Origin of the sequence: Clostridium intestinale, from assembly GCF_035905475.1 — a bacterium.
GTDB classification, from domain to species: domain Bacteria; phylum Bacillota; class Clostridia; order Clostridiales; family Clostridiaceae; genus Clostridium_T; species Clostridium_T intestinale.
The window spans coordinates 1,150,486-1,208,156 of record NZ_CP121166.1; the positions used below are offsets into that span (position 1 = coordinate 1,150,486).

Annotated in this window: 68 protein-coding genes and 1 pseudogene (2 of these 69 only partly in view); 59 read left to right on the forward strand and 10 right to left on the reverse strand. The window is 30.4% G+C overall.

Annotated features, from left to right (window positions below; all coding sequences use genetic code 11):
• On the forward strand, positions 1-391 hold the 3' portion of the coding sequence (locus P8F83_RS05955) for a pirin family protein (RefSeq protein WP_326513857.1). The gene continues 629 nt to the left of window position 1, outside the view; the window shows 391 of its 1,020 coding nt (coding positions 630-1,020); the start codon falls outside the window, past its left edge; it ends in the stop codon at positions 389-391.
• Positions 392-439: 48 nt separating this feature from the next.
• Here the strand turns inward: P8F83_RS05955 and P8F83_RS05960 are convergent, their stop codons facing one another.
• Genes P8F83_RS05960 through P8F83_RS05975 form a run of 4 tightly spaced genes read right to left on the reverse strand, consistent with a single transcriptional unit; the run spans position 440 to position 3,037 of the window.
• The gene (locus P8F83_RS05960; protein ID WP_326513858.1) at positions 440-1,255 is read right to left on the reverse strand and encodes an ABC transporter permease subunit; all 816 of its coding nucleotides are present in this window, start codon (positions 1,253-1,255) and stop codon (positions 440-442) included.
• Positions 1,256-2,140 carry an ABC transporter ATP-binding protein gene (locus P8F83_RS05965; protein ID WP_326513859.1) on the reverse strand — a complete coding sequence of 295 codons (885 nt, stop codon included), beginning with the start codon at positions 2,138-2,140 and terminating at the stop codon, positions 1,256-1,258.
• Complete coding sequence (locus tag P8F83_RS05970) at positions 2,140-2,586, reverse strand: DUF3021 family protein (RefSeq protein WP_326513860.1); 447 nt, start codon at positions 2,584-2,586, stop codon at positions 2,140-2,142. The genes P8F83_RS05965 and P8F83_RS05970 overlap by 1 nt, the downstream gene beginning before the upstream one ends.
• Before the next feature lie 13 nt (positions 2,587-2,599).
• A complete protein-coding gene (locus P8F83_RS05975; protein ID WP_326513861.1) occupies positions 2,600-3,037 on the reverse strand; it encodes a LytTR family DNA-binding domain-containing protein in 438 nt (145 codons plus the stop codon).
• A 200-nt stretch (positions 3,038-3,237) separates the two neighbouring features.
• Here P8F83_RS05975 and P8F83_RS05980 point away from each other — a divergent pair, with 200 nt between their 5' ends.
• Entirely contained in the window at positions 3,238-3,996 is a 759-nt protein-coding gene (locus P8F83_RS05980; protein ID WP_326513862.1) for a SagB/ThcOx family dehydrogenase, read from the forward strand.
• On the opposite strand, the gene P8F83_RS05985 is transcribed toward P8F83_RS05980, so the two are convergent.
• Positions 3,993-4,385: a winged helix-turn-helix transcriptional regulator gene (locus P8F83_RS05985; protein WP_073016576.1), complete on the reverse strand. Its 393-nt coding sequence runs from the start codon at positions 4,383-4,385 to the stop codon at positions 3,993-3,995. The two genes, P8F83_RS05980 and P8F83_RS05985, sit on opposite strands and share 4 nt — an antisense overlap.
• 129 nt (positions 4,386-4,514) lie before the next feature.
• On the opposite strand from P8F83_RS05985, the gene P8F83_RS05990 reads away from it, so the two are divergent.
• The 4 genes from P8F83_RS05990 to P8F83_RS06005 all read left to right on the forward strand — a co-directional run bounded on the left by P8F83_RS05990 (position 4,515) and on the right by P8F83_RS06005 (position 7,332).
• Positions 4,515-4,916: a pyridoxamine 5'-phosphate oxidase family protein gene (locus P8F83_RS05990; protein WP_315115673.1), complete on the forward strand. Its 402-nt coding sequence runs from the start codon at positions 4,515-4,517 to the stop codon at positions 4,914-4,916.
• Between the two features lie 129 nt (positions 4,917-5,045).
• Positions 5,046-5,900, forward strand: a complete 855-nt coding sequence (locus P8F83_RS05995; RefSeq protein ID WP_326513863.1) for an AraC family transcriptional regulator — start codon at positions 5,046-5,048, stop codon at positions 5,898-5,900.
• 1 nt (position 5,901) lies between these two features.
• Entirely contained in the window at positions 5,902-6,354 is a 453-nt protein-coding gene (locus P8F83_RS06000) for a hypothetical protein (protein WP_326513864.1), read from the forward strand.
• 63 nt (positions 6,355-6,417) lie between these two features.
• Positions 6,418-7,332: an AEC family transporter gene (locus tag P8F83_RS06005; protein WP_315115664.1), complete on the forward strand. Its 915-nt coding sequence runs from the start codon at positions 6,418-6,420 to the stop codon at positions 7,330-7,332.
• 74 nt (positions 7,333-7,406) lie between these two features.
• On the opposite strand, the gene P8F83_RS06010 is transcribed toward P8F83_RS06005, so the two are convergent.
• Positions 7,407-7,823 carry a PTS sugar transporter subunit IIB gene (locus P8F83_RS06010; RefSeq protein ID WP_021801825.1) on the reverse strand — a complete coding sequence of 139 codons (417 nt, stop codon included), beginning with the start codon at positions 7,821-7,823 and terminating at the stop codon, positions 7,407-7,409.
• 168 nt (positions 7,824-7,991) lie between these two features.
• Here P8F83_RS06010 and P8F83_RS06015 point away from each other — a divergent pair, with 168 nt between their 5' ends.
• Positions 7,992-8,882 carry a GNAT family N-acetyltransferase gene (locus P8F83_RS06015; protein ID WP_326513865.1) on the forward strand — a complete coding sequence of 297 codons (891 nt, stop codon included), beginning with the start codon at positions 7,992-7,994 and terminating at the stop codon, positions 8,880-8,882.
• A gap of 149 nt (positions 8,883-9,031) precedes the next feature.
• On the opposite strand, the gene P8F83_RS06020 is transcribed toward P8F83_RS06015, so the two are convergent.
• Entirely contained in the window at positions 9,032-9,709 is a 678-nt protein-coding gene (locus P8F83_RS06020; protein WP_326513866.1) for a lactate utilization protein, read from the reverse strand.
• 112 nt (positions 9,710-9,821) lie between these two features.
• On the opposite strand from P8F83_RS06020, the gene P8F83_RS06025 reads away from it, so the two are divergent.
• Entirely contained in the window at positions 9,822-10,505 is a 684-nt protein-coding gene (locus P8F83_RS06025; RefSeq protein ID WP_326513867.1) for a Crp/Fnr family transcriptional regulator, read from the forward strand.
• A gap of 240 nt (positions 10,506-10,745) precedes the next feature.
• Here the strand turns inward: P8F83_RS06025 and P8F83_RS06030 are convergent, their stop codons facing one another.
• Positions 10,746-11,174 carry a hypothetical protein gene (locus tag P8F83_RS06030; protein ID WP_326513868.1) on the reverse strand — a complete coding sequence of 143 codons (429 nt, stop codon included), beginning with the start codon at positions 11,172-11,174 and terminating at the stop codon, positions 10,746-10,748.
• Between the two features lie 505 nt (positions 11,175-11,679).
• Between P8F83_RS06030 and P8F83_RS06035 the strand changes: the two genes are divergently transcribed.
• The 37 genes and pseudogenes from P8F83_RS06035 (at position 11,680) to P8F83_RS06215 (ending at position 44,106) form a co-directional block, all read left to right on the forward strand.
• Positions 11,680-11,934 (forward strand): hypothetical protein, encoded by a 255-nt coding sequence (locus tag P8F83_RS06035; RefSeq protein WP_326513869.1) that lies wholly within the window; start codon positions 11,680-11,682, stop codon positions 11,932-11,934.
• Between the two features lie 155 nt (positions 11,935-12,089).
• Entirely contained in the window at positions 12,090-12,986 is an 897-nt protein-coding gene (gene phaZ, locus P8F83_RS06040) for an intracellular short-chain-length polyhydroxyalkanoate depolymerase (RefSeq protein ID WP_326513870.1), read from the forward strand.
• Positions 12,987-13,230: 244 nt separating this feature from the next.
• Entirely contained in the window at positions 13,231-14,250 is a 1,020-nt protein-coding gene (locus P8F83_RS06045; protein WP_326513871.1) for a 3-oxoacyl-ACP synthase, read from the forward strand.
• A 3-nt stretch (positions 14,251-14,253) separates the two neighbouring features.
• Complete coding sequence (locus P8F83_RS06050) at positions 14,254-15,129, forward strand: branched-chain amino acid ABC transporter permease (RefSeq protein ID WP_326513872.1); 876 nt, start codon at positions 14,254-14,256, stop codon at positions 15,127-15,129.
• Positions 15,130-15,142: 13 nt separating this feature from the next.
• On the forward strand, positions 15,143-16,153 hold the full coding sequence (locus P8F83_RS06055; RefSeq protein WP_326513873.1) for a branched-chain amino acid ABC transporter permease: 1,011 nt from the start codon (positions 15,143-15,145) through the stop codon (positions 16,151-16,153).
• Positions 16,131-16,919 carry an ABC transporter ATP-binding protein gene (locus P8F83_RS06060; protein WP_326513874.1) on the forward strand — a complete coding sequence of 263 codons (789 nt, stop codon included), beginning with the start codon at positions 16,131-16,133 and terminating at the stop codon, positions 16,917-16,919. Before P8F83_RS06055 ends, P8F83_RS06060 begins: the two co-directional genes overlap by 23 nt.
• Before the next feature lies 1 nt (position 16,920).
• Entirely contained in the window at positions 16,921-17,640 is a 720-nt protein-coding gene (locus P8F83_RS06065; protein WP_326513875.1) for an ABC transporter ATP-binding protein, read from the forward strand.
• A 65-nt stretch (positions 17,641-17,705) separates the two neighbouring features.
• Entirely contained in the window at positions 17,706-18,920 is a 1,215-nt protein-coding gene (locus P8F83_RS06070; RefSeq protein WP_326513876.1) for an ABC transporter substrate-binding protein, read from the forward strand.
• Between the two features lie 72 nt (positions 18,921-18,992).
• Positions 18,993-20,324: an acetyl-CoA hydrolase/transferase family protein gene (locus tag P8F83_RS06075; protein ID WP_326513877.1), complete on the forward strand. Its 1,332-nt coding sequence runs from the start codon at positions 18,993-18,995 to the stop codon at positions 20,322-20,324.
• 24 nt (positions 20,325-20,348) lie between these two features.
• Entirely contained in the window at positions 20,349-21,164 is an 816-nt protein-coding gene (locus P8F83_RS06080) for an alpha/beta fold hydrolase (protein WP_326513878.1), read from the forward strand.
• A 64-nt stretch (positions 21,165-21,228) separates the two neighbouring features.
• Positions 21,229-21,804 carry a TetR/AcrR family transcriptional regulator gene (locus P8F83_RS06085; protein ID WP_326513879.1) on the forward strand — a complete coding sequence of 192 codons (576 nt, stop codon included), beginning with the start codon at positions 21,229-21,231 and terminating at the stop codon, positions 21,802-21,804.
• A gap of 89 nt (positions 21,805-21,893) precedes the next feature.
• The gene (locus P8F83_RS06090) at positions 21,894-22,187 is read left to right on the forward strand and encodes an SDR family NAD(P)-dependent oxidoreductase (protein WP_326513880.1); all 294 of its coding nucleotides are present in this window, start codon (positions 21,894-21,896) and stop codon (positions 22,185-22,187) included.
• Positions 22,188-22,251: 64 nt separating this feature from the next.
• Entirely contained in the window at positions 22,252-22,617 is a 366-nt protein-coding gene (locus tag P8F83_RS06095; protein ID WP_326513881.1) for an SDR family oxidoreductase, read from the forward strand.
• Between the two features lie 10 nt (positions 22,618-22,627).
• Positions 22,628-23,809, forward strand: coding sequence for an acetyl-CoA C-acetyltransferase (locus P8F83_RS06100; RefSeq protein WP_326513882.1), 1,182 nt, complete (start codon positions 22,628-22,630; stop codon positions 23,807-23,809).
• A gap of 17 nt (positions 23,810-23,826) precedes the next feature.
• Positions 23,827-24,243 carry a MaoC family dehydratase gene (locus P8F83_RS06105; protein ID WP_326513883.1) on the forward strand — a complete coding sequence of 139 codons (417 nt, stop codon included), beginning with the start codon at positions 23,827-23,829 and terminating at the stop codon, positions 24,241-24,243.
• Between the two features lie 24 nt (positions 24,244-24,267).
• A pseudogene (gene pta, locus P8F83_RS06110) lies at positions 24,268-25,274 on the forward strand (phosphate acetyltransferase).
• Positions 25,275-25,470: 196 nt separating this feature from the next.
• Positions 25,471-26,103 carry a hypothetical protein gene (locus P8F83_RS06115; protein ID WP_326513884.1) on the forward strand — a complete coding sequence of 211 codons (633 nt, stop codon included), beginning with the start codon at positions 25,471-25,473 and terminating at the stop codon, positions 26,101-26,103.
• Between the two features lie 56 nt (positions 26,104-26,159).
• Positions 26,160-26,546, forward strand: coding sequence for a hypothetical protein (locus P8F83_RS06120; RefSeq protein ID WP_326513885.1), 387 nt, complete (start codon positions 26,160-26,162; stop codon positions 26,544-26,546).
• 68 nt (positions 26,547-26,614) lie between these two features.
• On the forward strand, positions 26,615-27,163 hold the full coding sequence (locus P8F83_RS06125; protein ID WP_326513886.1) for a GNAT family N-acetyltransferase: 549 nt from the start codon (positions 26,615-26,617) through the stop codon (positions 27,161-27,163).
• 30 nt (positions 27,164-27,193) lie between these two features.
• Positions 27,194-27,676, forward strand: coding sequence for a hypothetical protein (locus tag P8F83_RS06130; RefSeq protein ID WP_326513887.1), 483 nt, complete (start codon positions 27,194-27,196; stop codon positions 27,674-27,676).
• Between the two features lie 357 nt (positions 27,677-28,033).
• Complete coding sequence (locus P8F83_RS06135; RefSeq protein ID WP_326513888.1) at positions 28,034-28,579, forward strand: GNAT family N-acetyltransferase; 546 nt, start codon at positions 28,034-28,036, stop codon at positions 28,577-28,579.
• 360 nt (positions 28,580-28,939) lie between these two features.
• Positions 28,940-29,380: a hypothetical protein gene (locus P8F83_RS06140; RefSeq protein WP_326513889.1), complete on the forward strand. Its 441-nt coding sequence runs from the start codon at positions 28,940-28,942 to the stop codon at positions 29,378-29,380.
• 89 nt (positions 29,381-29,469) lie between these two features.
• Positions 29,470-29,886, forward strand: coding sequence for a YhfM domain-containing protein (locus P8F83_RS06145; RefSeq protein WP_326513890.1), 417 nt, complete (start codon positions 29,470-29,472; stop codon positions 29,884-29,886).
• An 18-nt stretch (positions 29,887-29,904) separates the two neighbouring features.
• Positions 29,905-30,477 (forward strand): TetR/AcrR family transcriptional regulator, encoded by a 573-nt coding sequence (locus P8F83_RS06150; protein WP_326513891.1) that lies wholly within the window; start codon positions 29,905-29,907, stop codon positions 30,475-30,477.
• A gap of 131 nt (positions 30,478-30,608) precedes the next feature.
• Positions 30,609-31,622, forward strand: a complete 1,014-nt coding sequence (locus P8F83_RS06155; RefSeq protein ID WP_326513892.1) for a DUF5692 family protein — start codon at positions 30,609-30,611, stop codon at positions 31,620-31,622.
• Between the two features lie 24 nt (positions 31,623-31,646).
• Complete coding sequence (gene hypB, locus P8F83_RS06160) at positions 31,647-32,318, forward strand: hydrogenase nickel incorporation protein HypB (protein ID WP_326513893.1); 672 nt, start codon at positions 31,647-31,649, stop codon at positions 32,316-32,318.
• 24 nt (positions 32,319-32,342) lie between these two features.
• The gene (locus tag P8F83_RS06165; protein WP_326513894.1) at positions 32,343-35,024 is read left to right on the forward strand and encodes an FAD-dependent oxidoreductase; all 2,682 of its coding nucleotides are present in this window, start codon (positions 32,343-32,345) and stop codon (positions 35,022-35,024) included.
• A 16-nt stretch (positions 35,025-35,040) separates the two neighbouring features.
• Entirely contained in the window at positions 35,041-35,382 is a 342-nt protein-coding gene (hypA, locus tag P8F83_RS06170; protein WP_326513895.1) for a hydrogenase maturation nickel metallochaperone HypA, read from the forward strand.
• A 151-nt stretch (positions 35,383-35,533) separates the two neighbouring features.
• Positions 35,534-35,659: a hypothetical protein gene (locus P8F83_RS06175; protein WP_326513896.1), complete on the forward strand. Its 126-nt coding sequence runs from the start codon at positions 35,534-35,536 to the stop codon at positions 35,657-35,659.
• A gap of 159 nt (positions 35,660-35,818) precedes the next feature.
• A complete protein-coding gene (locus P8F83_RS06180; protein WP_326513897.1) occupies positions 35,819-36,619 on the forward strand; it encodes an HAD family hydrolase in 801 nt (266 codons plus the stop codon).
• A 161-nt stretch (positions 36,620-36,780) separates the two neighbouring features.
• Positions 36,781-37,341 carry a hypothetical protein gene (locus tag P8F83_RS06185; RefSeq protein WP_326513898.1) on the forward strand — a complete coding sequence of 187 codons (561 nt, stop codon included), beginning with the start codon at positions 36,781-36,783 and terminating at the stop codon, positions 37,339-37,341.
• A gap of 124 nt (positions 37,342-37,465) precedes the next feature.
• Entirely contained in the window at positions 37,466-38,170 is a 705-nt protein-coding gene (locus P8F83_RS06190; protein WP_326513899.1) for a response regulator transcription factor, read from the forward strand.
• Positions 38,171-39,583 (forward strand): HAMP domain-containing sensor histidine kinase, encoded by a 1,413-nt coding sequence (locus P8F83_RS06195; RefSeq protein ID WP_326513900.1) that lies wholly within the window; start codon positions 38,171-38,173, stop codon positions 39,581-39,583.
• Positions 39,584-39,680: 97 nt separating this feature from the next.
• Positions 39,681-40,070: an FMN-binding protein gene (locus P8F83_RS06200; RefSeq protein WP_326513901.1), complete on the forward strand. Its 390-nt coding sequence runs from the start codon at positions 39,681-39,683 to the stop codon at positions 40,068-40,070.
• 29 nt (positions 40,071-40,099) lie between these two features.
• A complete protein-coding gene (locus P8F83_RS06205; RefSeq protein ID WP_326513902.1) occupies positions 40,100-42,580 on the forward strand; it encodes an ABC transporter permease in 2,481 nt (826 codons plus the stop codon).
• Between the two features lie 15 nt (positions 42,581-42,595).
• A complete protein-coding gene (locus tag P8F83_RS06210) occupies positions 42,596-43,282 on the forward strand; it encodes an ABC transporter ATP-binding protein (protein ID WP_326513903.1) in 687 nt (228 codons plus the stop codon).
• Between the two features lie 344 nt (positions 43,283-43,626).
• A complete protein-coding gene (locus P8F83_RS06215; protein ID WP_326513904.1) occupies positions 43,627-44,106 on the forward strand; it encodes a DUF2798 domain-containing protein in 480 nt (159 codons plus the stop codon).
• 42 nt (positions 44,107-44,148) lie between these two features.
• On the opposite strand, the gene P8F83_RS06220 is transcribed toward P8F83_RS06215, so the two are convergent.
• Positions 44,149-45,033 carry an alpha/beta fold hydrolase gene (locus P8F83_RS06220; protein ID WP_326513905.1) on the reverse strand — a complete coding sequence of 295 codons (885 nt, stop codon included), beginning with the start codon at positions 45,031-45,033 and terminating at the stop codon, positions 44,149-44,151.
• A gap of 144 nt (positions 45,034-45,177) precedes the next feature.
• Here P8F83_RS06220 and P8F83_RS23545 point away from each other — a divergent pair, with 144 nt between their 5' ends.
• The 7 genes from P8F83_RS23545 to P8F83_RS06250 all read left to right on the forward strand — a co-directional run bounded on the left by P8F83_RS23545 (position 45,178) and on the right by P8F83_RS06250 (position 50,438).
• On the forward strand, positions 45,178-45,378 hold the full coding sequence (locus tag P8F83_RS23545) for a TetR/AcrR family transcriptional regulator (protein WP_420022605.1): 201 nt from the start codon (positions 45,178-45,180) through the stop codon (positions 45,376-45,378).
• Positions 45,336-45,578, forward strand: coding sequence for a TetR-like C-terminal domain-containing protein (locus P8F83_RS06225; RefSeq protein ID WP_326513906.1), 243 nt, complete (start codon positions 45,336-45,338; stop codon positions 45,576-45,578). The genes P8F83_RS23545 and P8F83_RS06225 overlap by 43 nt, the downstream gene beginning before the upstream one ends.
• A 52-nt stretch (positions 45,579-45,630) precedes the next feature.
• Positions 45,631-46,407, forward strand: a complete 777-nt coding sequence (locus P8F83_RS06230) for a class I SAM-dependent methyltransferase (protein ID WP_326513907.1) — start codon at positions 45,631-45,633, stop codon at positions 46,405-46,407.
• 12 nt (positions 46,408-46,419) lie between these two features.
• On the forward strand, positions 46,420-47,328 hold the full coding sequence (locus tag P8F83_RS06235; RefSeq protein ID WP_326513908.1) for a LysR family transcriptional regulator: 909 nt from the start codon (positions 46,420-46,422) through the stop codon (positions 47,326-47,328).
• 141 nt (positions 47,329-47,469) lie between these two features.
• Entirely contained in the window at positions 47,470-48,582 is a 1,113-nt protein-coding gene (locus tag P8F83_RS06240; protein ID WP_326513909.1) for a 5-methyltetrahydropteroyltriglutamate--homocysteine S-methyltransferase, read from the forward strand.
• Between the two features lie 187 nt (positions 48,583-48,769).
• Positions 48,770-49,441, forward strand: a complete 672-nt coding sequence (locus tag P8F83_RS06245; protein ID WP_326513910.1) for a response regulator transcription factor — start codon at positions 48,770-48,772, stop codon at positions 49,439-49,441.
• Position 49,442: 1 nt separating this feature from the next.
• Positions 49,443-50,438 carry a sensor histidine kinase gene (locus P8F83_RS06250; protein WP_326513911.1) on the forward strand — a complete coding sequence of 332 codons (996 nt, stop codon included), beginning with the start codon at positions 49,443-49,445 and terminating at the stop codon, positions 50,436-50,438.
• 77 nt (positions 50,439-50,515) lie between these two features.
• Here the strand turns inward: P8F83_RS06250 and P8F83_RS06255 are convergent, their stop codons facing one another.
• Positions 50,516-51,067, reverse strand: a complete 552-nt coding sequence (locus P8F83_RS06255; protein WP_326513912.1) for a TetR/AcrR family transcriptional regulator — start codon at positions 51,065-51,067, stop codon at positions 50,516-50,518.
• Positions 51,068-51,213: 146 nt separating this feature from the next.
• On the opposite strand from P8F83_RS06255, the gene P8F83_RS06260 reads away from it, so the two are divergent.
• From P8F83_RS06260 to P8F83_RS06290, 7 genes are all read left to right on the forward strand, one after another.
• Positions 51,214-52,122, forward strand: coding sequence for a ketopantoate reductase family protein (locus P8F83_RS06260; protein ID WP_326513913.1), 909 nt, complete (start codon positions 51,214-51,216; stop codon positions 52,120-52,122).
• A 154-nt stretch (positions 52,123-52,276) separates the two neighbouring features.
• A complete protein-coding gene (locus P8F83_RS06265; RefSeq protein ID WP_326513914.1) occupies positions 52,277-53,164 on the forward strand; it encodes a GNAT family N-acetyltransferase in 888 nt (295 codons plus the stop codon).
• A gap of 48 nt (positions 53,165-53,212) precedes the next feature.
• On the forward strand, positions 53,213-53,623 hold the full coding sequence (locus P8F83_RS06270) for a peptide deformylase (protein WP_326513915.1): 411 nt from the start codon (positions 53,213-53,215) through the stop codon (positions 53,621-53,623).
• A 383-nt stretch (positions 53,624-54,006) separates the two neighbouring features.
• On the forward strand, positions 54,007-54,465 hold the full coding sequence (locus P8F83_RS06275; RefSeq protein ID WP_326513916.1) for a 50S ribosomal protein L7ae: 459 nt from the start codon (positions 54,007-54,009) through the stop codon (positions 54,463-54,465).
• A 28-nt stretch (positions 54,466-54,493) separates the two neighbouring features.
• A complete protein-coding gene (locus tag P8F83_RS06280; protein ID WP_326513917.1) occupies positions 54,494-55,192 on the forward strand; it encodes a metallophosphoesterase family protein in 699 nt (232 codons plus the stop codon).
• 12 nt (positions 55,193-55,204) lie between these two features.
• A complete protein-coding gene (locus tag P8F83_RS06285) occupies positions 55,205-55,702 on the forward strand; it encodes a 2'-5' RNA ligase family protein (protein WP_326513918.1) in 498 nt (165 codons plus the stop codon).
• Positions 55,703-56,279: 577 nt separating this feature from the next.
• A protein-coding gene (locus P8F83_RS06290; protein WP_326513919.1) for a TROVE domain-containing protein crosses the window boundary here: on the forward strand, positions 56,280-57,671 show its 5' portion. Its footprint extends 78 nt past the window's final position; the window shows 1,392 of its 1,470 coding nt (coding positions 1-1,392); its start codon is at positions 56,280-56,282; the stop codon falls past the right edge of the window.

A 57,671-nucleotide genomic window follows, 5' to 3' on the forward strand; every position in this document is an offset into this window, starting at 1 on the left:
GGAACCAGAAGCTATCTTTGTTTTAGAAGAAGTTTCATCTACATTAAATAGAGCAGTTTATTTCTATTCTGGAGACAATATAACAATTGATGGAACAACTATAAAAGTAAAAAGCGGAGTAGAGCTTGCTGGAGATGAGGTAATAGAAATAAAAAATGGAAACGAAGAAAGCTATATACTTCTTCTAGAGGGTGAACCTATAGGAGAACCTGTAGTAAGTTATGGACCATTTGTTATGAATTCTCAAGAAGATATAGTTAAAGCTTTTTCAGATTATAGAACTACTGGTTTTGGAGGCTGGCCATGGGGAAGAGATGACTTTGTACATCCAAGAGAGCAGGGAAGATTTGCAAAATATCCAGATGGTGCAGTTGAGTATAAGGATAAATAAGATAAAGCTCATAATAGAATTTTAGTTTTTCTATTATGAGCTTATATTTTAAATTTTTAAGTCTTTTTTCCTATAAATTATATAGGTAAGGGTAATACATATAATGCTTATTATTAATGCTAGTAGTATATTAGTAGTATCAAAGCCATTTTTTAGAATTTCAGATGGTACAGCGTAATTAGAAGGTGAAAAATATTTTAAGAACTCTAAGGAATCAATCATTTGAGAGAAAATTCCCAAAAGATAAGTTATAAAAAATGTACCAATAGATATTGGTGTAGCTAGCCTTAAATGAGGTATTAAGACTGAAATACTAAATCCTATGGACATAAATACCATTCCTACTAAAAACAGTCCTAAATATAGCTTTTTCATATCCATTACCACATTAATAAACTCTAAATCAGCAGGTTTAACTACTAAAGCGACTATTATTGACCCAATTGCCATAAGAATAATGAATATATAAAATAAAACTATAGATGATAGAATTTTTGAGGTTACTATCTTGGTTCTACTAATAGGTTTTGCATATAAAAATTCTATAGTACCTTCACTTTCTTCCTCAATCAGTGATTTAGCTCCTAAGATACCCCCATATATAGCACCTGCCATTACAATATATTGAAAAACGTAAGCAAAATATTCATTTAACTTAGAGAAATCAGGAGCATCTTTTAGATTAAAGGCATCTAAAATAGCTTCAGGAAGAGCATCCATTTTTGTATTTACTAACTCTTGCATACCGCTGTCTTTCATAGAAGGGAACATGGACATAAATAGAACAATTAGTAGAATACAAACTATGCTCCATATAAGTAACGATTTAAATCCTCTTTTTACTTCAATTTTAAAAACATTCATTTATTTGTCCTCCTTATAATAATAACTCATAAAGGTTTCAGATAAATTCTTTTCTTCAATAGTTAAATCTTCAATTTTATATTTAATTAAAAGGCTTAAAAGAGGGTTTATAGCACCTGAATAATAAAAGTTTAAAACTTCATTATTTTTTTCTAAGTTTTCTATCCCTAAAGAAAGTAACTCTTCTTCAATGACCTCGCTAGTTTTAATGGTTATTTTCTTTATCTTTTTTCTAGAATATTCGCTAATATCCTTAATATCTATAATCTTTCCTTCTTTTATAATAGCAACTTTATCACAAAACTCTTCAACTTCGCTTAAATTATGGCTAGAGAAAAATATTGTTGAGCCTTCATTTTTTAATTTAGTGAGAGTTTCAAATAGTTTTTGTTGAATTAATGGATCAAGTCCATTAGTTGGTTCGTCAAGAATTAAAAGTTTTGGTTTATTTAAAATAGCTTGTATAATTGCAACTTTCTTTTTATTTCCTAAAGATAGTTCAGATATATTTTTATCAAGTTCTACACTAAAATCCTTGCACATTTGTTGTACGTATTCTTTATCAATATTATTATGAAAAGATTCACCATAAGAAATGATGTCTCTTACCTTCATATTTCCATAATATCTAACCTCACTAGGCACATAGCCTATGTTCTCTTTTATTTTCACAGAATCTTTTACACAATCAAGATCAAAAATCTTAGCTTCTCCATGTGTTGGGAAAATAAAATTTAGAAGGACTTTAATAGTTGTAGATTTACCAGCTCCATTTGGACCTATAAAACCAAATATTTCTTTTTCATTAACAGTTAGGTTAACATCTTCTATCCCTCTATTTTTACCGTAGCTTTTAGTTAGATTTTTAATATCTATTATTTTCATTAATCTATCCTCCCTTTACGTTTTTTATATTCCTTAAGTCTGTTGTTAAGTCTTTCACCTGTAATTTTGTAATAAAAAAATAAAGAAGATGAGATGCTTAAATACAATAATGAATAACTGATTGTAAATATTCCAATTGATTGCACGTTCATATCTTGAATCCAATCAAAAAGATAAGAAAAAACAAATAATACCATATAGCAAAGAGTAAAATGAACTATTACTTTATTTAGTGGGGATTGTGATTTTAATATATATTCTCCATAAACTAAAAAATGTATCAAGGTTAATAATAAGGTCATAGCCACAAACTTCCATATTAAACTTATTTCAATAGTTCTTTCTCCTAAAATTAAGCTTACAATAGAATAAAGTAAAGTAGTTGCAGTAAATATTAAACCCCATGCAAATTTAAATTGTACTATCATTTTAAATCCTTTTTCCATATAAAACCCTCCTTTAGAAGCCTAATATTTCTTTAATAACTGATACATATTGCCTTGAAATTAATAACTTCTCATCATTATCTAAAGTTGCTTCAAGTTTACCATTAAATTTATGAGATAGTTTTTTTATTCTAGAAATATTTATTATGGTTGATTTGCTAGATCTAAAAAAATCATATTTACTCATTTTTTTCTCAAGTTCATATAACCTTAAGGAGATTTCATAAACCTTATTTTCTGTATACATAAAGGTTTTTTTATCTACACTTTCAAAATAAAGAATTTTAATAGGATCAACAACATAGGATTCTCCATTTAAAAAACCTATGATTTTTTCATCTGAAAGTTTTATTAATTCTATTATTCTTTTAACCTCATCAGATACTGATTTGCACTTAATTATTAACTCCGCATCTTCATTATCAGGAGACTCTTCAATAAGTATTTTCATTTCGCACCTCCTATAAATTTACTATATAATTTAATAACTCATTAGTAAATACACATAAAACTAAGTTGCACTTTTTTGCTACTAAGATACGTAAAAATATTAGAAATCTTAAGAATGAGTTGATTATAGTAACGTATGTTACTGAAATTTTTGCTAAATGAGCTATTATATAAAGTAAAGATAATAATGGAGGAATTTTCATGGGAAGATATGAAAATCAAAGAAATTTTTTGAAATCTAATTTTAGTGAATTTAAGAAGATAAAAACTGATAAAATGAAAGGAATACCTCAGCCACCTATTGTGAAATCCTATAATTCATTTTCTAACATAATTAATCTCCCAAAGGTAAGTGAAAATACTATTAAAAACGAAAATATCTATAAATGTATAAAAGAAAGAAGAAGCACAAGATTTTATAGTGATGAATCAATAACTCTTGAGGAATTATCATATCTATTATGGGCAACTCAAGGAATTACTGACACTAATAAATCAGGAATTACTTTAAGAACAGTACCTGCAAGTGGGGCAACACATTCATTTGAAACATATTTATTTATAATGAGAGTTGAAGGAATACAAAATGGAGTATATAGATATCTTTCTGATCAGCATAAACTTTTATTTATGTTTGAGTTAAATAATATAGAAGAGAAGGTTGATGAAATGACATTAGAGCAGCCCTTTGTACCTAATTTCGCTAAAAAAGCTGCTGTTCTCTTTGCATGGAGTACTATCCCATATCGTTCTGAATGGAAGTTTGACATTACAGCACATAAAAAAATTCTAATAGATATTGGACATGTATGCCAAAATCTTTATTTAGCTAGTGAATCTATTAATTCAGGTGCATGTGCTATAGGCATATATGATCAAAAAATGATGGATGAACTTTTAGAGCTAGATGGAGACGAAGAGTTTGTAATATATCTTGCTGCTGTTGGAAAAAAGATTTAATCAGGCTTTAGCATCTCATGGCATTTATTGCAAGGAAAATCATTTTTAATGCAGACATCTACATTACAGCTAGAAGTTTTATTTATATAACCAACACCCCATTCCATGATTTGAGACATTACTGGAATGAAACTTATTCCTATTTCAGTTAAAGAATACTCAACTCTTGGAGGTACTTCACCATAAACTTTTCTATTTATAAGACCATCATGCTCAAGCTCTCTTAATTGTTGAGTAAGAACGCCACGTGAAATTTGAGGCAAAAGTTTTTGTAGTTCACCAAATCTTCTAATCTTATTATGAAGAACCCATAAAATTGAAAGTTTCCATTTACCCATAAGGACATTTTGGGTTACAGTAACAGGGCAAACGTGTGAATAATCATCCATATAAATAACTTCCTTTCTCAATAGTCAGTTTGACATGACTATGTAATATCAATGTGCGTACTTGTAATATTTTTTAAAGCACCTTAACATTATACTTATAAAAAATATTTAAATCAACGAGGTAGGAAAATGGAAGAAGTATTAAGAATTTTAAAGGAAAATGTAAATGGATATCTTGGAACTGTAGATGATGGAAAACCTAGGGTTAGACCTTTTGGTTTTATGCTTGAAGATGAGGGTAAGTTGTATTTTTGTACAAATAGCTTAAAAGATGTTTATAGACAATTAAAAAATCACCCATATATTGAGTATTCAGTTACAACAAGAGATATGGTGGTTTTAAGAATAAGTGGAGAAATTAAGTTTTGTGAAGATATAAATATAAAAGAAAAAGTTATAAATGTACATGAGCCTGTAAAGAAGGGGTATAAATCAGCAGATAATCCTATTTTTAAGGTGTTTTATCTTGAGCATGGAAGTGCTCTGATTTCAGATTTTTCAGGAAGAGAGCCTAGAAAGATAGAATTTTAGCATATAGATATTGTTACATGGAAGTTTTATGGAATATAATGTATAATTAAATAAACCTCTCTTTATTGTGCACAAAAAGAGAGGTATTTAAAAGGAATATATTGTATTTTATTGTTAGGAGGTAACAGTATGGAATGGATTGAACGATTAAATAGTTCCATTAATTATATGGAAGAGCATATGAGAGATAGGATTGATTATGAGGAAGTTTCAAAAATAGCATGTTGCTCTACATATCATTTTCAAAGGATGTTTGCTTATATGGCCAACATACCACTATCAGAATATATAAGACGTAGAAGAATGTCTTTAGCTGCTGTAGATTTGCAAAATGGTGATGAAAAGGTTATAGATGTGGCAGTTAAATATGGATATGATTCTCCTACAGCCTTTAACAGGGCATTTAAAAACGTTCATGGAATAGCCCCATCTCAAGCTAAAGCTGAAGGGGTTTTATTAAAAGCTTTTCCACCTGTTAGCTTCATGATAACAATAAAAGGAGATACAAGTATGGATTATAGGATTGAGAAAAGAGAAGCTTTTAGAATAATAGGAGTTTCAGAACCTTTAGAAAAAGAAATTGAAAAGAATTTTGAAACTGTACCTAAGATGTGGGGAAAACTATCAATAGATGGAACCATACCAAAACTTGCAGCTATGATGGAAGGATCTCCAATGGGACTATTAGGAGTAAGTTGTTGCAATGAAAAGGAGGATTGGAAATACTTTATAGCAGTTACAAGTGAAAAGGAAATTGATAGTTCATTTGAGGAATATGTTGTTCCTGCATCAACTTGGGCTATTTTTTCTGGAGAAGGAACTAACAAGTCTATTCAGGAATTAGAGAAAAGGATTGTAACTGAATGGCTGCCAACCTCAGGATATGAATATGCAGATGCACCAGATATAGAGGTATATATTTCTCCAGATCCTAATAATGCAAAGTATGAAGTTTGGATTCCAGTAGAAAAGAAGGTGGTTTAGTATGGTACATTTAGTATATTGTGATGATAAGGAAAAAGTACTTGAAAAAATTTTAGAGGGTTCAAAAACCATGATAATAAGAGCAGCTGCAGGCAGAAAAATACCTCATAGTAGAGTTTTTGAGGGAGAGAAGATCTATCTTATGAAAAAAGGGACAGGGAAAATAACTGCTGAAGCTATGGTTAAATCTGTTCAAAATTATGTTAAACTTTCAGAAGAGGAAATAAATGAGACTTTAGATAAAAATCAACCTAAACTCAATTTATCTAAAAAGCAGAAAGATCGCTGGCACAAAAAATGTATGTGCTTAGTTGAATTTAGCGATGTAAAAGAAATAGAACCACTAGATTTTGATCATCAAGGTAATATGGACGATTGGCTTATAATTGATAAAATAGAAGACGTAGTTGTGGGAACTAGTATCCCATATAATTATGAAAAATCTAAATTTTAACTAAAAAATATGATATAATAACCATTAATTGAAGCAGATTAGACTTAGAAAGGGAGTAGCTAAATGGATTTCAGCGTTATGTGGACAACTCAAGGAACTATGTTTCTAATGGTTATTATAGGAATAATATTACGGAAAAAAGGAGTTCTAACGGAAAATTCAAAAGGGGTTTTAACAGAACTTGTTTTAAACTTGATTTTACCATGTAGTATTATTACTTCTTTTAATATTGATTTTAATATGGGGATACTTAAGATTTTTGGAACTATCATGGCGGTTGGCATAATTGCTCAAGTTTTATGCTATTTAATCTGTAGATTCGCATTTGATAGATTTGAAATAAGACAGAGAAAGGTCTTAAAATATGGAACATTAGTATCCAATTCTGCATTTTTAGGAAATCCCATTGCAGAAAGCACCTTTGGAGCAACTGGTTTAATGTATTCATCAATCTTTTGTATTCCTACAAGAATTGTAATGTGGTCTGCAGGATTAGCACAGTTTACTGATGAAACTGATAAAAAAGTTGCATTTAAAAAGGTAGTTTTTCATCCTTGTATGATAGCAGTGTATATAGGGATAGCCTTTATGATTACTGGCTTAAAACCACCAGCCTTTGTTTATAATACAATAGTTTCCATAGGAAGATGCACCACACCTTTAACAATGCTTTTAATAGGTTCCATGATAGCTGAAGTTAAAGATTTAAAAACAATGATAAATAAGGATATTTTATATTTTACAGTTATACGTATTATAATAATACCAGGACTTGCTTATCTAGGATGTAGACTAGCAGGAGTTGATCCTATAATTACAGGAGTATCCGTACTTTTATCTGGAATGCCAGCTGGAAGTACTACAGCAATTATGGCAGCTAAATATGATGGTGATTATATATTTGCTACAAAATTAGTAGTATTTTCAACAATTATGACCTTGATATCAATACCTATTTGGTGTCTTATATTAGCTTGAAAGTAGATAAGCCTCATAGATTATTATAAATTTTTAATAATCTATGAGGCTTATCTTTATAGATTTTAAAAATACTATCCAGTATAACTAGGATTAGCATTTCTATAGGAAATAGATCTTGTGATTTTTAAAGGTTTATCTTCTCCAGGAAAATGTACAGGATTAATTTTAGTTTTGTTGTAAATATCTACAACATCCTTAGCATCTTGTACCACTTCTTTAGCTTTAATAAGTCCATACATTCTAGGCGGCATAATATATATAGGAATATCTGGATTATAGTCCTTTATAAGATTGTTAACGCTCATTATTAAATGAGGACAGCATACAATAACATCAAACTCAGAAGTCTTATCCTTAGCCAATAAAAATGGGGAATATTCAATACTATATTCATTATCCATATTATTTTCTATTATCTCTTTTTTAAGCCTGCTTACCAAAGCGCTTGAAGAGAAGCCACCACCACAACACAAAAGAATTTTTAACATTTTAAACCCTCCATTTTTAGTAAAAATAGTATACAAGTAAATAATACCAATGTAAACGAAATAACTCAATAATTATATGGACAAGTTAGTAAGTTTAGAAATTTGGGAACAACAAAGCATATGGTATAATTATCCTTAAGTATAAATAAGGGAGTGAGCCTAAAAAGAATGAATTATAAGATTAATGGAGATATATATAAATTTATTAATAATGTAAGAGAAAATGATAAAATAAGAAATAGCTTTAATATACTAGCACAAAACAACTTTGAGCTAAGTTTTGAGGCTTGGCACCAAAATGGTTACTGGGGAGAGGATTATATACCTTATTGTCTTTTAAAATATGATAAAGTAGTAGCCAATGTTTCAGTGAATATAATTAAAACAAGATGGAATGAGGAAAAAAGAATATATATACAATTAGGAACTGTTATGACTGATAAAGAATTTAGAAATAAAGGTTTAAGCAGCTTTTTAATTAAAAAGGTATTAGAAGAGTGGAGAGATAAATGCCATGCTATATACTTATTTGCTAATGATGGAGTATTAGATTATTATCCTAAGTTTGGTTTTCAAAAAGCTAAAGAATATCAATATTCCAAAAGTATTAATAAAAAAAATGGACTAGTTAGAAAACTCAATATGGATAAAGATGGTGACAAACAGCTTTTATTAGATCTATATAAAAATTCAACCCCTTTTTCCTCATTACCTATGGAGGGAAATGAGGGACTACTTATGTTCTACTGCTCTCAATTTATGAAAGAAAACATTTATTATATAAAAGAGCATGAAGCTATCGTAGTAGCTGAATATAATGATGAAATTTTAATATGTTACGATATTTTCTGTAAAGGCAACGGTTCCCTAGATGAGATTTTATCTATTATAGCTGAAGAAAACACTAAAACAGCTATTTTAGGATTTACCCCAAAGGTAACTAAAGATTTTAAGATAAATAAACTTCATGAGGAAGATACAACCTTATTTATACTTAAGGGAAAAGAAAATTTATTTTCATCAAATAGGCTTATGTTTCCAGTATTATCTCATGCTTGATAAAAATATCTTTTACAAGGATATAGGAGGGGAACGGCAGATAAGCTAAACCGTTGCAATAAAACAACGGTTCCCCAAAATATGAAATAGCTGCCTTGGATAAATTATATTCTCACATCATAAAGCAGTTATTAAACTATAATACTTATTCAAAATCCCAAAGATTCACCAACAAGGATAACCTTTATTCTCCCCGCTGTTTTACACATTCTTGTTTGGACAATGTAAGAACAGATACAATCATCTGTTTTACAATCTCCACAAGCACCATTGATTAGGCAGGGCGTTTTTTGCGGCGAATGTAAAAATGGGCTGGACGAACACGAACAACGGTATACATTAATGGGGGCCGCATATGTTCTGGCTCTTATAACTGCATCTTCAGCGGTCTTGCAAACCTTATTCATCCCAACGATAGCAATAACACTTTTCGGTCCAAAGGTAATCGCCGCTGTTCGATTGCCCACACTGTCTATATTGACTAATATGCCATCTTCACTAACGGCATTAAAGCTCGTTAAATAGGTGTCGCACAAAAGAGATTGGCGCATGAGGTCATAACGTTCCTCCATTGTTTTCGCTTTATCACGATCAGTGACTATATAGCTGCCTTGACGTACTCGATTAAGAAGCCCGATTTCCTCAAGCGTAACTGACCCACCCCATGATACAGAAGAACGTTCCGGAATAAATGATAGTGCTTTTTCTACAGCTTCTATGGCGTTATCACAGTAATAAGCCGCAAACTTTCTACTTTGTAGATTTTTAATAACCTTTGAGGCTAAAAGTCGATTTCTAGCTTTTATTGAATGTTCTTTCCCTTGCATTGTTTTTCCTCCATTCTGACGTTAGAAAAGGTGACTAACTTATTGTGTGTTTATGATTAATATAGTATAGTAAAAAGAAAAAGTATGTTGCACATGCAACGAGGAGCATCTCATGAACAACCTAGATTCTCTATGTCAATCACGTTTATTTTCAGGTATTTCCCCAAATGATATTCCTCAAATGCTTAAATGTCTGTCAGCTACACGGAAAGAATATGCAAAAGATGAGCTGGTTGTCCATGAGGGCGATTTAGTTGATAATGTCGGCATCATATTGCAGGGTAGCGCTCAAAGTACGAAATTGAGTATTACGGGAAAACAAATTATTGTATCCCTCCATTATCCGGGTGGATATACAGCAGTTTTAACAGCGGCTAGCCGTGGAAGAAGATGCCCCATGTCAGTACAGGCAATAGAACCACTTGAGGTTCTGTTTATTCCTATCAAAAGCATATTGAGATGTTGTACGAAGTTATGTATGGCACACGAACAATTACTCGGCAATCTTTTTGATAGTATTGCAGAACGAGCATTAGAACTGCATGACCGAAATGATTGTCTGATTATGCCTACTATTCGGGATAAGGTATTAACTTATTTAACAAGAGTTAAGAGTGAAACTGGAACAGAAACTTTTACTATTCCTTTTGATAGAGAAGCGATGGCCGAGTATTTAGATGTAGATAGAAGTGCATTATCCAGAGAGCTTGCATGGATGAAACGGGACGGCTTGATTGACTTTTATAGAAATAAATTTAAACTATTACAAAAAGCAGTGGAAAAAGATTTTCACTAACTGGAAGGTAGGGCAAGTGTATTGACACTTGCTCATTTTTGAGATTTTCTCTTAAGGAAAAACTCAAAAATTACTTGTTGGGGAGTGCTTTCCTAAAATTAGGAATTAAATCAATGATGTTATAATTTTGTTACGTGGAAAGCTCTGTGTTTTTAAAATACTTATCCTTTTCCATTCTAAAAAATCTCCTTTTTTGTGACTTCGGACCAAACTTTAATTAAATTTGGTCTATCTATTCTTTTATATAGATTTATTCTTTTCCATCAGCAAAGCACGAAAATAAGCCTCTCTTATAGCATTATCAACTATAGTATTCATGTGAATATCTATATTTTGATTCATTCCTATTAGTTTGTTTAGCATTCTTACTGTGGATTTTCTTAGATGATAGCCTCTCTTAATATTATACTCTTCTCCATCAACTGCTGGAGTTTTACGTTTTCCCTTTCTTTTTATTAAGTCTTTTTTCTCTTCCGATTTATTTATTAAATTTTTATCATCAATATTATTAGAAACTTTATTTTCATATGATGAACTTATAAGAACTTTAATAACTTCACCATCAATCTCTTCATCTTCTCTAAGGCCAATATACTCAATAGTTTCTTCATTTTCTTCTTTTGTAATATCCACTATTTCTTTTTCCGATAGATTTTCCTTTTTAACCATATTCATCACCTCTTAATAAAATAATATTCAAAAAAATCGAAATTGTGTACTTTTCTATTTAAGTACCTTTCTAGCTTTCTATTTTTTTACTTTTCTATTTAAGTATTTAACTTCTTATTAAACATAAATAAAGAAATTTAATTAGGCTTGGGAAGAAGCCTCTACAGTAATAGGGTGCATAACCTTTAAGCAAAATGACTTTGATAAGCCTTAAGAAGGGCAGATGCGTAACAAATAGACGACTACCAGTCTCTTTAGCTAATTTTTTATTTATAAAAACTCTCAGAATGGAAATAAATATAGCTAAAGTTAATACCAACATTTTGATGTATTGAAACATAATAATTTACTTATTAGAGAAGATTACATCAACAAATGAAAGCATTAGCTTTATTTCCATAAATTAAAACCAATAGTTAAATTATTAATTAGCTCTTTATACATTAAAAATACCTCAAATATATCGATAATTAACTATAGATATTTGTGAAAGGTGGTGCAAGATATGGACAAATTAACATTAAGAGATCTTTTTCCAGATTTAAATTTCCCGAAGTTTGAAATTAAGAGAGAGCATCAAGGATTAACCTATGAAGATATATTAAAAATAGCCGTAGAAGAGTTATCTCAATATGTTGATTTTAAATCTTTAAGTGATAAGATTTCTGCAATACAAGAAGAAGACGAGATAAAAAATGATCCTGTTTTGCAGTTCCTATATCAATTAAAAAAGGCAAGTGAAAAAGAAAAGGACATCTAAATTTTAATAAAACTTAGAGTAACTTTATTATGAGGTGTAGTAGATTTTTTATATAGATCTACTACATTTTTTTATTTTATTAGCTTGTAAGTTTTGTAAAAATGTTATACGATATTAATGTAAGCGATTACTTTCATATTTTAGGAGGGATAAAAATGGTCAACTTTCTTGAATTAAAAAAAGTAACTTTATCAAATGGAGAAACACTGTCATATAGGGAAGAGGGAACAGGAGAAAAAAACTTATTGCTTATTCATGGTAACATGTCCTCATCAAAACATTGGGACATTCTCGTAGATAAACTTAAAGACAAGTATAAAATAACTGCAGTTGATATGCGTGGATTTGGAGAATCTAGTTATAACACACCCATTAATTCATTAAATGATTTTGCAAAAGATATTGAAGAGTTTTTGAAGCTTGTAGGAATTAGTTCATGTTCAGCTATTGGTTGGTCAACAGGTGGTGGTGTTGCTTTAGAGTTAGCAGCTAATTGTCCAGAAAAAATAGAAAAAGTTATATTATTAGAATCTGTAGGAGTTAAAGGGTATCCAATATATAAAAAGGATTCTAGTGGACAGGCTACGAATGTATTATTAAAAACTAAAGAAGAAATTGCAGAAGATCCAGTGCAAGTTAAGCCGGTATTAGATGCTTTAAAGGATAGAAATAAAGAATTCTATAAAACCCTATGGAATGCTGCTATCTATACACATAATAAACCAAAAGAAGAAAAATATAATGAATACTTAGAGGACATGCTAACTCAGAGAAATTTAGTTGACGTGGATTATGCATTGGCACATTTTAATATGACAAATGAAAGTAATGGAGTTGAAGAAGGTAGTAATAAATGCTCCCTTGTAAAGGCTGAGGTTTTAATACTGCAAGGGGATAGGGATTATGTAGTTCCATTATATATGGCTGAAGATATAAATAAATATATTGAGAATTCAAAACTAGTTTTATTAAATGATTCAGGACATTCACCAATGATTGATAATTTGAAAGCAGTTGTGAATGCAATAATTGAATTTATACCAAGCAAATAAGTGGATCAAAATTAAATATATAAGAAAATCTTTAGTAGGAGTTTGAACTAATATTCAGGCTCCTATTTGTTTTAAAAAAGTTAAAGAAAATTTAATAGTTTATCAAATTTTCTTTCTAAAAAATACATTTTTAAGAATAATCAGAAAATTCAAAAAACTAATATTGACAGTTGTATAAGAAAATGTTTACAATTGAATTGTAAGTAAATGCTTACATTCTATATCATTGGAATGGAGGATTAATATGAACAGTATAGGAATAGTAGGACTGGGGCTTTATATACCAGAAACTAAGATGACAGCTAAAGAAATTTCAGAAGAAACAAATGGTATTTGGAGTGAAGAAGCTGTAATAAAAAAACTCGGAATAGTAGAAAAAACTATACCAGGAGAAGATGATGGAACTCAAGAGATGGGAGTAAGAGCTGCTTTTGATGCGTTAAGAGATGCTAATATATCTCCAGAAGAAATAGATGTAATCTTATGTATGGGAGAGGAATGGAAGGAATATCCCCTTACCACATCGGCTCTTTACATACAAGGAAAGATTGGTGCAAAAAACGCCTGGGGAATAGATATTCAAAATAGATGTTGCACAACAGTATCAGCTCTAAAGATAGCTAAAGATATGCTCTTAGCAGATGATTCAATAAATACTGTCATGATAGTTGGAGGATATAGAAATGGAGATTTTGTTGATTATTCAGATTCAAATATGTCAATGATGTACAACCTATCAGCAGGTGGTGGAGCAATTATATTAAAGAAAAATGTTGGCAAAAATATTTTACTTGGTTCACATGTAAAAGCTGATGGAACTTTTGCAAGAGATGCAGGAGTTGAAATAGGGGGAATTGCAAATCCTTTTAATGATTCAAATGTTTTGGAAGGATATAAATCACTTAGGTTAATGGATGCTAAACACATGAAAGATGGACTTAATGAAGTTTCAATGCCTAATTGGTTTGAATGTATTGATAAAGCTTTAGAAAAATCTGAGTTAAGAAGAGAAGATATAGATTATCTTGCAGTTTTGCATTTTAAAAAATCTATGCACGATTTTATGTTAAAAGAACTGGGATTACAAGAAGACCAATCAATTTACTTATCTGATTATGGGCATATGGGACAAGTAGATCAGATACTTTCATTAAAACTTGCAATAAAAGAAGGAAAGGTAAAAGATGGATCAGTAGTACTTATGATAGCAGCTGGAATAGGTTATGTATGGTCAGCAAACGTAATTAAATGGGGAGAGTGTTAACGTATGGATACATTTTTTCAAATATTCTTTAGTAGTTTAGAAACTGGAAGTGTTTATGCCCTAGCTGCCCTTGGAATAATAATAATCTATAGAACAAGTAGAACTACTAACTTTGCACAAGGTTCCATAGGAATGTTTAATGCCTTTGCTGCAACATTTGCGCTTATTCATATGGGACTACCAGCATGGGCAGCAGCTATAGTAGGAATGATTGCCGCTTTTGCATCTGGAGTATTAGTAGATATTATTATAATTAGAAAAGCTAAAAAAACATCTCCAGTAGGAAAACAAATTATAACCTTTGGAATAATAATGCTTTTTCTAGGTATTGCACCAATGATATTTGGGTCAACTCCTTTAAATTTTCCTAAGTTTATAGAAAGTGGAACGGTAAGTATATTGGGAGCATCCATATCTTACAATGCATTATTAAATATATCAGTTGGATTAATAATAATGTCAATACTATTTTATTTCTTACAAAATACAAAATGGGGACTTGCTGTAAGAGTTACAGCTTCTAATGAACAAACAGCAAGACTTATGGGTGTACCAACATCTTTAGTAACTATGGGAGCTTGGGCAATAGCAGCAGCCTTAGGAACACTTGCCGCACTTATGCTTGCACCAGCTATTACTGTAAACGTATCAATGATGGATAATGTACAAACCAATGCACTTATAGCCTGTGTACTTGGGGGATTTCAAACCTTTTATGGACCTGTTCTTGGTGCTTATATAATTGGACTTTTTAGAAATGTGCTTATATATTATGTTTCATCAACTTGGGGAGAACCTATACTATTTACTTTAATCTTGCTATTTATAGTTATAAGACCAAATGGAATAATAGGAAAGAAAATAATAAAGAAGGTATAGGAGGAGCAAAGATATGAAGAAACTTTTAGAAAATAGATATACTAAATATATTTTGCTAGGGATTATATTAGCATCATTACCATTTTTGCAAGATATGGGTCTTATAAAAAGTTCAACTATAACTACTTTTGGAACAATATTATTTTACGCAATAGTAGCAATAGGATTAAATGTTCTTTTAGGGTATTCAGGGCTTATATCTTTAGGTACAGCAGGATTTATGGGGCTTGGAGCTTACTTATCTGCATATCTAACTCAAGATTTAAAGTTACTTTTTTTATTATCCCTTGTAATATCAATACTTGTACCTCTAATAATAGGCCTTGTTATAGGGCTTGTATCATTAAGGATTTCAGGAATGTATTTGGCAATAGCGACCTTAGCAGTATCAGAGATATTTAAAAAGATATTTATAGAGTTTGACAATATAACAGGAGGTTTTTCAGGGAAAAAAGCAGCCTATCCAGAAATATTTGGGTTCCACTTTAATAGAGATACAAGCTTTATATTGATTGTTGTTATATTGATTTTAGTTATGATACTTACAGATAATTTTATACATTCATCAACAGGGAGAGCACTTTTGACCATGAGGGCTAGTGAAGCAGCTGCTCAAGCTATGGGAATAAACTTACTAAAATATAAGCTTACAGCATTTGCAATTGCAACAGTATATGCATCTTTAGGGGGAGTTTTGTATGTGCATTTTATAAGATTTTCTTATCCAGCTACATGGAATTTACTTTTATCTCTACAAATACTTGCAGTAATAGTTATTGGTGGTTTAAGAACTATTACTGGTCCAATTGTAGGTTCAATAATTGTGTTTGGAGTTCCAGAATTAGTATTAAAGCAGTTACCTGTTATAGGAAGCATAGATGGACTTGCTTATGTATTCACCGGAGTTTTAATAATAATTGTAATACTATTTTATCCACATGGACTAGTTTATATAGGAAAAGACATTAAAAACTATATTAATAAAAAGAAGGTGAAGGCAAATGAGCTTAATGCAGACGCTTAGGATTGAAAATTTATCTATAGCTTTTGGTGGGTTAAAGGCTGTTGAGGATTTAAGCTTCCACATAAATGAAGGTGAAATATATGGACTTATAGGACCAAATGGTGCTGGTAAAACTACAGTATTTAATTGTATAACACAGTTTTATAAACCTGATCATGGAAAAGTAATATTTAAAAGCTTAAAAAATGAAGATGTTGATTTAGTAGAAAAAAATACTCACGATATTATAAAGCTTGGACTTGTTAGAACCTTTCAAAATGTAGAGCTTATCCAGGATTTAAGTTTGTTAGAAAATTTACTTATAGGAGCTCATATTGATTATAAATCAGGGTTGTTTTCAAATGCATTTAGAACTAGAAAAGCAAAAAAAGAGGAAAAAAACAATATTGAAAAGGGAGAAAAAATTCTTAAGTTTTTGGGACTAGAAGATAAAAAGGCAGAACTTGCAGGTGGGCAGCCTTATGGAGTGTTAAAAAAGATAGAACTTGGAAGAACACTTATGAGTAATCCTAAATTAATAATTTTAGATGAAACTGCTGCAGGTCTTAATGACACTGAAACCTTAGAACTAGCAAAATTAATTAGAAATATAAGAGATGAATATAAATGCAATATTTTATTAGTTGAACATGATATGAGACTTGTAATGGATATTTGTGATCGAATATGTGCAATATCCTTTGGGAAAAAACTTGCAGAAGGTACACCTAAGGAAATTCAAACTAATAAAGAGGTTCAAGAAGCTTATTTAGGAAAGGATGAGTAAGATGGATAATTTAGCTTTAAAAATAAAAAATCTTACCGTTTCATATGGAAGCATAAAAGCCTTAAAAGGAATAGATATAGAAGTTACAGAAGGGCAAATAGTTGCTTTACTTGGGGCTAATGGTGCTGGTAAAACAACTACCTTAAAAACTCTATCTGGACTTGTAGACGCAGAAGGTGGAAGTATAGAATTTTACGGAAAAAATATCACTAATTTATCACCAGAGAAAATAACATCATTAGGGATAGTTCAATCACCTGAAGGTAGGCAGATATTTGCTGATATTACAGTAGAAGAAAACTTAAGAATAGGAGCTTTTACTCTAAAGAAAAAGAAAGAAATAGAAAAAAACTTTGAAAGGGTTTATGGATACTTTCCAATATTAAAGGAAAGAAGAAAACAAGTAGCAGGAACATTGAGTGGTGGGGAACAGCAAATGCTTGCAATAGCAAGAGCTTTAATGGCTAGTCCTAAAGCACTTCTTTTAGATGAGCCTTCATTAGGATTAGCTCCCCTTATAGTAAAAAATATATTTGAAATTGTAAAAGAAATAAATCAAGAAGGAACAACAATACTTATAATTGAACAAAATGCACTGCAAACTCTAAAAATAGCAAATTACGCCTATGTTTTAGAAGTTGGAGAAATAAATATTTCAGGAAAGGCAAGTGAGTTAATCCAAGATAAAAGATTATTAGATGCATATCTTGGGGGAGAGTAAAGTCTTTAGGGAGTAATCCTTAATATATAGCCCAAAAATAAATTAAATATGTGGAGGGAATTTTCATGAGAAAAAAAATTTCATTACTTTTAGCTACACTTACATTATCAATGGTTTTTGCAGGGTGTGGTAAAAAAGAGGAAGCTGCTCAAGGTGTTACTGAAACATCTATAAAAGTTGGTAACAGTATAGCTACATCAGGAGCATTTGCTCCAGTAGGAGTTCCATTTAAAGCTGGTATTGAAGCTTATTTCAAAATGGTAAATGAAGGTGGAGGGGTTAAGGGTAGAAAAATAGAGTATGTTCATCAAGACGATGAATTTAATCCTGAAAAAGGAAAGGCAATACTTGATAAACTTGTAAATGATGAAAAAGTATTTGCTATAGTAGGTCACTTTGGAACTCCAGTAGTAGGAGCAACATTAGATGATCTTAAAGAAATAGGAATACCGTCTGTATACTTTGCAACAGGTACAGGAATTCTTTATAACGAAAATGCAACTAAAGGTGAAGGAGATAACATATTCCCAGTACAACCTGTATATCCAATGGAAGGTCGTATAATGGCAGCTTGGGCTAAAGGAGAATTTAAGGCTAATAAAATAGGTGTAATTTATACTAATGATGATGCTGGTAAAGACTTAGTTAAGGGAGTTGAAGCAGAAGCTAAAAACATTGGTGGAATTGAAGTTATAAGTGAACAAGTTGCACCAGGAGCTGAGGATGTTTCTGCAGCTGTAACAAAGATTAAAAATTCAAATGTAGATACTATAATAATTGCTGGAATACAAGGTACATTTCCTCAGATAGCAAAAGAACTTGCAAAGCAAGGAAATACAAAACCAGCTATAACCACATATGTAAACGTTGATAAGACTATGGTTAATGCAATAAAAGCAGATGTAGCTGATAAATATGAAGTTTACGGTAATGCATGGGTTGACGTATCATCACCTTCTATGGGCGAGTTCCAAAAATGGGTTAAACAAGCTTCAAATGAAGACTTTACTGCTAATGCTTATGCTATGACTGGTTGGATAGCAGCTGAATTTTTTGTAAAAGGTTTAGAAAAAGTTGATGGAGAAATTACTTGGGAAAACTATATAAAAGCTATGGAAAAAGAACCAATAAAGAATCCTTTTGGTGGAAGTATAGATTTTGCTGGTGGAAAGAGACTAGGTACTCAAGAGATGTCTTTAGCAAAAATGGACTTGAAGAGCCCAACTGGATGGTCTCCACATATTGGATTTAAGAGTATAAATGATATCTTAAAAAAATAAATAAGCTTTATGTTTTGGCTATCAGTCAAAATTCTTTGGCTGATAGCATAAAAACCTAAGGGAGGTCTTATTATGTTACAAACAATTAAATCAAAAGATGTGATAAATGAAAAATATATAACTATTGAGGAAGCCTTAAGAAAAATTAAAACAGGGGATATTATTGTTTCAGCCCTTGCAGCAGCAGAACCAGTAGAAATTTTAAGAAACCTCCATAAAATTGCTGATAGAGTGGAGGACGTAACTGTTACTACTTGTCTACCTATAGAAATGGCAGAATATTTTATTAATCCTAAATACAATAAATCTTTTAAGATGGATGGTTGGTTTTATACAGCTGCAATGAGAAAAGCTCATGGAAATGGGAACATATCATTTATCCCTAATCATTTGCATTTAGCAGCAGTAAAAAGATTAAATCATAAAAAGCCTAATATATTTATAGGAACCGCAACACTACCAGACAAACATGGCTATGTTTCACTATCATTAAGTAATGTGTATGAAAAGAGAATGATAGAAAAAGCTGATTTAGTAATTTTGGAGGTTAATCATAATTTTCCAAGAACCTTAGGAGATGTTGAAGTTCATATAAGAGATATAGATTATATGATAGAAACACATTATGATGTTCCTGAACTTCTTGATGTTGAGCCAAATGAAAAAGACTTAAGAATAGGAAAACTTATATCAGATAGAATAAATGATGGTGATTGTATTCAACTAGGAATAGGTGGAATACCTAACGCTGTTGCTGCTTCATTGGTTGATAAAAAGGATTTAGGAATTCACACAGAAATGTTTACTACAGGAATGATGAAGCTTGTAAAATCAGAGGTAATAAATGGAAAAAACAAAAATATTTATAAAGGAAAACATGTTGCAGCTTTTGCACTTGGAACAAAGGAACTATACGATTTTATAAATGATAATCCATCAGTTATGATAATGGACGGGTATTGGACAAATGATCCTTATGTAATTGGATTAAATGATAACCAAGTTTCTATTAACACTACAATAGAAATAGATTTAACTGGTCAATGTGCATCAGAGTCAATAGGATCTACTCAATTTAGCGGAACTGGAGGACAAGCTGATACTGCAATTGGAGCACAAAGATCAAAAAATGGTCGTTCATTTATAGCATTATACTCAACAGCTATGGTTAAAAATAAAGAAACTGGAGAAAGAGAAGAGATATCAAAAATAGTTCCATTCTTAAAACCAGGAGCAGCTGTTAGTTTATCAAGAAATGATGTTGATTTAGTAGTTACTGAATATGGAGTAGCAGAACTTCGAGGAACTACAATCAGTGAAAGAGTTCATAGATTAATAAATATAGCACACCCAAAGTTTAAAGAGGAACTTTTAAGAAGTGCAAAAAAATTAGGGTTAATTTAGAAAAATTTAGTTGGAGGTGGGAACGTGGCTTTTGTAGAATATAAGGGGAAAAATATTTATTACGAAGTACATGGAGACGGGGAACCTATTGTAATTTTAAATGGAATAATGATGTCACATATGAGCTGGAGTTTCTGTATACCAGAGCTTTGTAGAAACAATAAGGTTATACTTCTTGATTTTTTAGATCAAGGAAAATCTGATAAAATGGATAGCTTATATAAGCAAGACATACAAGTTGAAGTAGTTAAAACTGTGATAGATAAATTAAAGTTAGATAAGATTAATTTATTTGGAATATCTTATGGTGGAGAAGTTGCATTGCAGTTTGCATTAAAATATAAAGATTTTTTAAATAAGCTTATAATCTTTAATACCACAAGTTGTACAAATTCATGGCTTAAGGACATTGGAAGAGGGTGGATAAATGCAGCTGAAACAAAAGATCCAGAAACCTTTTATAATGTTACAATACCTGTAATATATTCTCCAAACTTCTATAATAAAAACATTGACTGGATGAATAGAAGAAAAGAAATATTGTATAAAGTCTTCCAAAAAGATTTTCTTATGGCAATGATAAGACTTATACAAAGCGCTGAAGGATATGATGTTAGAGAGAGATTAAATGAAATTAATACAGATACTTTGATTGTAAGTAGTGAACATGATTTTATAACTCCAGTAATAGAACAAGAGTACATTTATAAAAATATTACTAATTCAAAATATATATTGATAAGAGAATGTGGTCACGCGTCTATGTATGAAAAACCTAATGAATTTATTGGAATATTAAAAGGATATTTGTCTGTTAAGAAAGAAATAAAAATAGTATAATATTAATAATAAGCATGTAAGGGAATACTTACTATATAATCATAACTGCTGAAAGGGAGAAAAAATGAAATACAATAACGATACGAGTAAAAAAATAATGCATGAGGCATTAAAGCTATTTTCTGAGCAGGGATATTATCCAACAACAACTAAACAGATAGCAGAGGAAGCTGGAGTTAATGAATTAACTATTTTTAGACATTTTGGATCTAAGAGTAACTTGTTTCAAGTAACAACTGAACATTATGTAATAGATTCTCATGTTGACTATATATTAAATGACACAGAAGAATTAAGTTTTGAAGATAGTATTATGTTAATAACTGAGAGAATCTATAAATTATTTATTCAAAATACCAAGCTTTATAAGGTTCAAATGAAACTTGCAGACAATGAAAAAGATTTTATTAAACTTAAGCTTTCAAGAAAGTTAGTAAGTGTTCTTGAAGAATATTTTAGTAAACTAAAAGAAGAAAAACGTGTAAAAGGGGAGCCTGAAATGATGGCTTTAACATTAATTAATAGCCTTTTAGGGGCATTTACAGTTGAACTTTTAAGCGATAACACAATGACAAAAATTTCATGGCAAGACTTAGTTAAAGAACATGCAAGACAGTTCATATCATTATATAAAATTTAATAAAAAAATAATTAATCTTATTCCAATGGGAAGGATTAATTTTTTTAAAACAATATGTAAGTAGTAGCTTACATTCATGGAGGAGTAAAATGTTAAGATTAGAAAATAAAGTTGCCCTAGTTACTGGGGCATCTCAAGGAATAGGTAGATCAATAGCTGAAAGCTTCGCAGAAGAAGGGGCTACAGTAATAGGAATTGATATAAATAAATTACCATACGAAAATAAAAACATTTATGGATATGAAGTAAACGTTGTAGATAGAGCTGGTATTAAAAGTTTTTTTGATTCTATAACAGAAAAATTTGGAAAAGTAGATATTTTAGTTAACAATGCAGGAATTACAAGAGATGCGTTAATTCAAAAAATGACTGAAGAAATGTAGGATTTAGTTGTAGGATGTTAACTTAAAGGGATTATTTAATATAACTCAGTTAATAGGACCACACATGATGGAAAAAGGAAAAGGTTCAATAATAAATATAGCTTCTGTTGTAGGAGAATACGGAAATGTAGGACAAACTAATTATACTGCTACAAAAGCAGGAGTAATAGGTTTAACAAAAACCTGGGCAAAAGAATTTGCAAGGAAAGGTGCGAATATAAGGGTAAACTCAATAGCACCTGGATATATAAATACAGATATTATGAAAACTGTACCAGATAAAGTTTTGGAAAATATAAAATCCAAGACAATGCTTGGAAGATTAGGTGAGCCAGAAGAAATAGCAAAAGCAGTTTTATTTTTGGCTAGTGATGAATCATCTTATATAACAGGACACAATTTGTCAGTTAACGGCGGAATGAGATTATAGGAGGATGGGTATGAGAGATGTAGTTATAGTATCAGCAGTTAGAACTCCAATTGGTAGTTTTGGTGGAGGTTTATCTAGCCTTAGCGCTGTAGATTTAGGTGTAATTACTGCTAAGGAGGCCATAAAAAGAGCAAAAATAAAGCCAGAAGAAATAAATGAAGTTTTAATTGGAAATGTTCTTGGATACGGTCTTGGACAAAATATAGCAAGACAAATTTCAGTAAAATCAGGAATTCCAGTTGAAGTCCCAAGTATGACATTAAATAAACTTTGTGGTTCTGGGTTAAGAGCTATAACTTTAGCTGTACAAGAAATTATGCTAGGTGATGCTGAGGTTATTTTATGCGGTGGAACAGAAAGTATGAGCAATGCACCATATATAGTCCCTTCAGCTAGATTTGGTCAAAGAATGGGTAATGGAAAATTAATAGATACAATGATTGAAGATGGGTTAACTGATGCTTTTAATAAATATCATATGGGAATAACTGCAGAAAACATAGCAGAGAGATGGAATATATCAAGAGAAGAACAGGATGAGTTTGCAGCTAATAGTCAAAGAAAAGCTATAGAAGCTCAGAACTTAGGTAGATTTGATGAGGAAATAGTAAAAATAGAAATTCCAAAGAAAAAAGGGGAAAACATCATATTTTATAAGGATGAATATATAAAAGAAAATGTTAATTTAGAGAAACTTAGTAAATTAAAAGCGGCTTTCAAAAAAGATGGAACAGTAACTCCAGGAAATTCATCAGGAATTAATGATGGAGCAGCCATGCTTATAGTAATGAGTAAGGATAAAGCAGATGCTCTAGGATTAAAATCATTAGCAACAGTAAAAGGATATGCGTCTGCTGGGGTTGACCCTGAAATTATGGGTTATGGTCCTGTACCTTCAACTAGAAATGCTTTAAAAAAAGCTAAATGGACAGTTAAAGATTTAGATTTAGTTGAGGCAAATGAGGCTTTTGCTGCTCAGTCTATCTCAGTTATTAAAGATTTAGACTTAGATTTAGATAAAGTGAATGTAAATGGGGGAGCTATTGCCTTAGGTCATCCAATTGGTTGCTCTGGTGCAAGAATAGTAGTAACATTGCTTCACGAAATGAAAAGAAGAGATGCTAAAAAAGGTTTAGCTACACTTTGTATAGGTGGAGGAATGGGAACTTCAATATTGGTTGAAAGAGAATAATTAAGGAGAGGATTATTATGATAGGTAAAACTATTAATGAGATAAGTATAGGTGATAAGTCAAGTTATAGTAGAACGGTATGTGAAGCTGACGTAATCTTATTTGGAGGAGTGAGTGGAGATTTAAATCCTGCACATTTTAATGAAGAATACTCAAAAAACACTATGTTTAAAGGAAGAATAGCTCATGGAATGTTATCTGCAGGATATATATCCACTGTTTTAGGGATGCAGCTTCCAGGTCCAGGAACAATATATCTATCACAAGAATTAAAATTTACATCACCAGTTAAATTCGGTGATACAATAACAGCAACAGTGGAAGTTATAGAAAAATTAGAAGAAAAAAATAGATTAATTTTAGAAACTATCTGTACAAATCAAAAAGGGGATATTGTTGTTAAGGGAAAAGCTGTAGTTATGCCACCCAAATAATACCCAAGCAATAGGAGGAAAGAAATGGAGCTTTTAAATAAGCTATATGATCTTGCAAAAGCCAATGCTAAAAAAATTGTTTTACCAGAAGGAGAGGAAGAAAGAACTATACTTGCAGCAAGCAAAATAAAGGAGTTAAATGTTGCCGATCCTATTCTTATTGGAAATTATGAAAATATATCAAAAAAAGCTAAATATTTGACTGCTAATATAGATGGAATATTAATAATAGACCCTAAAAAATCAGATAAACTTAATTATTATATTGATAGATTTTATGAGATAAGAAAAAACAAAGGAGTAACCATAGAAAAAGCCAACGCCATAGTAAAAGATGCATTATATTTTGGAACTATGATGGTAAAATGCTGTGATGCAGATGGAATGGTTTCAGGAACTATTCATACAACAGGAGATTTATTAAGGCCAGGGCTTCAAATAATTAAAACTTCAAAAGGCGTATCTGTAGTATCTAGCTTTTTTATTATGATGACACCTAATTCTTTATATGGTGAAGAAGGAATGTTATTATTTGCTGACTGTGCAGTAAATCCTAATCCAAATTACAAGGAGCTTGCAGCAATAGCTATAGCAACTGCTGATACAGCAAAAATGTCTGTAAAATTGAACCTAGAGTTGCAATGTTAAGTTTTTCATCTATGGGGTCAGCTGACCATGAAAGTGTTGAAAAGGTTAGAATGGCTACAGAACTTGCAAAAACCTTAAGACCAGATTTGTTAATAGATGGAGAATTACAATTAGATGCCGCAATAGTTGAGAAAGTGGCAAAGCAAAAAGCACCAAACAGTAGAGTAGCTGGTAGAGCCAATGTATTGGTTTTTCCTGATCTACAGTCTGGTAATATTGGATATAAACTTGTACAAAGATTCGCAAATGCAGAGGCTATAGGGCCTATATGTCAAGGTTTTGATAAACCTATAAATGACTTATCAAGAGGTTGTTCAGTAGAAGATATAGTAAATGTTGTGGTTTTAACCTCGGTACAATCTCAGTTAAACACCTCCAATTAAAAGAAACATTAGAAACTTTAAATTAATTAGCTTTTTCTCAAACCCCTTTTTAAATATTTTTAAGGATGTAGTAATATTTGTTTCAAAGCAAATTAACTACATCCTTTATGTATATAAAGGTTTATTATCACCTTGGCTTTATGTATAATTGATAGTATATGGAATAGATTGGTATAACTGTAAAAGGGGGAATTTTGTGAAAAGGGTTTTATCTGTTTTTATGCTTGCTGTTTCTTTGCTTATATTTACTTCGTGTAAAGCTAAAAATCCAGTTGAGGTTAAAGAGAAATATATACAAAAATCAGAATTAACAAAATCAGAAGATGATATTGTTAAATTGGTTGGAGATTATGAAAATCAAATGATGTATGATTTTAATTTAGATGATAAAGTACAATCTATTCAGATAAGCATATATGAATTAAAAGACAACAAATGGGATTCTAACATAGGGAGATTAAGTCAGGAATGTACAGATACTAAGGGAAGATTAAGTCTCAACTTTAATAATTATTTTTACGGATATAAAATTGCTTTTTTAAGTGAAAATTCAAGTGCTTCAACTAAATTTTCAACTGAGAAACCACAAGAGCCTTCAACTATGGGACAACTCAGCTCATTTCTAGATAATAAAGCTGAGATTACCTACGATAAAGAAATTCCTTTAGTTGTTCAAGGGGTAACTTCTGGTAATACCATGACTGTGCATACAGTAGACTACTTTTATACACCAGAAAAATATAAAGAACTTGGATATGATCATGTCTATGCTGTTACTGTGCTTTTTAGTGAGAAACAAGTAAGCGAATTAAATGTAATAAAAGAGTAATAAACTAATTGTGATTATGTGATATTATTACCATAATAAAGATAACAGGAGGACTTATGAAGAAAAAATATCTTGTTGTGGGTTTAGTTTTTATAATTATACTACTGTCTATGTTTATTAATTTTAGAAAGTCTAGGAAAATAAGTGAAGATACAGCCCTAAGACATAAAATAGTAGACACCATAAAACAATCAGAACATGTAGATTTTTCAGAGGTTACTGATTTTGAATGGGACACAATGTATATATTTATTCCGTATTCAAATCCCAATAATATATTTAAAGTTGATGGAGTAAAGAGTTATAACTCAAGATTTAGTATTGAACAGCTTGATTCAATAAATATGATTGCATTTGTTAAATCAGAAAAACTGGTTGCATTTGTTGAGGTACCCATAGAATATTTTAACAGTGAAAAAACTACTAAATATTCTAAAGATTAACCTAGATATGTTAATTATCAAATGATGCGAAAGACAATAAAATAGTATTTTTTAGAGAGGTAAAACATATGGAAAATTTAAGGAATAAGATAAATTATAGAGCGATACAAATAGAAGAACTTAATATAGAGCTTTTTGATAAATTTAAGCGTCATCAAAATGTCACTCATTGTTGGAGAAAAATAGATGGAGAATGGGTGATTAAGGAAGTTCGTTTTGTTGAGGAATGGGGAAAAGAAGACTATGCTTTCCTTTCTGAATGTCTTAAAGGTGTTATAAATACAGATGGGGTGGTATACGGTGCCTTTTCAGATGGGATCTTAAAGGGATTTACATCAGTCGATGGTGATTTTTTAGGCAAGAATAGAGATTATATAAACCTTTCAAGTATCCATGTTTCTGAAGACATGAGGGGTTATGGAATAGGAAGAGAACTTTTTAAACTTGCGTCTAAATGGGCAAAAGCTCGTGGAGCTAAAAAACTATATATTTCTGCCCACTCATCAGTTGAATCTCAAGCTTTTTATAAATCCTTAGGATGTGTTGAAGCAGTAGAGTATGACCAAAAGCACGTTGAGAAAGAGCCTTGTGATTGTCAACTTGAATACATTTTATAACTTAACTTAAGTATATAGGGGGTATTTATTTTGGGGAATAGAAAAAGAGTAGTAATAATAACTTTATTTATTATACTAGTGACCCTTACATTTATCTTTTTTTACAAAAAGGATACTAATTCAAAAGAAGAATTAATAGGCAAGACCATTAAAATAGCTTTAGAAAATGGTGAGCTTCCAGATTATAATATTGTAAAAAATTATGAGAATATCATTGTATCCTCAGAGAATCTAGATAATGAAATTTCACCTGAAGTGTTAAGCAAAAAATTAATAGTTATGACACCTTATGAAATAAAAGAGAAAGCTAATAAAGAGGGGGATTTTCTTTATTTAAATTTTAAGAACATTAACATAGATAATCAAAACGCTTCAATAGAAATAGAGAACACTTGGGCAATATCTGATAGTAGTAAAGAAACTTACTTAAGTGGCGGTGGAATTAAAGTGAAATTTCATAAAAGCTTTGGAATTTGGAAAGAAAATTCTACTAAAGAGGTTTGGTTATCTTAATATTTTTAATTAAGAGTCTGTAGCAAAATTATGATAATTGTTTTGTTACAGACTCTTTTAAGAATCTTTAATTATTTATTGAGCGTTAAGTTACCTATTTTTAATTGTAAAATCCCCTGAGGCCGCATAAATACTATATATAGTTATATAGCTATATAGAAAAATATATATAAATATATATTCCTAGAAATTTGAAATTAATGGTATAATATCCCTGTAGATGTGATCTATATTTTATAAGTTAATTAACAAATTTAATTTTTGTAAAAGGGGGTTTTATCATGAAAGAATTAAATTTTATTAAAGAAACAGAATACAGGGGGGATATTCTCCTATAATACAATTAAGGAGATTGAGATGGAAAATATAATTACAGAAAGACTAGTTATAAGAAGATTTGAAAAAGATGATTGGCAAGACCTCTATGAATACCTATCAGATGAAGAGGTGGTTAAGTTTGAACCATACCACGTATTTAATGAAAAAAAGGCTAAGGAAGAAGCTGTACGAAGATCAGGTGATAAGAGTTTTTATGGAGTTTGTTTAAGAGAAAACGAAAAATTAATAGGAAACTTGTACTTCTCTAAAGGAAAGTTTGATACCTGGGAGCTTGGCTATGTATTTAATAGAAAATATCAAGGGCAGGGTTATGCTACAGAAAGCGCTAGAGCATTAATTAATTATGCATTTACAAATCTAAATGTTAGGCGTGTTATAGCAAAGTGTAGTCCTAAAAATAATAATTCTTGGAATCTACTTGAACGTTTAGGTTTAAGAAGAGAAGGGTTGCTATTGCAAAATGTTTATTTTAAGACAGATGACAATGGTGAACCATTATGGATGGATACCTATGAATATGCAATGCTAAAATCAGAGTGGGAAAAGTTAAAAAGTAACATTTGATGAAATAAAGAATTGGATAAGAGGATTGGTTTAAGAATAAAATATTCCAAGGGACTGCCGAACTACTAATGGGTCAGTCCCTTTCTTTAATGTTTTTTTGCTAAAACAAGAAGATAAGCTGGTGGCGCATTAGGATTTAATTCAGAGAGGGTTTCTATATGGAATTTTTCTGTAAAAGAATAAAAGAAGTTTAGAAGCGAAGAATAAAGGAACTTTGGAAGCTAAGAATATAAGAATTTTAGAACCAAAGATTATAGTAACTTTAGAATAAAAGAATATAAGAATATAAGAACTTTAGAACCAAAGTTCCGCCTTAAGAATATAATTGTAGTAAAGAAAATAAATAGCGAGGTTATTAATATGACAGATAAAAGAGAAAATCCAGAGTTCACAGCTGAGGATTCTTCCGAAGAGGACATAATAGAAGATTGGGCTATAATACAACCATATGATTATGTGGAAAGAGAAATTTTTCATAGTACCCTTAATAAAACTACTAAAGTAATAATAGATAATGGAGAGCTACAGAATGAAGAAGAAAATGTTGAGAAAATAAAAATTAATGATGAAAATAAAGCCAAGAGTTCATCAAACAATATTGATAGATTGACAAGAGTTATGAGTGAAGAAGAAGGACAAAGTAAAAGAAGTTATTTACTAAGAAATATAACAATAAGAAGAATGGGAGAATTAAAACTACTACACCAAGATATTAATATACCATTAAACAAAATAATAGATATGGCTCTAAATCATTACTATTACTATATAAAAGAAGGCGGAGAATTTAAAGAGTATTAAAGAGAGTCATAATTGAATATATTTATTATGAAAAATATGGTATAATTACATGCAAATAGATTATTTTTGCTTGTGAAAGGAAAATAGATTTGAGAAAGAAAGTTATTTATATATGTTTACTGACAATATTTTTAGTTATTGTTCTAATTTATTTCTTTAGCAGAAAGTTTGAAGGAAATATAATTATTGTTGAGAAGCAAACCGATAAAGTTGGCACATATGAATATTACAGTAAAATCAATGATCCTAACAGCGTAAAATCAGTAAAAGATATTCTTAATAAAATTTATTGGTCAAGTGCTAAGGCTGATATGCCCTATCCTCCTGATTATCAATTTTATTTTATGAACAATGATGAAGATAAATCTAACCGCAAAAATGTTTCTTTATGGATAAGTCCAGATAGAAATAAAGTTGCGCTTATATTTGATGGTAAATATATTCAGTTAAATGAGGAAAAATCTAATAAACTTTTTGAAGTACTTACAGGGAAGAAACTTGAATAGATTTTTATGGAGAAGATTATGAAACAAAATGCCAAAACAGCTATAATTAACTCTTTTAAAGAATTATTGAATAAAAAATCATTAGATAAAATCACGGTTACAGGAATCTGTGAGCATTGTGATGTTAATAGGCAGAGCTTTTATAATTACTTTAGTGATATCATGGATATTTTTAAATGTATATTTTATGATGAATTATCACAAGAAATTGCCCAAAATAGGACCTTTGAAACATGGGGTGGTGGTTTTTTAGCTACCATGCATTATTTTAAGAAAAACTCTAAAATGATTTTGCATGTTTATAATTCTTCATATTGGTCAGAGGCTAATATTTATATATCTGAGCTTTCTAGAAATTTACTTAGTAGTGTTGTTAACGAATGTTCAATTGAGATGGGTGTTAGATTAAATGAAAATGATAAAAATTTTATAGTTAATTTTTATAGACATGTGTTTAATGGGATTATAGGCGATTGGGTTAGTGAAGGCATGGTGGAAGAACCAGAGGTTATTCTTAAAAAACTTCTTATAATGATAACAGGAAGTATTCCTCGCTCTATAGATATCTTTATAAAAGAAGGATTAAAATAATTAATAGTTTCATATATTAGGAAAGTGTTCAAAGTAGACACTTTCTTTTTTTTGTCTATTGAAAAACTAATTGCTATAAATGTAAAATTAATACTAAGGAATGATTTTACAAATTATTAGGGGGAGAGATTATGTTTGTTTTTAATTACTCTGAAGGAGCTACTTTTTTAAGTGTATGGGGAGTATGGATATTAATATTTATAGCCCTTTTTGTATTTAACGAAGTTGCTAGAAAAAATAAGTACGTGGGATTATTTTGCTTTGTTGTATTACCGGTAATTCTTTCAGTTTTATGGTTTACAGTATTAAGTGATACTACATATACTGACTGGTTTCATCTTGCAAAAGTTTATTCTGCTACAGCTGGATGTATTGGTTTTTGGTGTATAAGACATCTTAAGTTTAAAAATAGGTTTACAGGTAAGGAGTGGAGGCTTGCAGATAAAAAATGGGCTTTATGTTTCCCACCACTTATTCTTGCTATAAACATAATGGAAGCTGTTGCACGTGATTTTCAAGTAGGTTTTCAATATGCTGGTGGCGGTATAGCAGATGGCATGTATGTACTTGGTGGACCATGGAATTTTATGAATGCTATAGCTGGAATCTTAAATATCATAACCATAACTGGTTGGCTTGGAATTACTATAAGAAAGAAAACCAAAAATGACAATAGTAGAGACATGCTTTGGCCAGATATGCTTTGGTTTTGGATAGTTGCCTATGATTTATGGAATTTTGCATATACCTATAACTGTCTTCCAGGACATTCATGGTATTGTGGTTTTGCTTTACTTTTAGCCCCAACTCTTTGTGCTTTTACATCAGGAAAAGGTGCATGGCTTCAACATCGTGCCCAAACTTTAGCAATATGGTGTATGTTTGCTCAAACCTTCCCAGCCTTTATAGATAAGGGAGCCTTTGCAGTTGCTTCATCTTATAATCAATTGCCATTAATCGCGTTTAGTTTAGCATCCTTAGCTGCAAATGTATTGGTATTTATTTATATGATTTATAAGTTTGTTAGAACAAAAAGAAATCCTTATCTTGGAGAGTTATATACAGACCTTAGCGAATATAAAGAAATTAAGCAACTTGGGGAATATAAAGTTGTTGTTAATAAATTAAATAACATGAGAGCTTAATAACTAGTAGAGGAGTAAATATTTATGGACGAATATAAAATTCTTGAAATTAAACAAAGTGTTTTTGAAGATAATGATAGACAAGCTGATTTACTTAGAGAGGATTTAAAGAAAGATAAAACCTTTTTATTAAATCTTATGTCTTCACCAGGTTCAGGTAAAACAACTACAGTTTTAAGAACCATTGAAGCCTTAAAGAATGAAATGAGTATAGGAGTTTTAGAAGCAGACATTGATTCTGATGTTGATGCTAACAGAGTTTCAAAAACTGGAGTTAAGGTAATACAATTACACACAGGTGGAATGTGCCATCTTGATGCTGATATGACAAAACAAGGTTTATTAGGTCTTGGAACAGAAGGAATTGATTTTGCAATTTTAGAGAATGTAGGAAATCTAGTGTGCCCAGCAGAATTTGATACAGGAGCTTCTAAAAATGCAATGATTTTAAGTGTACCAGAAGGAGATGACAAGCCTCTAAAGTATCCTTTAATGTTTTCTATTGTTGATGTTGTTTTAGTAAATAAGATTGATGCTTTAGACTACTTTGATTTTGATTTAGAAGCTGTAAAAGAACGTGTGAAAAAATTAAATCCTAATATTAAGGTTATTCCAATCTCAGCTAAAAAAGGAGAAGGAATGGATGAGTGGGTAGAGTGGATACGTAATGAAGTGAAAATGTGGAATGAAAATTAGCAGTTATTTTGGGAGGGTATTAATATGGTAAAGAAAAAAGTACTTGAATTATCTAATAAAATTGCTGCTGGTATTACTGGTGGGTTAGTAAAAGTAAAACCAACAGATCCTGAGTATAGAATTTTAGAACCTGTAACTTCAGATGAGGAAGCTGAAATAGCACTTTATTTAGAAATTCGTAAGCCTAAAACAGTCAAGGAAGTATCAAAACTTTGTGGCAAGCCAGAGAATGAAGTAGAGAAAATTTTATACAAAATGGCTGTAGATGGATCTATTAAAGTTGAAAAAGAAGATGGCGTGGACATGTATAGCCTTGAACTTTTTGTTCCAGGTGTTATGGAATATATGGTTGATAATAAGGAAAACGTAGAAAAGTATCCAGTAATTGCGGAATGTTTTGAAGAATATACAAGAAAATTAGGTGCTTTAATGGCTGGAAATATTCCAGTAGGTTTAGGTGTAATGAGAGTTATACCTATCCAAAGTGCTATAGATGGAGATACAAGAAAAGCTTCCTATGAAGAAATAGAAACACTTATTGAAAAACATGAGCTATTTGCAGTTACAGATTGTGCTTGTCGTGCTTCTATGAGGGTAATCGGTGAAGGTTGTGGTCACACTGTTGAAGATATTTGCATACGTCTAGGTTCAGCAGCTGAATACTATATCCGTACAGGAAAAGGAAGAGAGGTTACTAAAGAAGAAGCTAGAGAGATTTGTTTAAAAGCTGAAAAAGAAGGCTTGATGCATCAGATTCCTAATCTATCAGGTCCAGGAAATGCTTTAGCTATTTGCAATTGTTGCGGCTGTTCATGTTTTGGTTTAAGAAATGCAAATCTTTATAGAAATCCTGATTGGTCTCGTTCCAATTATGTTTCTCAGGTAGATATAGATAAATGTGTTGCTTGTGGTGAGTGTGTAGAGAATTGTCCATCAAATGCATTAACTTTAGGATTAAGTCTTTGCACTAAGGAACCTATTAAAGCTCCAGTTGAAAAAGAAACCCCTTATGATACTCAGTGGGGAAAAGATAGATGGGATTTTAATTATAGAACTAGAAAAGTTGTTGAAGAAAGTGGAACAAGCCCATGTAAATCAGAATGTCCAGCACATATAGCAGTTCAAGGTTATGTTAAAATGGCATCTTATGGTAAATATAAAGAAGCTTTAGAACTTATAAAAAAGGAAAATCCATTCCCAGCAGTTTGTGGACGTATTTGCCCAAGAAAATGTGAAAGTGCGTGTACTAGATCAGGTGTAGATGAACCTCTTGCAATTGATGAAATTAAAAAATTCATAGCTGATCAAGACTTAAAAGCAGAGCATCGTTTTGTACCAGATAAAAAAGCACAAAGAGAAGAAAAGATAGCTATAATAGGCGGAGGTCCAGCTGGATTATCTTGCGCATACTTCTTAGGTGCTGAAGGTTATAAAGTTACAGTATTTGAGAAGCAAAATAAGCTTGGAGGCATGCTTACTCTTGGAATTCCATCATTTAGATTAGGTAAAGAAATAGTTAATTCTGAAATAGAAGTTTTAACGGAGCTAGGAGTAGAATTTAAAACGGGAGTAGAAGTAGGTAAAGACATTACTCTTAATGAACTAAGAAATCTTGGTTATAAGGCTTTTTATTTAGCTATTGGTGCTCAAGGTGGTAGGAAATTAGGTCTTGAAGGTGAAGATGCTGAAGGAGTAATAACAGGAGTAGAATTTTTAAGAAAAGTAAATCTAGGTGAAGAAATAAAATTAGAAGGTGATGCAGTTGTAATTGGCGGCGGAAATGTTGCTATAGATGTTGCTAGAACTGCTGAAAGAATAGGCGCTTCTAATATAAGTATGTATTGTTTAGAAAGTAGAGAAGAGATGCCGGCACTTGAGGAAGAAATTGAAGAAGCTTTATCAGAAGACATTTCAATAAATAATTCTTGGGGTCCTAAAGCAATTATTCAAGAAAATGGTCAAGTAGTTGGAGTTGAATTTAAAAAATGTATTTCTGTATTTGATGAAAATAATAGATTTAATCCTAAGTTTGATGAAAATCAAACTAAGCTAGTTAGAACAAATAATGTACTAATTTCTGTTGGACAAGGTATAGAATGGGGAGATTTATTAAAGGATTCAAAACTAGAATTAAATCCTAATAAAACTCTAAAAGTTCAGTCTCTAAGTTATCAAACAGGAGAAGAAGATATTTTTGGAGGAGGAGATGCTGTAACAGGGCCTAAATTTGCAATTGATGCTATAGCATTAGGCAAGCAAGGCGCAACATCTATTCATCGTTATCTTCATGGAGATAACTTAATTATAGGTAGAGAAAGAGAATATCATGCTTTTGATAAAGAAAACCTAGATAAAGATGGATATGATAGTCTACCTAGACAAAGAGCTCTACATGTAGATGGAAGTGAGTCAAAAGAAACCTTTAAGGATTTACGTGTTACATTTACAGAAGAACAAGTAAAAAAAGAAACTGAACGTTGTTTAGGTTGTGGTGCAACTGTTGTTGATCAATATCAATGTGTAGGCTGCGGAATATGTACAACCAAATGTAAATTTGATGCTATTAGTCTTGTTAGAAAATATGATAGTGCAGGAGTAGAGTTTAAGGATATGAAATCTACTGTCATTAAACATGTTATTAAACGTCAAGGAAGAATAGCAGTAAAAAAGGTTAAAAAATCTATAGGTTCAGTTTTCTCAAAGTAGAATGAGGTGAGTTTAATTGCATGAAGTTGGAGTTATGATTGAAGTAGTTAAAACTGTAGAAAAGTTTGCAAAACAAAATTCAATAACAAAAATAGAAACCATAGTACTTCAGATAGGTGAGATTTCATCTATGGTTCCAAGGTATATTAAAGCTTGTTATCCCATGGCAGCAGAAGGAACAATATTAGAAAATGCAAAACTTGAAATAGAGGTATTACCCTGTAATGCTATCTGCAAAGAATGCAACAAAGTTTTTAATCTCTTAGAGAGCAACCATAAATGCCCGAAGTGTGGAAATGATGATTTTGATGTATTAAGCGGAAGGGAATTTAATATTAAAGAGATAGTTGCTTGTTAAAAAAAGAATTAATAATCTAAAGTTTTAAGCAGTCAATAACTAATCATATAAAAAGTTATTGGCTGCTTATTTTATAGCTACTTGCTTTTCAACGAAGCTTAGTTGTAAAATTAAGTTATTGAGAATTAAACCATATTTTGGAGGGGATTATATGAAACAATATGAGTATAGAGTTGAACAGATTCAGATTGAGTTAAGTAGTATACTTAAAACAGATAAGAAAAAATATAATAAGGAAATTAGTGAAAAGCTAAATGTACTTGGTAAAGAAGGTTAGGAATTATCAGGTGTAGATGGCAAATGGTTTTATTTTAAGAGAGAAATAGTATAGTTAACTATTAATTGAATAGAAGGTACTTGTTTCAAATAAAGAAACTAAATATTCACTTTCTTATGGTAAAATTAATATATATTAATAATGTAGGGGAGTGACGAAATGGCAAATAAGATAACGTTTTTAGATATTGATGGTACTATGGTGGATGTACCTTCTGGAATGATGGAACCTGCTGAAAGTACTGTTAAAGCATTAAATGAATTTAGATCTAAAGGGAATTATACTGTTGTTGCAACTGCAAGATCAAAAGCACCTACAAGTATCTCTAATTTAGATTTTGATGGATATATATTTTGTAATGGAAATTATATCGTCTTTAAAGATGAAGTATTGTATGATAACTGTCTTTCTGTAGAAGATATAAAATACATTATAAACCTGTCTAAAAAATATAATGCTGAATATATATTTAGTGGAATTGATGGTACATGGAGTAATGATTTAGATAATCCTTTGAATATAAAACATAGAGAATTATTTTTAGGTACAAAAAATAAACCTAAATATGCATTTTTATCATGGGAGATTGAAGATGTACATGCTAACATGTCTACAGTACTATTTGAAACAGAGGAGGACATGCTTTCTTTTAAAGAAGAACTACCAAAAAACTGGAGTGTACATCCTTATGTTGAAGCCAATATCAGAATGGATATCCATCTTCCTGGATTATCAAAAGGTACAGCTGTGGAATTTTTATTTAATAAATTAGGAATTTCAAGAGAAGATACATTTGCCTTTGGAGATGCTCAAAATGATATTGAAATGATTAAGCTTGTAAAACATGGAATAGCAATGGGAAATGGAACAGATGAGATAAAGTCAATAGCTTATTATGTTACTGATGCGGTAAATAATGATGGAATAGCCAAAGCCTTAAAGAAATTTAAAGCAATTTAATAGTCTTTCATAAGTTGATATTTAAGATTACCCCTGATAAGAAATATGAATATATTAAAGTATTTAAAAATGGACAAGAATCACATTTTGATTCAGTGGGAGCTTAATGTATTTTCATTAAATTAATATTTAGGCGATAATTTAGTTAATGGGGGATGTAGATGAAGCAAGCAATATATAAGTTGTTTGTAATAATAGGAACTGCTATTTTAGTATTATTACTTTACAATAACTATAAAGCTAAGGTTGACTCTAACGCATATAAAGCACCAACTGATTCTCAAGTTCAGGAATTTATAGAAACTAATAATATAAGCTTTTTGGATAAAAAAGATATACACAATGAATATACTATCGTACCATTTTATAATGGCAATCAAGTTGGATTTTATACTTTATATTCAGATCATAAAGGAGAAGTACAAAGTAGATATATTATGAGTTCTGTTTCTAAAAAAGAAAGTAACGTTTTTGTTGCTGGAATTTCACCTAAAAATCCATATGCAATAATTATTATAATGGATGAAAACTTAAAAAAAGAAACTAAAAAAGCTGTAGTTGAAATATCAGGAGGATTGACGATAGAAGAAAGTGGTGAAAATAAATCAAGTTATATTTTAACTAGTAATAAAATAGACGATGAAGAAATCTTTATGAGTGATATAAAATTATATAATTCTTCTAATGAAGTTATTTATTCACTAAACGAGAATTGGAAATGAGTATCTGCAAAACTTTAATATTTTTAAATAAGGGTTGCTAAAAAGGGGATTTATGGATTAATTTTATCTTCAAAAGCGGAAAAACCTTTAGATAAAAGAATAAAGGTAGAAAGAAGTGATAAAGATGAATAATAAGATATTATTAGTAGATGATGAAAAAGACATAGTTGATTTAATCGCAGAAGTTTTACAACAAGACGGTTTTCAATTTATAAAAAAGGCTTACTCTGGTTCAGATGCATTAAGGCTATGCAAGGAATTTAAACCAGATATAGTTCTGTTAGATATTATGCTACCAGATATTGGCGGCATAGAGGTGTGTAAAAAAATTCGAGAATTTTCTTTTTGCTCTATTCTTTTCGTATCGTCGAAGAGTGATGATATTGATAAAATTCTTGGACTGTCAAGCGGGGGTGACGATTATATAACGAAACCTTTTAGTCCACGAGAAGTTGTGTTCCGTATTAAAGCACAGCTTCGCCGTCAGCAATATCAGACTATAAGACAATTAGATGAAAAAGATATGATTATCGTTGACAGTCTATCGCTAGATAAAGACAGTAGCCGAATTTATAAGTCTGGGAAAGAAGTTGCCTTAACGGGACGAGAATTTCTTCTATTATCGTATTTAATGGAAAATGCAGATAAAATTATCAGTAAAGAATGTTTATATGAGCAGGTCTGGGGTGAGTATAGCGGTATTTGTGATAACACTATTATGGTTCATATACGACATATTCGTGAAAAGATTGAAGAAACACCATCTACTCCCAAACGACTGGTTACAGTCAAAGGGTTAGGATATAAATTAAAGAAAAGGCTTTATTAAATGAAAAAATCTGGATACCGCTCTATTCTGCATATTTATTTAATATTTTTTATAGCCTTACTTAGTGTCATTATCTTTTCTGCTATATTTCTATTTTCAGTAGTGAGTGTAAATACACCTGATGGTACAGTTGTGAGAAGTAATTATCCTAAAGAGTTTACCGAGAACTTCTATGAACAGATTATTTTTGTTGATGATAAACCACAAATTAAGCAGTTTGGATTAGAATTGTTACAGACAAATAACGCAGGAATACAGATATTAGACTATAATGGATTGGAAATAACCAGTTGCAAAAAGCCAGAGAATGCAAAAACAATTTATTCTGACACAGACCTTTTACAGCTTTATCAGACAGGACACATAAACGATAGCCAGTCAACATCATTTATTGGTAACTTAACATATGATAAAAATAATTATACATATATTATTCATTTCCCAATGAATATTTCAAAAATTACGATGTATTTGAATGGGGATAAATTTATAACGGGAAAAACAATTATTTTATTATTTTTAGGCGTCGTATTCTTAATTATACTTTTGGTAGGCGTTATATACGGTTTCTGGATAACTAAAATCATAAACCGTATATCAATATCAATAAAAAGTATTGAGAAGCGTTCCTATACATCTGCTATGAGCAAAGGAATCTTTCAAGATGTATTTGAAAGTTTGGATGGTTTAGATACTGAAATTAAGACAAGTGATAAACTAAAGGAAAACACAGAAAAAATGCGTAAAGAATGGATTGCCAATATTACACATGATTTAAAAACTCCTTTGTCTCCAATAAAAGGCTATGCAGAAGTCTTATCAGAAAATAAACCTGTATCAGAGGAACTGATAAAGAAATATTCAAAAGTAACATTAAAAAATGTTTCCTACATGGAGTCTTTGATTGATGATTTAAAGCTGACATACCAACTAGATAATGCTATTGTCCCACTTCAGTGCATAGAACAGAATTTTATCCGTTTTTTGAAAGAATCGATAATTGATGTATTAAACAATCCAGAATATGAGGAACGCATAATTCATTTTGATTATGAGAAAGAGAATATTGTGTTCTATTTCGATCGCAAGCTAATGACAAGAGCTTTTCAGAACTTGATTATAAATGCTTTTGCGCATGGAAATAATGATACAGAAATTTCTATAAGGGTGACTATATTTAATAATACACTTCAAATTATTATTTCAGATAATGGGAACGGAATGAATACATATGAAGTCAATAATTTATTTCAAAGATATTATCGAGGAACAAATACAGAAAAGAAAATGGCTGGAACAGGCTTAGGGCTTGCTATAACAAAAAGTATTACGGAAGCACATGGCGGCAATATTTCAGTCGAAAGTGAAGTTGGAATTGGAACGAATTTTAAAATCTATTTTCCCCTTAGTTAAGGTTAATTAAGGTTACCTGCAAGTTATATTAAGGTTGATAGCTTATTATGAAAATGTAATAGCTATCAGCCTTTTTGTTCTTTAAGGGGGTGAAAAAATGAGTTCAAAGTTAAAAAAGGGAATTCCATTCTTAATTACGATTGTTATTACATTACTTTTAGGTTTTGTTTTCACGGCATTTATGTTACGTCCTCAAAGACTTAATATTAAAAACATTGATGTTAATGCGATCGCTGATGGAGAATATGTAGGAATATGTCATAATAAAATACTGTTTGCTGTTGTTAAAGTTTATATGAAAGACCATAAAATTATAGGTATTGAAGTTTTAGAACGTAAGGATTCATACATGGAACAAGTGCAACAAATTGCAGATGATGTATTTTTTAAACAATCATTGGAAGTTGACGCTATATCTAGTGCAACGCTAACAAGCCATACTGTTTTAAAAGCGATTGAAAATGCACTAGAAAGAAATAGAAAGTAACTTATCTTTTATAGAAAGCAGGTGTAGTTATGAAAATTATCTTAAAATATATTTTAACAAATATTAAAGAAAGAAAAGTTAGAACAATCGTTATGTTTCTCTCCATACTTCTATCAACTGTATTGCTATTTGTTTCTTTTTCAATAGGTACGTCATATGAGAATGCTCAACGAAAAATGGCACGAGGAATGGCGGGAAGTGCAACTGTATCTGTCAGATCAAAAGATGCAAACAGTACCATAAATATTAATGATATTCAAGAGCTATCTTCTATGCAAGCAAGGGTCGGCATTTTAGAGGGAACAGCCTTGTATCATGAAAATGGATATTATGAAACTATTGATTTAATTGCTTCTGATTTAACATTATTAAATCAAATCAATAAACCTAGATTAGTCAATGGTGGTGAAATAAAAAATTTTACGGGAAATCAAATTATTTTACCAGATCGATTTACCTCTAAATATGGAATTGAAAAAGGAGATACGATTACTCTACAAATACGTGGTGTTCCAATAAAATTTGAAGTTACTGAAATTGCTTTTTATGATACTGTGTTTTTAAGGCATACCAGAGGTGCAACAGCATTACTTCCAGAAGCAACGTTGGCAGAAATTTTACAGAAAAAACACGGGTATAGTGAGATTTTAATAGAGCCTATTGAAAATATTTCTACAGATGAATTGGTGGATATGCTATCTGAAAAACTTTCTGGAGAGTCAGTAATAATATCAAAGATTGTAAATGAAAGTCAAATAGTAACTGACTCAAGACAAAAATCTATGCCATTTTTTCTGATTAGTTTCTTTTCATTAACTATGAGTGTTTTCATTATTTATAGCAGCTATAAGGTTATTACGTTAGATAGATTACCGGTTATTGGGACATTTCGTAGTATCGGAGCAACTCAAAAAACAGTAACACGTATTTTGATGATTGAAAGTGCATTATATGGTTGTTTAGGGGGGATTGTTGGAATACCACTTGGAATTTGTGTTCTGAAATTTATCTTACAAGGCATGGGAAACTCTTTATCACAAGGAATAGAAATTCCCGTAGTTATTACGAGCGCAGCGGTATTACTTTCTTTTGGTGTAGCAGTTATTGTTTCTGTGTTGAGTGCATGGATACCAGTTCGTCGTGCCAGCCGATTACCAATTAAAAATGTTGTGATGGGTATGGTGGAAGAAAAACAAATGTCAAATCATTTTATTGCTGTAATGGGTATTGTATTATTTTTGATTTCTGTATTTTTGCCTAAAGTTGCTACTGGAAATATGCTATATATTGCAGGTGGATTTTCATTGTTAGGATTGATAATTGCGACAATATTATCAATTCCTCTTATAACTAACTTTTTGTCAAAATGTCTGGAACACATATATGTCATTATTTTTAAGAATGAGGGCATGCTGGCTTCAAGGAATATAAGAAATAATAAAAATATCACTCAAAATATTACGCTGTTATTCATTAGTATTTCAGCAGTTATTTCAATTACAGTAGTTGGAAGTTTTGTAAACACATATATTGTAGATGTATTTAATGGTGCAGAACTACAAGGATTTGCTGACGGAGAAATGAGTCAAGAATTTGTTAAAAATGTTGAGGAAATGGAAGGTATAGAAAAAGTACTACCTGTCCATGTGCTTAATAATGAAATTAAATTTGAGAATATTATTTTCTCACGGTTAGAAGCAACAGACAATTTAGAATGCTATAATGCAATGCTTAACTTGAACTATACGAAAAAGGATATGGAAACTACTTCAGTTTACTCATTCTCAAAATCTCGTTCTATTGTATTAAGTGAAGAGTGTCTAACTAGAGCAGATTTTCAAGTTGGAGATACAGTAACACTTACAAATGATACTGGAAGCAATTCTTATACAATTGTTGGAAGTTTTAAATCAAGGGCAACTGATGTTGAGGCAATTATTCCATCAATCTATGCTGTTTCAGACTTCAATGCTGTAAATTATAACTTTCTTTCTTATACAGCTACTAATCCAGATTCTATTATGATTCAAATAAGGGATTTATTTGGAGATACGCAAAATTGGAGTAGAACTGTTGAAGAATTTAATACAGACGCTCTTTCTACAGTAGGAGCTTTTTTACAACCTATGCATACTATGACCTACTTTGTATTATTGTTGGCTACAGTTGGTATTATAAATAATCTGCTAATTAACTATATGCAGAAACGTCGTTCTATCGCCATGTATAAGTCAGTTGGCTTGAGTAACAGACAGAATATAAAAATGACAATTATTGAAAGTTTCACTTCTGGAATGATAGGAGCTTTTATCGCAATAGTTGTATCTTATTTAGAAATACAAACTATTTTTATAGTAGCAGGTCCCAAAATATCAATGTCACCAGAAGTGGATTTTATGACATTTCTATCGGCTAGCATAATGGGAGTGTTGGTTACTTTAATAGGCTCTGTTGTCCCTATTATAAAAAGTAAACAAATGAAATTAGTTGAAGAAATAAAATTTGAATAGTAGGAGGATAAAAAAATGAAATCTATTACAGATAATATTGCTATTGAGGGTAAAAATATAATTAAAGATTTTAAAATTGGAGATACAATAACAAGAGTTCTAAGAAATGTATCTCTAAAAGTTTTAAGTGGGGAGTTCATTTCTATTATGGGGCAGTCTGGCTCTGGAAAAAGCACACTTCTGTATATTTTAGGTGGACTTGATACAGCAACAAAAGGTACAGTATCTATGAACGGAATCGATATATCCAGATTTAATGATGAAAAAATGAGTAAAATAAGACGTCAAAAAATAGGATTTGTATTTCAGTTCTATAATCTTATTCCTAATTTGAACGTAGAAGAAAATATTATGCTTCCGTTGCTATTAGACGGTAAGAAATTAAAAAATTATCATAAACAGCTTAATAACATATTAGAAGTTGTAGGTTTATCGGATAGAAGAAATCATAAATCAAGAGAATTGTCAGGCGGTCAACAACAGAGAGTTGCCATAGCTCGTGCTTTAATTGGCAATCCAGAAATTCTATTTGCTGATGAACCAACTGGGAATTTAGACAGCAATACGGGTGCTGAAATTATGGAACTATTACAATCAATAAATAAATACAGTGGGCAGACTATTATTATGGTAACTCATTCTTCTGAAGCGGCAAAAAATAGTAATAGGATTATTACTGTAAAAGATGGCGTGATTGAATAATTGTGCATGACATAATATAAAAACATCTTCAATAGTTAAAAAAGGTAGGGGTTGTAATGAGAAAATATTGGTTTTAGAATTTTCGGATAATGAAGAACATATCTTTCATTATTTATACAAAAGTTGAGAAAGAAAATGAAAGCAAACCTAAACAACCGTCAATATATCTTAGGGACTAGGTCTAAAAAAACGAAACATTGTTTTTTGAAATATAAATTAAATTTCTTGACTTTTTTAAATTTGCATTGATATAATAATCAACGAAACATGTGGTGCTTTGCACGTAAATCTGATTTACGCACAAGCACCACATGTTTTTTATTTTATTATTTAGGAGGGTTAACATGCCAAAAACAAAATTCGAAGAAATAATCTTTACACTAATTATGGTATTCCCAATGGTATATATTATGACTGTTTATAATATTGCTATTGCAACAGGTGGATTACAATACGAAACATTTGTACAAGCTATTCTAGCTATGTGGCCAATATATTTAATAGCTTTTATAGCAGAAAAATTAATAGTAGGAAAATTAGCCAAAAAACTTGCATTTAGAATTGTATCCCCAACAGATAAACCAATATTTATAATACTTGCTATATCATCATTTACAGTTTGCATAATGGCTCCTTTAATGAGTTTAGCAGCTACTATTCTCCATAATGGGGTAACAATAGAAGTACCCCTATTGTGGCTGACTGCTATTATTAAAAACTTCCCTATGGCACTATTTTTGCAGATTTTCTATGTAGGACCATTAGTACGTTTGGTTTTTAGAACTATATTTAAGCCTCAAGATGTAGTTAGGAAAGTTGCTTAAATGCACGCTTAGTCCAATTTGATATATAAGTAAATTTTATTATCAATTTCGTTCAGAAATAAACGAAGTTATCTTATTTGTATATTCCTCAGGGTGTATAAGTAAGGCAAGATGTCCACCCTCCATGTTACGTATGACAGTTGGGTGTGGCATTAATCTAATTAAAGCATCCTTCAGCTCATCACTAAAGATAGTATCTTCTTCTGAGAAAATAATCATTACTTCTTTGTAGAAAGATTCAAAATCCTCTGGCTTATGTGTTCCGTACTCATTCATTAAGTCACCTATTAATAAATCCATGTGATACCAATATTTTTTTGTTATAGATCCTTTTAATATATCAGCTATACTAGCTAACTTATGTTCAATTTCTTTATTAGGGGTAACCTTTTTAAATGCAAGTTTTAGGAAGGGAATTAACAATTTTGTGGGAATAAATTTATCTATCATAAGATTCTTTTTTAGTTTTTTAGGATTTATAAATTTTACTATATTAGTAATTCCATTGTACGTCAAATCATTATACATTGAACAAGTACCTGATAATATTAAACCTTTTAATAATCTTGGGTGACGTTTTGCCATAACTTGAGCAAACAAGCCCCCATAGGACTGACCTACCAAATACACATTATGAGCGTCTAGTTGACAAAGTAATTCAGCTAAAGCATCTGCAAGTTTAGCATTTGTATTAAAACCTAGTGGATAATTAAATGTAAGTAAGCTATATTTACTAATAAATGAACTACAAAGTAGAAAAACTCCATCAGCAAGCCCAGTACCACCAGCCAAAAAAACTAATGTAACATCATTTTCAGGATGTAAATTTTTATAATAACGATATGAAAAATCACTTCCGTTTATATTTGCATTTTGAATTGGCATTATACTATTATATTTTTCAAATTCATTCTTTATATCTATCACAATATAACCTCCCAATATATTAAATATCCCATGTGCACACTTGTGCCAAGCTCTATAAATGCAGTATAATACTCACAAAGACATTTTACAATATTTAGATAAAAATGGGCACAATATTTAAAAAGTGTGCCAAAAGGAGTAGACATGGGAGAGATTACATGCACTCAAACACAAGAATGGATAATAAGTGCCTTGCTTTCATTGATGAATAAGAAAAATTATAGGGAAATTACTATTGTTGACATTGTTTCAGAAGCGCATATAGGGCGTAGAACTTTTTATCGTAACTTTAGAAGTCAAAAATGCTATATTTTATTGGGGATAGATTACCTGAATTCATGGTAAAAGTTGCAGTAATGGTAGAACATGTTAATCCTGATGAAGTAGCCTTTACAAAAGATAATCAAGATAGTTATAACTATGCTCACTTTTTTAATATTGGCGGTTATTGGAGTATAACAACACGATGGTTGGAAAAGGAACATAGAGAATCACCAGAAGAAATGGCAAAGATAATTGAGGAATTTGTCTATAGAAAACTTTAAGAATATAGTATAATCTTTCTTATAATATAATAATTGATGAGGTACAATAAATATGACAATTGAATTAGAGAAACATTATAATAAGTTTTGTGAAGATAAGAGGTTAACTAGAAAATATGCACAAGTAGAGTTTTTAACCTCTATGAAATATATACATGAATATCTAGAGAATAATAAAGAAGCAAAGATTTTAGATGTTGGTGCTGGAACAGGCAGATACTCAGTGGCTTTAGCAAATGAAGGTTACGATGTTACAGCAGTAGAACTTGTAAAACACAATCTTGGTGTTTTAAAGTCAAAAGGAAGTAACGTAAAGGCATATCAAGGAACAGCATTAAATCTATCAAGGTTTTCAGAAAATACTTTTGATGTGACTTTGGTATTTGGGCCAATGTATCATTTATATACTCATGCGGATAAGGTGAAAGCTCTAGAAGAGGCGAAGAGAGTAACTAAATCTGGAGGAATTATATTAGTTGCATACATTATGAATGAATATAGTGTAATTACATACGGCTTTAAGGAAAATAATATTCGTGAAAGTATTAAAAATGGAAAGCTGACTGATGATTTTCATGTTGTAGCTAAACCAGAAGACTTATATGAATATGTAAGAATTGAGGATATTAATAAGATAAATGAAGCTGTTGGTATTCAAAGAGTGAAATTAATAGCAGCAGATGGACCGGCTAACTATATGAGGTCTACTATAAATGCAATGGATGATGAAACCTTTAAACTTTTTATGGATTATCATTTTTCAACTTGCGAAAGAGCTGATTTACTAGGGGCAAGTGCTCATACAGTAGACGTTCTTAGAAAAGAATAGGGAGAGAAAAATATGACATTACAGCAGTTAAAATATGTTGTAACGGTTGCGGATAAAGGAACAATTAGTGAAGCTGCTAAGGAGTTGTTTATCTCTCAACCTAGCCTTACAAAAGCTATTAAAGAACTTGAAAATGAGATGCAGATTACTATATTTAATAGAACTAATAAAGGAATCGTAGTATCAAATGCTGGGGATGAATTTCTGGCTTATGCAAGACAAGTACTTGAGCAATCTAGCTTACTTGAAGAAAGGTTTTTGAATCTTAAAAAACAAAGTCCTAGATTTTCTGTATCTACTCAGCATTATTCTTTTGCCGTAAATGCTTTTGTTGATGTTATTCGAGAATTTGGTGGAAATCAATATGATTTTACCCTTAGAGAGACTCAAACCTATGAGATTATTGAGGATGTAAGCAGATTAAAAAGTGAAATAGGAATTCTATATACTTCTTCTAAAAATCAAGAGGTTATTATGAAACTAATTAAGCAAAACTCATTGGAGTTTCAAGAACTTTTTATGGCAAAACCACATGTGTTTATTAGTTCAAAACACCCACTTTCTGATAGAGATGTTCTTACTTTAGAAGAATTAGATGACTATCCTTATCTTTCTTTTGAACAGGGGGATTATAATTCTTTTTATTTTTCAGAAGAAATCCTAAGCACCCTTGATCGTAATAGAAATATTAAAGTTAGAGATAGAGCTACCTTGTTTAATCTAGCCATTGGATTAAATGGATACACTGTAAGTAGTGGGGTAATAAGTAAAGAATTAAATGGAGAAAACATTATAGCTAAACCTCTTATGGTTGATGAGTATATGCGTATAGGAACAATTACTCAAAAGAATATGCCTCTTAGTAGGTATGGGAAAGCATATATGGAGTCTTTAAAAAGACACGTATCTGAATATGTTTAATAGAATATTAATGTGTGCTTGATATAGTTTAAAGCTATAACAAACACACATTTTTTTGTATTTTTCAATATAGCTAATTTAACTTATACTTATTTTAAAGAGAAAAAATAATTTAAATTAAATAAGTTAGGAGCGGGTAAAATGAGTAATAATGCACCTTTTAAATATGATATTGTAGGAAGTTTTTTAAGACCAGAGGAGTTAAAACAAGCAAGAAGTGAGTTTGCTGAAGGTAAAATAAGTGAAGAAGAATTAAAAAGAGTTGAAGACAAAGCTATTATCGATTTGATAGAAAAACAAAAAGCAGTGGGGCTTCAAGTTATAACAGATGGAGAATTTAGAAGAAGTTCATGGCATCTTGATTTTATGTGGGCATTTAACGGAGTTGAACATGCGAAAACTAAAACAGGAATACCATTCCATGGTGAGCCAGCATTAATTGATGACACATTCTTAACTTCAAAATTATCTATTGAAAATCATCCATTTGTTGAACATTTTAAATTTGTAAAACAATATGAAGATGAGGGTAGAGTTGCACGTCAGACAATACCAGCACCAGCACAATTTTTATTTCAAATGATAACAGCAGGAAATCAAGAAAGTACTAAAGCTATTTATGAAAATGAAGAAGATTTAATTCAAGATATTGCAGATGGATACAAAAAAGTGATTAAAGAGCTATATGAAGTAGGGTGTAGAAATATACAATTTGACGATTGTACTTGGGGAGTTTGCGTAGATCCTAATGCTTGCCTCATACTTGGAACAGATGAAGCTGGACTAAAAAAGGTTATTGATAAATTACTGAAGGTTAATAATCTTGCAATTGAAGGTAAGCCTGAAGACTTGGTAATTACAACTCATATATGCCGTGGTAACTTCCATTCCACTTGGGCTTGTCAAGGAGGTTATGGACCAGTAGCAGAAGATCTTTTCCAAAATGAAAATGTTGATGCTTTTTATCTAGAGTTTGATGATGAACGTTCAGGTAACTTTGAGCCACTTAAATATCTAGCTGAAGATAAAAAAGTAGTATTAGGTCTTATAACAACAAAATCACCATTGCTTGAAGATAAAGAAACTATAATAAACCGTATTAAGGAAGCTTCAAAATATGTTCCATTAGATCGCTTATGCCTAAGTCCACAGTGTGGTTTTGCCTCTACTGAGGAAGGAAATAAGATAACAGAAGAAGAACAATGGGCAAAACTTAAATTAATAGAAGAAATAGCTAAAGAAGTGTGGAAGTAATAAAATAATGAGTATACAATTTTATCTATAATAAAATTCCCTATTGATAATCATATAAGATGTCAATGGGGAATTATTTTTCTTCATTGTTCTAATAACTTTTGGTTATTTTTAGCAGAAATTATGTAATGTTATGATATAATATTATGGAGTTTAGATATAATTTATAATTAAACAGGAGTATAGTATGTATAAAATTTTGATTGTTGAAGATGATACGATAATTGCAAAATCAATAAAAAATAGCTTGGATCAATGGAGTTATGAAACAGAAGTTGTTGTTGATTTTAAGGATGTTATCGCTCAATTTATAGAGTTTGATCCACAACTTGTGTTATTAGATATTTCTTTACCTTTTTTTAATGGCTACCATTGGTGTAGTGAAATTCGAAAAATATCAAGTGTACCTATAATTTTTATTTCCTCTATGTCTGATAATATGAATGTTATCATGGCAGTAAATATGGGAGGGGATGACTTTATCTCAAAACCTTTTGATTTAAATATTCTTGTAGCAAAGGTTCAGGCACTTATTAGAAGGACTTATTCCTTTGGTGGGAAAATGGATATCATAGAACACAAGGGAATTGTTTTAAATCTTAGCAGTACAAGTCTTGAATATAACAATAATAAAATTGAACTTACAAAAAATGAATTTAAAATACTTCAGATTTTATTTGAAAACGTTGGTAAAGCCATTTCTAGAGAAGATATAATGACAAGACTTTGGGAAAGTGATAGTTATATAGATGATAATACCTTAACTGTTAACGTTACTAGACTTAGAAAAAAGCTATCAGATGCTGATATTTTAGACTTTGTTAAAACAAAAAAAGGTATTGGATATATGGTGGAATAAGATGAACATTATATTAGGTTATATTAAAGATCATATAAAATCACTAATAATTAACTGTATTTTCATTTCTATATTTGTAGTAGTTTTCTATTTATATTCATTACCCTTTGAAACAATTTTCTATGGATTTATTTTGTCAGCTGTAGTAGGAGCTTTTTTTATTGGTTTTGATTTTAATAACTATTATAAAAAGCATAAAGGACTAACTTATATAGAAAAACATGTTAATTTAGGAATCGATAATATGCCTGTAGCTGATAATATAATAGAAGCTGATTACCAAAATATTTTAAAAAGACTTTATGAACAAAGTACAGAACTCATCTCAAAAACAGATATTAAACAAAGTGAGATGATTGATTATTATACCCTTTGGGCTCATCAAATAAAAACACCAATAGCAGCAATGAGACTGCTTCTTCAAAGTGATAAAAAAGAAGAAAATAAAGAATTACTGGAACAAACCTTTAAGATTGAACAATATGTAGAAATGGTGCTTAGTTATTTAAAAATAGATGGATCATATTCTGATTTGGTGTTTCAACATTATAAATTATTAAATATAATAAGGCAAAGTGTTAGAAAATATGCTCATATGTTTATAAGAAAAAATATATCACTTGAGTTAATTGAGATGGATTGTACAGTACTCACCGATGAAAAGTGGCTTTCATTTGTAATTGAACAGATACTTTCTAACTCTTTAAAATATACAAGAAGCGGTAAAATATCAATTCGTATGCATGAAACCAAAGAAAAAGTTCTTGTTATTGAAGATACAGGAATAGGGATAGCTGAAGAAGATTTACCTAGAGTATTTGAAAAAGGATTCACAGGATACAACGGACGGATGGATAAAAAGGCAACTGGAATAGGGCTTTATCTTTGTAAAAAAATTTTAGATAAACTATCTCATAAAATAACCATCAAATCTAATGTAAATGAGGGAACTACTGTGGAGATAGATCTTTCATCTATAAATACAATAATTGAATAAAGGAGAATTAAAATGAGTAAATAGGCAAGAGCAGCTATAAAAGTGACCTTGCCTTTTTTTGTGTGGAAATATATGTATCATTTTTTAGAATATGGCGTTATCCCATTTTTATATAGCTTATCTACTAACTTGATCAAATCTTCTTCCGATAGATCTTTTCCTTGTTGGAGCCAAAGGCGAAATAAGGAAAGTGATGTTGATATGTAAAACTCAATCAAGTAAGGACTTAAAAAATTATATTCTGGCAAGTTTGAAGCTAATCTATCAAATGGAATTTCTTTTTTCAAACGTGCTAAAAAATGAACACTTCCGTAATCACCTAAAAGAGCCTTAAGAGTTGAGATATGATCACTTTTTTCTAAACAATGAAACGCATCTTGTATAGGATCTGTAGATGGTTCCTTATTCATCAATTGCTCTTTTATGTAGCTCAATAAATCATTTTCAACAAAGTCTAACAGTTCATAAATATCAGAGAAGTATTGATAAAATGTGCTACGGTTATATCCTGCCTGACTAGTAATATCCTTAATAGATATTTTTTCGATAGGCTTTTGACTATATAATTCACAAAAAACATCTATAAAGGTTTGTTTTGTTTTTTCTGTAATTTCGGGTTGCTTTTTCATTTTAGCCTCCTTTTGCAAAAAAATCATCCAACAAATAATAAAAAACTGATGGTTGATAAAGCCATAATAAAGATTTACAATCCTATTATACAACGCGTTGTCGGATAGTCAAGAGAGAATATTATGTATAAGTAGGAGTGATTTTTATGTCAATAAAACAAGATAAAATTTTAATTTTTGGTGCAGGTGTTATAGGAAGCATATACGCAATTAAATTTATTGAAGCAGGGCTTGACGTTACAATTTTTGCACGTTCAAATAGATTTAAAGTATTGAAAGAAAATGGTTTACAATATAGTGAAAAGGGCACGGTTAAATCTATAAAAGTAAATGTTATTGATAAGCTTGAGAATGATGATGTATATGATTTTATTTTCGTTACAGTACATTACAATCAATCAGAATCAGCTTTATTAGCACTAAAAGACAATCAAAGCAAAAATATAGTTATGATGACAAATACTTCGATGGGGTTTTCGACCTGGCAAAATATTGTTGGAGATAGGATTTTACCAGCCTTTCCTGGTTTTGGAGGACAGATTAAAGATGGAATTCTGTATGCTCGATTTGCATCAAAGTTTCTAATAGCTACTATGTTCGGAGAAATTAGTGGCTTAGAGACAGAACGTGTGGAAAAGCTATCAAAAATATTTAAAACAGCAAAACTTCCCTATACAATTAATAAGGATATGAAAGCCTATCTAATAACACACTCAATATCAGATATTGCACTTTTGGGCGGTTTATATTTTGAAAATAATATAAATTATGAAAAAACAGCTAAAACCAGACAAACGGCATACAAAATAACAATCACTTTAAAAACGTATTTAAGGGCAATACAAAAAGCTGGAGTTGATATTAATCCACCTGTATTTAAAATTATGCTTAAATGTCCAAATTTTGTTCTGGATTTTTTATTTATGATGTGGCTAAGAACTAAAATGGTTAAGGATATGTTGCTTCCGGACTATGCTAATAATGCAAAAAAGGAAGTTGTGAAACTAAAAAATGATTTACTAAAATTTTTAAGTCAAAAGGGTGTCACAATATAAGTATGAATAAAGGATAATAATAAAAGCAATGGAGGAGGTTCTCCTTCTTTTTTTGTTTTAAGAAGAATATAGAACTAATTCATATCTCATTACTTGCTACAAATATAAAAAGAAAGTATAATTATTGATAATATCAACTAATTTGGAGGCGAGTATGAATAAGGAAGAAATAATTAGAAAAGAGGTAAGATTAATAGTGAGAGAGTTAGGGTTACTTAATCGCAATTGCTTAAATTCTGACATGACACTTGCTCAAGCTCACATATTAAACTACCTAAAACTAAATGGGAAAACTCCTTTTAATGAATTACTAATAAATTTGGGTATTGATAAGGCTTCACTAAGTAGAATAATTAATAATTTAGAAACTAAAAATTATTTAGAACTGAAGAAATCTGAAACTGATAAAAGAATGAAAGATATTTGTATTCTTCCATTAGGGATGGAAGCTATAAATGATGGGGATTATAAAGCAAATAAATTTATTAATGAAATTTTAAATTTAGGTGATAGTGAGGATACAGAAGATATTATAAGAGCTTTTAGAACATTTCGCATTCTTGCATTAAAAAATAATCTTAAAAAGAATGATTCAAGAATATTAATAGAAAGAATCTCAGAAAATTATAAGGCAGACGCAATTAAACTATCAACAGATGTATTTACTAATGAGCAAAGCATTCCAGCAGAATTGGTTCCAGTTAATGATAACTTAAAACCAGTTTGGTGGTGTGCAAGAGTGGGAGAAGATATTATTGGAGTGACAGCAGCTTGGAAAGAAAAAGATAAATGGCATTGGGGAAGATTTGCTGTTGATAAAAGATTAAGAGGTATAGGCATTGGCCAGAAGCTAGCGATGTTTTCATTAAAAGAAATTTTCAATTCTTATACAGAAGAAATTTATATTGAAGCAAGAGATGCAACTGTAAATATGTTAATGAAATATGGATGTAAAATCATTGGAGAAGCAGAAGCTTTTTATGATGAACCTGTAACTCCGATAACATTAAACAAGAGTGATTTTATGAAGATATGTAACTAGAGTTACAAGTATAGCAGAAAAAATATAACTAAAAAGAGGTATAAATTTATGATAAAACCAATAGTAAAAGATGTATTGTTTCTAGGACAAAAATCAGAAGAGGCAACTAAAAATGATATAGCAGTAATTGATGATTTAATAGATACGTTAAGAGCAAACTTAGAAAATTGTGTTGGATTGGCTGGTAATATGATTGGAGTGAAAAAGCGTATATTGGTATTTACTGCAGGAAAACTTATTGTGCCCATGATAAATCCAATTATACTAAAGAAAGATAATCCATATGAAACAGAAGAGAGTTGCTTGTCTTTAATTGGCTTTAGAAAAACAAAGAGGTATGAAATCATAGAGGTGGAATATCTTGATAGAAGTTTTAAGAAGCAAAAGCAAGTGTTTACTGGATTTGTAGCACAAATAATTCAACATGAAATGGATCATTTTGAAGGTATAATAATTTAATTGAATAATTAAAACAGCTGTGTTGGTTTTGCTGCTACAATCTCAAAGGACATTTTAGAAGAAGATAATCCTGCAAACTCATTTGAAGCTGTTTATAGAAAACAAAACATAGAAAATTTAACCCTTGACTTTCCAATCAGGATTGTTAAGGGTTTTATTTATATCTAAGAATAATCAATGTAGGCAAAGCCTAAACAAATTATAATGAAAAATCTTTAGAATGTGTTACTTATACAGTTAATAGTACCGCAAATAAATAAGGTATTTAGTCTGTAATAAGGAATTTACAAAATATGTTATAATAGGAGTGGGAGAAAATCTGAGTAATAGACAAATAGTAATTTTGAAAGTGAGGTATAAGGGTGAATAAAATTAAATATGTGATGATTTTTATACTGATGTCCATGTTAATAATTGGATGTTCTAAAAATTATATGACTTCCATTTATAACGATAATGAAAAAATATCAAGTGATACAAATAGTTTTAATCTTGATGTTAAGGAGCAAAGTATTGATGGTCAAAAATTTAAGGGAGTAATAGAAAAAATAGAAGGAATGGATACAATTTGGACTTATGAGGCTGATAAAGATACGATGCTAGATATAACATATTTATTAAATGTATCCAGTGGAAAATCAAAATTAGTTTTAATCTATCCTGATAGTTCAGTTACGACTATTATAGAAACTACTAAAGACTCAGAAGTAGTTGATTATGAAACAAATCCTTTGCAAATTAAGAAAGGCCTTAATAGAATCAAAATAGTCGCTGACGAGAATACAAGTCTTGAATTTAACATAAATATTCCTAACGGTGAATTTAAAGAATTAGGTCTGTAAATTACAAATTTAAAAGGGGAGAACATAAATGGAGAGAATAGCAGTAGTTGCAGACATTCATGCAAATATTCATGCACTGCAGGTTTTTATGGATCACATAAATAAAGAATGTGAAGTATCAAAGATTTTAAATGTGGGGGATTTTCTTCAAATAGGACCAAATCCGGTAGAAGTTTTTGATATTGTTATGAATGACAAAAGGTTTATAAACATTATGGGTAATAATGAACTTGTCCTATTTAATAGAGAATTAATGAAGTTTCCTAAAGAGGAAGTGGAGCATCAAGATTGGGTTATTCATAAACTCGGGGAAGATAGAATGTATAAATTAGAAAAGCTACCTTTTAAAAGAATAATTAATATTAAAAACAAAAAGATTCTTATGCTGCATTCAAGGATAAACAGTATTATTGAGTTTCCAATTTTATATGAAAAGAAAAGTTTAGAAGAATTTATAGATGATTATGATGAGGATGTTGATTATGTTTTAATTGGACATACTCATTTACCTCTGTATGCTACAAATTGGTCATTAAAAAACATATTAAATCCTGGAGCTTTTGGGTGCGGCAAGGATGGTATAGTGAAGTTCCTTATTATGGAGATAGACAATGAACTGGTTAACATTACTTATAAACAGTTAAGGTATGATAAACAAAAGGTATTTGATGATTTTAAAAGCAATAACGTTCCTTATGGTGAAAAGTTTTGTGAAATGTTTTATTAGGGGATTTATATTATGAAAGATAAATTTTTATGCGTTATGGCACAATATGACGAAGAAACAGAACAGAAGCTTAAGAAAATTCAAAATATATTATCAGACAATGGCTTTAATGGTAGTCAAACACCTAATCTTCCTAATCATATTACACTTGGAACTTTTAAAATATCAGAAGAAGAAGCTCTTAAAGAAAAAATAAAGAAAGTGTCTAAAAATTTTCAAAGCTTTGATATAAAGTTAAATAATATAGGATTATTTGGGCTTGATGTTTTGTTTATAGCTCCTTTAGTTAGCTATGAACTTTTAAATTTACAAAAGTATTTTAGTAATAACTTTGCTGATGATTTAGATTGGACAGCTCATACAACTATGTTAATAGAGAGCCCTTATGTTATTCAAAGAGCATTACCTTTAGTCTCCAAAAACTTTAAAGGCTTTAGGGGAAGGATTGAATCTATTAGTCTTTATGAATTCTGGCCAACTAGATTTATTATAGAAGAAAAACTTATTTAATAGTAACTAAAAGTCTTTAAAAGCGCATTATTACTATATATTCTTATATTCTTATATTTTTTAGAATATAAGAATATAAGAAGTTAAGTTCTTTTATTCTTTTAAATATTACTTCTTAAGAAGTTTTATTCTTTGAGCTGAGTTAAGGTCAGTGTGAAAAATAATAAAAGTAAATAAAGAGATAAGATTTGTAAAATATAATAAACTAAAAGGGGCTAAGAGATAGACTTTAAGATGTCTATCTCAATTTTTTGCAAAGTTTTTGTCTGTTAAATGTATGTATGGATAACTATAATTAGATTATAAGTTAAATACAGGGCAGTGTATATTTAAGGTACTTCGATTTTGAATTAAGGTGTCACAAGTTCGATTCCTGTTCAATAATATCAATGATATATTGGTAGCTCAGTTGGTAGAGCACTATTTCTTAAATAGCTTTTCTCCCTGTAGTATTTAAAAGTGGGTAGTGAAGGAAAGTGTTACTTCATAAGTGATTAAAGCTCTTAGATGAGCAGAACACTTTTCACTTTTCTCCCATTTTAATTTTAGATTATTTTTTAATAAAGGAGTGAGATTTATGAGTAAGTTTAATAGAAATTTAAATAAATTGACTAAAAATAATGAAGGACATATTGCTTATGAAATGAGTTTAATAGATAGATTAATTATTCAAGTTTTAACAGGTTTTTTTGGAGAAGACAAGTTCTATTTAAATAATTCATCTCAAATCATTAAAGATATAAGAGAAGTTTGTATAATAAACCCTTCTTTTATTGCCAATTTAGCTATATATGCTAGAAAAGAAATGCATCTAAGAAGCATATCTCATGTTTTAGTTGCAGAACTTGCAAAGTCATCTTCTGGGAAAAAGTATGCTAGAGAAACAATATATAGAGTAATTGAGAGAGTTGATGATATGTCAGAAATTTTAGCATATTACTTAAATGAATTTGGAAAGCCAATTCCGAACTCAATGAAAAAAGCAATTGCAGAAAAACTTTTGACTTTTGATGAGTATAGCATAGCTAAGTATAAGGGGGATAAAGAGCTTAAAATTAAGGATATACTTTGCTTGGTTCATCCAACACCAAGGGATGAAGAACAAAGCAATATGTTTAAGAGGATATTAGAAGGAACCCTAAAAACGCCTATCACATGGCAAACTAAACTATCAACACAAGGAAATACAAAAGAATCTTGGGAAGAGCTTATTGAAAATAACAACCTTGGATATATGGCTTTATTGAGAAATTTGAGAAATATAATTAAAAGTAATCCAAAAAACATAGAGAAAGTTTATGAAATATTATCAGACAAAGATAGGGTATTAAAAAGCAAACAATTGCCTTTTAGATTTTATACAGCATTTAGTACTTTATATAAAGAAAATTTGGGAACTTCAAAATTATATGATGCTTTAGAAACCGCGATTAAGCACTCAACTAATAATATTTCAAAGCTTAAAGGAAAGACATTTATTTCAGCGGATGTTTCAGGTTCTATGACAATGCCAATAAGCGCAAAAAGTGAGATTACTTCAGCTAACATTGCAGTACTAATGATGGCAATATCTAATTATATATGTGAGGAGACCATAACTAGTACTTTTGATACTGTATTTAATTTAAAGCCAATGGCAACTAATAATGGAATAATTTCAAATGCATTATCAATTCCTGTTACAGGAGGCGGTACTGATATTACATTACCAATAAGGTACCTGCTTCAAAAAAAGATTTATGTAGATAGAATAATACTGCTTTCAGATAATGAAATAAATTACGGATACAAGGAAACTTGTCAAAGTTATATTGAGAAATATAAAAGAACTATAAATCCTAATGTTTGGGTTCATGGAATTGATATGCAAGGATATGGAACTCAACAATTTTGTGGTAATAAGGTCAATATAGTTTCAGGTTGGAATGAAAAAATGATAGAATTCATTTCAACAGTTGAAGAAGGCGTT

Coding starts and splice junctions, on each gene's coding strand:
- P8F83_RS05960 (WP_326513858.1), bottom strand. CDS start 1,255: ATGAATGTTTTTAAAATTGAAGTAAAAAGAGGATTTAAATCGTTACTT.
- P8F83_RS05965 (WP_326513859.1), bottom strand. CDS start 2,140: ATGAAAATAATAGATATTAAAAATCTAACTAAAAGCTACGGTAAAAAT.
- P8F83_RS05970 (WP_326513860.1), bottom strand. CDS start 2,586: ATGGAAAAAGGATTTAAAATGATAGTACAATTTAAATTTGCATGGGGT.
- P8F83_RS05975 (WP_326513861.1), bottom strand. CDS start 3,037: ATGAAAATACTTATTGAAGAGTCTCCTGATAATGAAGATGCGGAGTTA.
- P8F83_RS05980 (WP_326513862.1), top strand. CDS start 3,238: ATGGGAAGATATGAAAATCAAAGAAATTTTTTGAAATCTAATTTTAGT.
- P8F83_RS05985 (WP_073016576.1), bottom strand. CDS start 4,385: ATGGATGATTATTCACACGTTTGCCCTGTTACTGTAACCCAAAATGTC.
- P8F83_RS05990 (WP_315115673.1), top strand. CDS start 4,515: ATGGAAGAAGTATTAAGAATTTTAAAGGAAAATGTAAATGGATATCTT.
- P8F83_RS05995 (WP_326513863.1), top strand. CDS start 5,046: ATGGAATGGATTGAACGATTAAATAGTTCCATTAATTATATGGAAGAG.
- P8F83_RS06000 (WP_326513864.1), top strand. CDS start 5,902: ATGGTACATTTAGTATATTGTGATGATAAGGAAAAAGTACTTGAAAAA.
- P8F83_RS06005 (WP_315115664.1), top strand. CDS start 6,418: ATGGATTTCAGCGTTATGTGGACAACTCAAGGAACTATGTTTCTAATG.
- P8F83_RS06010 (WP_021801825.1), bottom strand. CDS start 7,823: ATGTTAAAAATTCTTTTGTGTTGTGGTGGTGGCTTCTCTTCAAGCGCT.
- P8F83_RS06015 (WP_326513865.1), top strand. CDS start 7,992: ATGAATTATAAGATTAATGGAGATATATATAAATTTATTAATAATGTA.
- P8F83_RS06020 (WP_326513866.1), bottom strand. CDS start 9,709: ATGCAAGGGAAAGAACATTCAATAAAAGCTAGAAATCGACTTTTAGCC.
- P8F83_RS06025 (WP_326513867.1), top strand. CDS start 9,822: ATGAACAACCTAGATTCTCTATGTCAATCACGTTTATTTTCAGGTATT.
- P8F83_RS06030 (WP_326513868.1), bottom strand. CDS start 11,174: ATGGTTAAAAAGGAAAATCTATCGGAAAAAGAAATAGTGGATATTACA.
- P8F83_RS06035 (WP_326513869.1), top strand. CDS start 11,680: ATGGACAAATTAACATTAAGAGATCTTTTTCCAGATTTAAATTTCCCG.
- phaZ (WP_326513870.1), top strand. CDS start 12,090: ATGGTCAACTTTCTTGAATTAAAAAAAGTAACTTTATCAAATGGAGAA.
- P8F83_RS06045 (WP_326513871.1), top strand. CDS start 13,231: ATGAACAGTATAGGAATAGTAGGACTGGGGCTTTATATACCAGAAACT.
- P8F83_RS06050 (WP_326513872.1), top strand. CDS start 14,254: ATGGATACATTTTTTCAAATATTCTTTAGTAGTTTAGAAACTGGAAGT.
- P8F83_RS06055 (WP_326513873.1), top strand. CDS start 15,143: ATGAAGAAACTTTTAGAAAATAGATATACTAAATATATTTTGCTAGGG.
- P8F83_RS06060 (WP_326513874.1), top strand. CDS start 16,131: ATGAGCTTAATGCAGACGCTTAGGATTGAAAATTTATCTATAGCTTTT.
- P8F83_RS06065 (WP_326513875.1), top strand. CDS start 16,921: ATGGATAATTTAGCTTTAAAAATAAAAAATCTTACCGTTTCATATGGA.
- P8F83_RS06070 (WP_326513876.1), top strand. CDS start 17,706: ATGAGAAAAAAAATTTCATTACTTTTAGCTACACTTACATTATCAATG.
- P8F83_RS06075 (WP_326513877.1), top strand. CDS start 18,993: ATGTTACAAACAATTAAATCAAAAGATGTGATAAATGAAAAATATATA.
- P8F83_RS06085 (WP_326513879.1), top strand. CDS start 21,229: ATGAAATACAATAACGATACGAGTAAAAAAATAATGCATGAGGCATTA.
- P8F83_RS06090 (WP_326513880.1), top strand. CDS start 21,894: ATGTTAAGATTAGAAAATAAAGTTGCCCTAGTTACTGGGGCATCTCAA.
- P8F83_RS06095 (WP_326513881.1), top strand. CDS start 22,252: ATGATGGAAAAAGGAAAAGGTTCAATAATAAATATAGCTTCTGTTGTA.
- P8F83_RS06100 (WP_326513882.1), top strand. CDS start 22,628: ATGAGAGATGTAGTTATAGTATCAGCAGTTAGAACTCCAATTGGTAGT.
- P8F83_RS06105 (WP_326513883.1), top strand. CDS start 23,827: ATGATAGGTAAAACTATTAATGAGATAAGTATAGGTGATAAGTCAAGT.
- P8F83_RS06120 (WP_326513885.1), top strand. CDS start 26,160: ATGAAGAAAAAATATCTTGTTGTGGGTTTAGTTTTTATAATTATACTA.
- P8F83_RS06125 (WP_326513886.1), top strand. CDS start 26,615: ATGGAAAATTTAAGGAATAAGATAAATTATAGAGCGATACAAATAGAA.
- P8F83_RS06135 (WP_326513888.1), top strand. CDS start 28,034: ATGGAAAATATAATTACAGAAAGACTAGTTATAAGAAGATTTGAAAAA.
- P8F83_RS06140 (WP_326513889.1), top strand. CDS start 28,940: ATGACAGATAAAAGAGAAAATCCAGAGTTCACAGCTGAGGATTCTTCC.
- P8F83_RS06150 (WP_326513891.1), top strand. CDS start 29,905: ATGAAACAAAATGCCAAAACAGCTATAATTAACTCTTTTAAAGAATTA.
- P8F83_RS06155 (WP_326513892.1), top strand. CDS start 30,609: ATGTTTGTTTTTAATTACTCTGAAGGAGCTACTTTTTTAAGTGTATGG.
- hypB (WP_326513893.1), top strand. CDS start 31,647: ATGGACGAATATAAAATTCTTGAAATTAAACAAAGTGTTTTTGAAGAT.
- P8F83_RS06165 (WP_326513894.1), top strand. CDS start 32,343: ATGGTAAAGAAAAAAGTACTTGAATTATCTAATAAAATTGCTGCTGGT.
- P8F83_RS06175 (WP_326513896.1), top strand. CDS start 35,534: ATGAAACAATATGAGTATAGAGTTGAACAGATTCAGATTGAGTTAAGT.
- P8F83_RS06180 (WP_326513897.1), top strand. CDS start 35,819: ATGGCAAATAAGATAACGTTTTTAGATATTGATGGTACTATGGTGGAT.
- P8F83_RS06185 (WP_326513898.1), top strand. CDS start 36,781: ATGAAGCAAGCAATATATAAGTTGTTTGTAATAATAGGAACTGCTATT.
- P8F83_RS06190 (WP_326513899.1), top strand. CDS start 37,466: ATGAATAATAAGATATTATTAGTAGATGATGAAAAAGACATAGTTGAT.
- P8F83_RS06195 (WP_326513900.1), top strand. CDS start 38,171: ATGAAAAAATCTGGATACCGCTCTATTCTGCATATTTATTTAATATTT.
- P8F83_RS06200 (WP_326513901.1), top strand. CDS start 39,681: ATGAGTTCAAAGTTAAAAAAGGGAATTCCATTCTTAATTACGATTGTT.
- P8F83_RS06205 (WP_326513902.1), top strand. CDS start 40,100: ATGAAAATTATCTTAAAATATATTTTAACAAATATTAAAGAAAGAAAA.
- P8F83_RS06210 (WP_326513903.1), top strand. CDS start 42,596: ATGAAATCTATTACAGATAATATTGCTATTGAGGGTAAAAATATAATT.
- P8F83_RS06215 (WP_326513904.1), top strand. CDS start 43,627: ATGCCAAAAACAAAATTCGAAGAAATAATCTTTACACTAATTATGGTA.
- P8F83_RS23545 (WP_420022605.1), top strand. CDS start 45,178: ATGGGAGAGATTACATGCACTCAAACACAAGAATGGATAATAAGTGCC.
- P8F83_RS06225 (WP_326513906.1), top strand. CDS start 45,336: ATGCTATATTTTATTGGGGATAGATTACCTGAATTCATGGTAAAAGTT.
- P8F83_RS06230 (WP_326513907.1), top strand. CDS start 45,631: ATGACAATTGAATTAGAGAAACATTATAATAAGTTTTGTGAAGATAAG.
- P8F83_RS06235 (WP_326513908.1), top strand. CDS start 46,420: ATGACATTACAGCAGTTAAAATATGTTGTAACGGTTGCGGATAAAGGA.
- P8F83_RS06240 (WP_326513909.1), top strand. CDS start 47,470: ATGAGTAATAATGCACCTTTTAAATATGATATTGTAGGAAGTTTTTTA.
- P8F83_RS06245 (WP_326513910.1), top strand. CDS start 48,770: ATGTATAAAATTTTGATTGTTGAAGATGATACGATAATTGCAAAATCA.
- P8F83_RS06250 (WP_326513911.1), top strand. CDS start 49,443: ATGAACATTATATTAGGTTATATTAAAGATCATATAAAATCACTAATA.
- P8F83_RS06255 (WP_326513912.1), bottom strand. CDS start 51,067: ATGAAAAAGCAACCCGAAATTACAGAAAAAACAAAACAAACCTTTATA.
- P8F83_RS06260 (WP_326513913.1), top strand. CDS start 51,214: ATGTCAATAAAACAAGATAAAATTTTAATTTTTGGTGCAGGTGTTATA.
- P8F83_RS06265 (WP_326513914.1), top strand. CDS start 52,277: ATGAATAAGGAAGAAATAATTAGAAAAGAGGTAAGATTAATAGTGAGA.
- P8F83_RS06270 (WP_326513915.1), top strand. CDS start 53,213: ATGATAAAACCAATAGTAAAAGATGTATTGTTTCTAGGACAAAAATCA.
- P8F83_RS06275 (WP_326513916.1), top strand. CDS start 54,007: ATGATTTTTATACTGATGTCCATGTTAATAATTGGATGTTCTAAAAAT.
- P8F83_RS06280 (WP_326513917.1), top strand. CDS start 54,494: ATGGAGAGAATAGCAGTAGTTGCAGACATTCATGCAAATATTCATGCA.
- P8F83_RS06285 (WP_326513918.1), top strand. CDS start 55,205: ATGAAAGATAAATTTTTATGCGTTATGGCACAATATGACGAAGAAACA.